Genomic DNA, 57,671 nt, shown 5'->3' with positions numbered 1-57,671 from the left:
GCAAGACCGCGATGCCTCAAGCAAGCCGCCACTGCCGTCAGCGTCCAAACCGGTGCCGAACCCGGCCGCCGCGACACGCCCGCACCAGCAGACAACACCGGTTTCCGCATTGACTCCGGCGCACGACACGCGCACACAGCAGGCGTCGGCATCCCCGGCAAGCGCCCGGCGCGACATGCCGACAGAACACGATGTCCACCATGTGGACACTGCCACCGGGCAATCAAGGCAATCCGCCGTCCAGAACGCATCCAATGCGGACGCGACCGCCACACGGAAGTTATCCGGAGATACCAACCCGGCTCAGACCGCTGCCGATCAGGCCCATGACGCAAAAACACAACGGCGTGCCCACGGCAAAGGCCGCAAAATGCCCAGCTGGGATGAAATCCTGTTCGGAGACTGATCCCGCAGACTTATTGCAGATTGCGCCGCTTGCCGCGGTATAAAAGCCGCTCCCTCACTTCGTGGGTTCAATCGACACTCACGCCACGTCCATCAACAGCGGGATATCCGACTCGGCCATACTGAGCGAACCATGGACGCTCGGCAGCCGGGTCGCCTTATCGGTCTGGGTTCTGGAATCCACGATGGTCACGCGCCCCGCCGCGTGAACGAGCACATCACCAATCATGGGCCTGACCCGATCATCAACAGGTCCGAATAAACCCAAGGCAATAGCCTGCGCCCGCGTACGCACCACGGCACGCTCCCCGAGGATGTTCTGCCAGCGTTCCGCAACCTCATCGGGGTCGGCGTCGTCCTCGGTGTACAGCATGACCGCGCGCGGCTCGCCGCCGACCAGACGCACCCCACGGGCAAGATCGGGCTGCTCGGCGATGTCGATACGCTGATCGGGATCGACCTCGATCATGCCGTGGTCGGCGGTGATAACAATCAGCGTGCCCCGCGGCGCACGCCGGCGCAGCAGATGCAACTGCGCGTCCACCCCCTCGAATGCCGCAATCCAATGGTCGGAATTCCACCCGTAATTGTGCCCGACCTTATCAGTGTCCCTGATGTACAAGTATGTCAGCCCCGGCTCACGGGCAGCCTCGCACGCCAATCGCACCCGGTCGGTCGGCCTGATGCTGCCGTGGTAGTCCGGCCCGCGCAACGCGGCACGGGTGAGCGGGGAATTCGAGAATTTCGGCAGCCCGACACTGGTCACCCGCACACCGCGACCGGAAAGCGTCTCGAACACGGTCGGCATCCGCTGCAGATCCTGTGGGTCAGGGGCGTCGCGGAACTGGATGAGCTGGCACAACTGCCCGGTTGCGGGGTTGCATTGCGTATACCCGGTCATTCCGGTCAGCCCCGGGCAAGAACCGGTTCCAAAGGTCGCCATGGCCGCCACCGTGGTGGACGGCGAGCATGTGCTGATAGGCCGGGTGTTCACACTATCGGCGAGCAGCGAGCGCAGATACGGGGCATGTCCGATCCGTGACGCGATATTCCAGTAGCCCAGCCCGTCCACGAGCACGACAATGACACTGGAGGCGCGTGGCATGCCCATCGCGTCGCGCAAGGCCGCCGGATCGGCGTGGACGCGGGTCGTCACAGGGCTGCCAATCGCATCGGATACCGCAGGCAGAACCGATGAGAGGTGAAGCGCCCCGCCGCGCACCACACCGCCGTCACCATAGACCGCAGGGGACGTCAATCGCAGCAATTCATCACTATCCGGCACTTCGACACTCATATGCACCATTGAAGCACCGCGACCTGAAAATGGCATGCTGGGTGGGCTTGAGGGTAGAATAGTCCGGTTATCTGTGAAGGAGAGCACATGGCATCACACCGCAAACCGGCACGCCCGTCGTATGATCCGCGTTCGGTCAAGGAGAACATCGTCGAAACGCCGTTGAAGGACGAGATGAGCAAGTCCTTCCTCGAATACGCGTACTCGGTGATTTACGCGCGTGCCCTCCCTGACGCCCGTGACGGTTTGAAGCCCGTGCAGCGGCGCATCATCTACCAGATGGGGCAGATGAACCTGAACCCGGATCGGCCATACATGAAATCGGCCCGTGTGGTCGGCGAGGTGATGGGCAAGCTTCACCCGCACGGCGATTCCGCGATTTACGAAGCTATGGTACGTCTCGCCCAGCCGTTCGCGATGCGTCTGCCGCTGGTGGACGGGCACGGTAATTTCGGCTCGCTTGACGACGGCCCCGCGGCCTCGCGATACACCGAGGCGAGGCTGGCGCCTGCAGCGCTCGGCATGAACGCGGACATCGACGAGGACACCGTTGATTTCACCCCGAATTACGACAACAAGCTCAAGGAACCGTCTGTTCTGCCGTCGGCCATCCCGAACCTGCTGGTCAACGGCGCGTCCGGCATCGCCGTCGGTATGGCGACCAATATGGCCACGCACAATCTGGGCGAGGTCGTCCAAGCAGCGAAACACCTGATGCGCCACCCCGATGCCACGCTTGAGGAGCTCATGCGCTATGTGCCGGGGCCTGACTGGCCGGGCGGCGGCATCATCATCGGCCGTGACGGCATCCGGCAGGCGTACGAGACCGGCCGTGGCGCGTTCGTCACCCGTGCGGCGACACATATCGAGAATGTGACGGCGCGCAAGAAGGCGATTGTGGTGACGGAGCTGCCGTTCATGGTCGGCCCGGAACGCGTGATGGAACGTATTTCCGAAGGCGTGAAGAACCGCCGTATCGAAGGCATTTCCAGCGCAATCGACCTGACGGATCGGCATAACGGCACGCGGCTGGTCATCGAAATCAAAACCGGGTTCGACCCCAATGCCGTGCTTGCGCAACTGTTCAAGCACACGCCGCTCGAGGACAGCTTCACCATGAACAACGTCGCGCTTGTCGACGGGCGCCCGCACACCATGGGTCTCAAGGAGATGCTCGAGGTGTGGATCGCGCACCGGCGCAATGTGATCCGGCGCCGCAGCGAATTCAGGCGCAAGAAGGCGTTGGAGCGTCTTCATCTGGTTGACGGGTTGCTGCTCGCGCTGGTGGATATCGACGAGGTGATCCAGGTCATCCGCACCTCCGACGACGCCGACAAGGCGAAAACCCGCTTGATGGCGGTGTTCGACCTTGACGAAGTGCAGGCGCAGTACATTCTCGACTTGCGGCTTCGCCGACTGACCAAGATGAGCCGGATCGAGCTGGAGGCCGAGCGCGACGAGCTCAAGCGCAAAATCGAGGAGTTGGAACGTATTCTCGGCTCCGACGAGGAGCTTGACCGTGTGGTGGTCGAGGAAATGGACCAGGCGGTCGTCCAATGGGGTACGCCGCGGCGCACGGTGCTGCTCGACCTCAACCCCGACGGGTCGCTCTCCCCTGTCCCGGTGCAAGGCCACAGCGAGGACGGGGTGCAGGACACGGCGTTGGAAGCCATCCATGCGGCATCCCGCGTGTCGGCAGCCGCGGAGGATGTCGCCGCCGCAGCGGCTGCCCGCAAAGCCGGCAATGAGGAGGATGCGACCGCGGCGCTACAACTGGACGACACGCCGTGCGCGGTGATGATGAGCGCTTCCGGGCTGATCGCCAGAACCGCGGCGAGCGCCGTCGATGTATGGAAATCCCATGCATCCGGTGGGATGGAAGATGACCGGCGTCGCGCCGCCGACGACCAGATCGTCACGGTGTTCCCCACCACGACCCGGTCGCGCTATGGTCTGGTCACCTCCGCCGGACGTCTGGTGCTCGCGGATGTAGCCGAACTGCCCGCCCTGCCCGCCCAGGACACGCTGTCGGTGGCCGGCGGAGTGCACGCCGAGGAGCTGCTGCGTTCGACGGAAAGCACCGACCCGGTCATCGGGGAACGTGTGGTGACGGCCGTGTCGATGTCGGATGGCCAGCCACCGCTCGCCATCGGTACGCTCAACGGCGTAGTCAAGCGCTGGAACCGCGAATCGCCGACCACGATGGATTCCTGGGGCATCATCGATTTGAAGGACGGGGACAGCGTAGTGTTCGCTGCCCCGGCGTCCGATGAGGACCGTCTGGTGTTCATATCATCCGACGCCTCGCTGCTCACGTACGAAGCGGGCAATGTCAGGCCGCAAGGGCGTACCGCGGGCGGTATGGCGGGCATCAGGCTGGCCGAAGGCTGCCATGTGGTCGCGTTCAACGCGATTGAGGCCGGCAAGATCGCCTGGACCTATGAGGAAGGCGACAATGGCCTGTTCTCCGCGTCCGGAGCGGTGGTGCTGACGGTTGCCGGCGATGCCGAAGCACTGCCCGGAACCGATAACGGGGCAGCGAAGGTCACACCGCTGGAAATGTACCCGACCAAGGGCCGCGGCACGGGCGGCGTGAGGTCGCAGCGCTTCCTCAAGGGACAGAACGCGCTGCTGTTCGCCTGGGTGGGCATGTACCCACTGCATGCAAGCACAGAGCATGGTACCCCGGTGGAGTTGCCGAAGCCGGATATGCGTCGAGACGGTTCGGGTGTCGAACTCGCCGCCCCGATCGCCTTCGCCGGCTGAGCTGAACTCCCTTTCGCTTCTGTCGACGCTGAGGAGCGTCCCAGCGTCGACAGAAGCGAAAGAAGTCAAGCTTCGCCGTTCATACCCACGCAGTTCAGGCGTCTGCACGCTGACGCCGAAGCACCTCATGCATAGCGGTCATCACAGCGAGCAGAACCAGCAGATACCACGGGTAGATGGCAATGGATGTGTGTTGCGCAATCAAGCCGAACAACGGCGGCATAACCATGGAACCCATGTATGCGCAGGCCATCTGCACGCCGACAATGGCCTGTGACAAATCAGCTCCAAAATACGCCGGCGTTGAATGGATAACACACGGATAGATCGGCGCGCAGCCGACGCCGGAGAGCACCAAGCCGCAGCACGCGGGAACCGTTCCCGGCAACGGAAGTATCATCAGCACCAGCCCGATCAACAGGATCGCCTGTCCCATGCGAATCATCGTGGGGTCGTCGAACCGCATGGTCAGGAATCCACTGATACCACGGCCGGCAGTAATCCCGAGATAGAACAGACTCGCCCAGCTCGCGGCGACGACCTTGTCGACCCCGTGATACATCACCAGATAGCTGCTCGCCCACAACCCGGCGGTCAGCTCGATGGCGCAATAGCAGAAGAACATGAGAAGAATCGCCTTCGCGCCATGGATTCGCAGGACCCCGCGGACGCCAAGCGGCTTTCGCGCTGCGACGGCGCCGGCATCATCCGTAGCGGAAGACGTATTGTCCCTTATGTTGTTTCGCCTGTTCTTCCACAACGGCAGGCTGAGCACGATAATTGCGGTCAGCACGATCTGGACAATGGCGATATACCGGTACCCCCAATGCCAGCCTTGACCGCGGGATAGCGCGAAGCCCATGATATACGGACCGACGGTAGCGCCGAGCCCCCACATGCAGTGCAGCCAGCTCATATGCCGACTCGCGTAGTACAGGGCGACATAGTTGTTCAATGCGGCGTCCACTCCCCCAGCCCCGAGACCATACGGTATGCCGATTGCAAGCAGAATCCAGTAGTTCGGCGCGAATGAGAATCCGAGCAGCGCCGCGGCGGTCAGTCCGACACTGGTCGCCGTCACCACGCCCGGGCCGAATCGAAGCGTCAAGCGATCCGACAGGAGCGCGGAGACGATGGTGCCTGCGGAGATCACCATCGATATGCCGCCCGCCCATGACATCGGTACCCCGAACTGTTGGTCCATGGACGGCCACGCAGCTCCAAGCAAGGAATCAGGCAAGCCGAGGCTGATGAAAGCGAGGTAGATTACAGGAAGCAACAGATTGAACACGCCGGTCTTCTCCTCTCATGGTCCATGCAGATTGATGTTCGTCTGCGCCGGGAGGCTCCCTCGGCGTCGGCAGAACGTTACCACCCTGTCTCCACCGACGCTCACACCCACTCAGCGTCGGCAGAAGCGGAAAAAGTCAGGCAGAAGCAGAGGGAGTCAGGCTTCGGCCGCGACATCATCCCCGTCATCATCGCGGACCCATTGCAGCACATCGCCCGGCTGACAGTCAAGCGTGCGGCAGATGCCTTCGAGCGTGGAGAAACGGATTGCCTTGGCCCGGCCGTTCTTGAGCACAGAGACATTCGCCGGAGTGATGCCCACCTCTTTGGCGAATTCCCCTACCGACATACCCCGCTGGGCGAGCAGGACATCGAGATTGACCTGGATCGCCATTCAAATCACCGCCTGAAGTTCGTCACGCTGCGCCGTGGCCGAGACCAGCAGGGCGCGCAGGACGATGATGAGCAGCAGCATTGCGAACAGTCCCAAGGCGACGAGCAGCGCGCCCAAGGGCACGGCGAGTGGTTTGAGATGCGCGATGAACGCGGTATGCACAAACAAGGCGAGCGCGATGATTGCGGCGATGCTGACGCAGGCGATGATGATATCGACCCAGATCAGAGAATCGTGTGTGAATACGATGCCGCGGCCCGACAGCGACGCCAGTTTCCATACGGCGACCAGACCGATTTCGAAACATGCGAGCGCTGCAATCACCGCCAGCAGGTAGCCGGTCGCATATGGCGCGTATTGCGGGGCGTCCTGGGCGCTGCGCCGTGCGACAAGCGGCAGGGCCCATACCTGCGCGGCAACGGACATGGCGATGAATACGACCAGCGCGACTTTGAGCACCACAATTACGACCGGGCTGATGCCGCTGTCTGAATCCGCGGGTTGTTCCACTGTGGACGAAATGTCGCCCAGATCGCCCGACGTAGCCGATTCGTTGTGTCTGCTGCGCACAGGCGGCTTCCCATTGTGCTGCCGTGGATGCTGCGGCTGTTCGATTGCCATGGATGTCTTCCTTCCTCACACGGCGGTTGCCGCGTCGGCATGTCCAGCATAGCAGTATCGATAAACGAGAGAAACATATCGTTTCTCGATGTGTAATATCTGTGATAAATCGATTATCGATGGATATGTATCGACATTCGATACTTACGATGAGGATATCCAAGGTCGAGAAGGAGCAACCATGACATCGCCGACACCATCGCAGCATCAGGGCAAACCAGTACATCAGACCCAACAAACACAGACCCAACAAACACTGGTGCAGCAGGCAAAGCAGACACAGGCAAAGCAGACACAGGCAAAGCAAATGCCTCGGCCCGTGCAACAGCAGCATCCCATGCCACTGACACGCCCCTATCCGCACGGAGCTGCCGGCACACCGTACACCACCCCACCCACAGCACCCTTCGCGCCCAGACGCGACCCGCTCGCCGCCCCCGACGGCTCGAAGCCGGCCGACCGCAGGCTCCTCGCCATCACCAGCGCCGCGATTATTCTGCCGATTCTGTGCGACCGTCTCGTGTTCGCATGGTCGGACGCCAACACGTATACGCCATGGTTCGACGGATTTTGGCTCGCCGTCATTGCCACCGTCACCGTCCTGTTCTTCCGCACCGCGCATCGCAGCCTCATGTGGTGCTTCACCACCATCGCCACGGCGATGCTGTGCGCCTATGCGATTGCGATGCATGCGGCCGGCAAAATCGACGACAGCTGGGCGACCACCACCTTCCTCGCCGTTCCCTGCCTGACAATGATGTCCCTGCAATTGTCGGATGGCAGGTTCGACTCCCACCACCCATGGCTGACCGTCAAACGCTGGATGCTCGGATGGATTTCTCCCTTCACCAAACTCAATGCGGTCGGCTCGACACTGAGTCACGCCCAACACGCTATACACGCATTCTCATCGAAGAATGACGACAATACAACCCCATCGGATAGCAATAGTACACGCAGCGAGTTGCATGCTGGACAAATGACCACAGCCCGCCGCATCCTGCTTATCATCGTGGTCGCCGTTCCCCTGCTCGTCGCGCTCACAGCGCTTCTGGCTTCCAGCGATCTGGTGTTCAATTACGCGCTGCGCCGCATGATCGGATCGATCGACATCTCCGAATTCGTGCGCCACGTGCTCATCATCGTGTTCCTGTTCCCCTTCTGCCTGTCCATCCTCGCGCAGACCGAAGTCACCAACCGGCTGCGCATGCACGCGTGCACGCCGGCGACCGCATCCGCCGCCCAGCCCAGCCAAGACAAACACGCCTTCGACACGACAGTGGCCGCCGTTGTCCTCGCACTGGTACTCGTCCTGTACGCAATGTTCTGCGCGATCCAGTTCGCTTTCCTGTTCAGCGGCCGGCAACTGCCCGACGGCTACACCTACTCCCGGTACGCCCGGGAAGGATTCTTCCAGCTGCTCGCCGTCGTATGCGTGAACCTCGTCGGCTACGCGTTGATCCTGTGCCGGGTACGCCGCACCACACCCCTGACCGGCATGCTCATCGTGCTGATTGGCGAAACCGGGGTCATGCTTGCCTCGGCTCTGTGGCGTCTGCACTTGTACATTGGCGCGTATGGGCTCACCTGGCTGCGTTTGGAATCCCTGACCTTCATGTGGATGCTCAACGCCGTGCTCATCCTGTGCCTCGTACGCCTGTTCGTGCCTCGTCTGCCGCTGGCAACCATCGGTTTCATTCTCGTGGTCATATGGTATGTGGCACTGGTGCTGTCGAATCCGAACAACATCATCGACGCCTTCAATCAGGCGCGTCAGATCACCGATGCGATATGAGCTCCAGCCGCTGAGCGCGGTCCAGCAGGAACGGCACTAGACTGGAGACCATGTCTTACCGCATCGCATTCGTATTCGACGACACGCTCGACGTGCTCGACGGCGTGCAGCAGCATATCGTGACCCTGGGCAAGGAACTCGCCCGCCGCGGCCATGACGTGCATTACCTGGTCGGGCAGACCGAACACTCCCCCGTGCCCAATACGCACGTCATGTCACGGAACGTGATGGTGAGCGCGAACGGGAACCGCATGCGCATCCCCCTGCCGGCAAGCCGCCGGCTCATCGCACGCACGCTTGCGGAAGGCGATTTCGACATCTTGCACGTCCAAGCGCCTTACAGCCCGTTCATGGCGGGTCGGGTGCTCAAGGCGGCGTCGCCGAATACCGGCGTCGTGGCAACCTACCATATCACGGTCAGCGACCCGCTATCAGCCATCGGCGGGCTGGCGCTTGGGGCGATCAACGCGCACACTCACCGGCGTATCGACGAAGTCATCGCAGTGTCCGATGTCGCGGCGCGCTATGCGGCGCTGACCGCGCATACGAACGCACGCGTCATCGCCAATCCGGTGGATGTGGCCATGATGCGCGATCGGGCTGCCGCTGTCAATGTCGGCACATTGGACGGTGACACCATCGCCCCGCATATTGTGTTCCTCGGCCGTTTCGTCAAACGCAAGGGCGCGGATATCCTGCTTGATGCAATCGAATACGGCGAACGACATCGGCTCTTCCCCGCCGGCACCCATGTGACGATGGCCGGCAAGGGCCCGTTGCTCGAGGAATGCCGGCGCCGGGCCGCCGGGTTCGACACGCCGGTCACCTTCACCGGATTCATCGAGGAATCCGCCAAACCCGCCCTGTTGCGCAGCGCCGATGTCGCTGTCTTCCCCGCGACGGGCGGCGAGTCCTTCGGCATTGTGTTGCTGGAGGCAATCGCCTCGGGCGCGAAAGTCACGCTGGCTGGAGACAATCCCGGATACCATTCCACACTGCTGGGCGACACCGATGCGCTGTTCCCCGTGCGCGGGCGCGAAACCGCGCGGATACTGGCACAACGCATCGCGCGCGCCATCGATGATGCCGCATGGGCGAAACAGGTGCATCGACGCGAGGAACTCCTGCTTGAGCGTTATGACGTGCGCACCATTGCCGACCAGGTCGAACAAGTGTACGCGCAGGCGATTGCCAAGCGCCGGGCAGGTCGGGCAGCCTGAGAACACAGCCTTCGCAGAACAGCCCGATACAACGATTGAGGCCACACAACAGGCGGGGATCGGGATGCCCGCAAACCCAGCCCGATGCGGCCTCAATCGTAATACCGGCATCCGCCGGCGGTATTCACGCACACGCCGGCGGACACCAAGCGCGCCAAATCAGGTGTCGATCTTGCTGCGATCGAAATCGTCCGCGTTCTCGACGATGAACTGCCGTCTCGGCGGCACCTCCCCACCCATGAGCAGGTCGAAAATACCCGCCGCCTTCTGCGCATCCTCCATGCGGATGCGCCGCAGCATGCGCGAGCGCGGGTCCATGGTCGTGTCCGCCAGTTGGTCGGCGTCCATTTCACCTAAGCCCTTATACCTCTGGATGTCGGGGTTGTAGTCGATATGCCGGCGTTCAAGGTCGGCGAGCTTGCCGGAGAGCTCATCGTCCGAATACGTGTAGATGAACTCGCCCTTGTGCTTGCCAGCGAGCGCGATGCGATGCAACGGTGGGACAGCCGCATATACGTGGCCGGCTTCAATCAGCGGCCGCATATACCGGTAGAACAGCGTGAGCAGCAGGATGCGGATATGCGCGCCGTCAACATCGGCATCGGTCATCATGATGATCTTGTTGTACCGTGCCTGGCTCAGGTCGAAGCTCGCGCCGGAACCCGCGCCCACCACTTGGATGATCGAGGCGCATTCCTTGTTGGACAGCATTTGCGACAGGCTCGCCTTCTGCACGTTGAGAATCTTGCCTCGAATCGGCAGTAGGGCCTGGAAGCTTGAGTTTCTGGCGGCTTTCGCCGTGCCGAGCGCGGAATCGCCCTCGACGATGAACAGTTCGGCGATATCGTCGTTGCCGGGCTGGCAGTCGGAGAGTTTCGCCGGCATGGATGCGGCTTCGAGCGCGTTCTTGCGGCGGGTGACCTCTTTGGTCTTGCGCGCCTGGATGCGCGCGTGCATCTCGCCGACAATCTTCTCGAGCACCCTGCCGGACTGCTCTTTGTAGCCTCGTTTCGAGCCGGTAATCATCTCGCCGAACTGCTGCTCGGTCATCTTCGAGACAATCGGGCGCACCGGGGCCGTGCCGAGCACGTCCTTGGTCTGTCCTTGGAACTGCGGTTCTGCGATACGCACGGTGACGACCGCGACCAGGCCGGCGAGGATGTCATCGCGTTCCACGCGGGTCTTGGAGTCCTTGAGGTTGACTTTCAGCTTGCGCGCATTATCTTCGACGCTTTTGCGAATCTGCTTGGTGATGCCTTGCAGGAAACCGTCGACGTGCATGCCGCCGCCCGGAGTCTCGACGACGTTGACGAAGCTGCGCAACGTGGTGTCATAGCCGTTGACCCAGCGCAGGGCGATATCGACTTTGCAGGTGCGCTCGATGTTCTGCGCGTGCAATTCACCTTTACTGTCAACGGCCTGTGTTTCCTCGGTATAGGTGTCTTCGCCGCTGATGCGCCAGATATCGCATACCGGTTCGCCTTTGGACAGGAAGTCGACAAAATCCTTGACGCCGCCGGTGTGGAGGAATTCCTCGACCCTGCGGTGGGGGCGCGCCGCGGATGCGAGGACTGCCTGACTTGCCGCCTGCGCTTCGCGATTGTCGGTGGTGTCGTCCGCCGCAGTATCTTCGACTTGCCCGGTGTCGGAGTTGTCGTCAGCATGGTCTGCGTTATCGGAACTGTCGACATCGCCGATACCTGCCTCGGTATCGTGTCCGAGCGTGTTCCCGGCAATGCCCGCGGTGTTCTCCGGCGTGTCGACTTCAAGCATCGCATCGACGGATGCATCGCCGGTTTCAGGGATGTTCTCGTCGATGACGGTGATTTTCAATCCAGGAACAAGGAAGGTTGTCTGACGAACCCGATCGATAAGCTGCTCATAGCTGAACCGCGCGGTATCGTTGAAAATCTCCGGGTCGGCCCAGTAACGGATACGCGTGCCCGTGGTCTTCGGCGAGACCTTGCCGATGACTTCAAGCTCAGTCGCACGGTTCTTGCGCGTGCGTTTGAACGGGGAGTCAGGCGATGGCTTGGACGGGTCGGCGTCCTGGTAGACACCGGGATGCCCTTGATGGAAGGCCATGTGGTAGGTCTTGCCGTTGCGGTCGACTTCGACGTCAAGACGGGAGCTCAACGCGTTGACCACGGACGAACCCACACCATGCAGACCGCCTGCCGCATTGTAAGAGGCGTTGCCGAATTTCGCGCCGGCGTGCAGCTTGGTCAGGACGACCTCGACGCCTGTAAGGCCAGTTTTCGGCTCGACATCGACTGGGATGCCGCGGCCGTTGTCATCAACCTCGATCGAGCCGTCGGTATGCAGGATCACCTTGATGTCGTTGCAAGCGCCCGCGAGCGCCTCATCGACGGAATTGTCGATGATCTCCCACAGGCAGTGCATCAGGCCCTGGCTGTCGGTCGTGCCGATATACATGCCAGGGCGTTTGCGCACAGCGTCGAGCCCCTCGAGCACGGTCAGGCTGTCGGCGCTGTAGTTTTCCTTTGCCATAATCCCCATTCGTTGTCTTGCGTTTCGTTTCCCGCCATCGCCTGTCCGTATGCGTGCCGCTCTGACAATCAAGAGCGGCACGCATACGGCGTCACGTCACTGGTCGAGGAAGTCGCGCAGGGTCTGCGAACGCGAGGGGTGACGCAGCTTCGACATGGTCTTCGATTCGATTTGGCGGATCCGCTCGCGGGTCACGCCGTACACACGCCCGATATCGTCCAGCGTCTTGGGCTGACCGTCTTCAAGGCCGTAACGCATCTTGATGACGCCTGCCTCACGCGGCGACAGGGTTTCCAGCACCTGCTTGAACTGCTCCTGCAACAGCGAGAAGGCCACGGCGTCGGACGGGGCGATGGCATCGGTGTCTTCAATCAGATCGCCGAATTCGGAATCGCCGTCCTCACCGAGCGGGGTGTGCAGGGAAATCGGCTCACGGCCGTACTTCTGCACTTCCTGCACCTTCTCGACCGGCATGTCAAGTTCGCGTGCCAACTCGTCGGGCGTAGGTTCACGGCCAAGATCCTGCAACATCTGCCGCTGGACACGGGCGAGCTTATTGATGACCTCGACCATGTGGACGGGCACGCGGATCGTGCGCGCTTGGTCGGCCATGGCTCGTGTGATGGCCTGGCGGATCCACCACGTGGCGTAGGTCGAGAACTTGAAGCCTTTCTTCCAGTCAAACTTCTCGACCGCACGGATCAAACCGAGGTTGCCTTCCTGAATAAGGTCGAGGAACAGCATGCCGCGGCCGGTGTAGCGCTTGGCCAGCGATACGACCAGACGCAGGTTCGCCTCGAGCAGGTGGTCCTTGGCCTTCTTGCCGTCGGCTGCGGCCCACTTGAGTTCGCGCTTGCGCTTGAAGCTCATGCCTTCGCTCTCGGTGTCCAGCAGATGCTGGGCGTACAGGCCTGCCTCGATTCGCTCAGACAGGTCGACTTCCTGTTCGGCGTTCAGCAGGCTGACTCGGCCGATCTGCTTGAGGTAGTCCTTGACCGGATCGGCGGTGGCCCCTGCCGCAATGACACGGCGCTTGGGGTTGCCTGACGGGGTGAGGTTGTCGTCGTCATCGTCATCGCGCATGACGAACGCGCCCTTGGCCTTCGGCAGGACTTCGGGCTCGCGGTGCTTGGGTTTGTTCTCCTCGTCATCCTCGGAGTCGTCCTCGCCCTCATCGTCATCCTCGTCGCTGGAATCGATGTCGTCGTCAAGGTTGTCGGGATCGTCGCCTTCGTCGAGATCGTCGAAGTTCTCGATGTCCTCGTCGTTGATGTCCTCGTCGTCGTCGAGCTGCGTCTCGTCATGTTCGGCGGCGGCTGGCTCTGCGCGCTTGGCGGTACGCTTGCGCGGCGTCTTGGTAGCGGTTACCGTGCGGGATGCCGTTTTCTTGGCCTTCGGCGCCGCGCTCTCACCGCCCGACGCCTTCGCCGCCTTCGATGTCTTCGCACTCTTCGCCGCCGCGGTCTTCTTGGCGGATGCCGACGTTGCGGACCTCTTGGTCGCCTTGGCCGGTGTCGCAGCCTTCTTCGCCGTGCTCTTGCGGGTGGATGTGGTCTTTTCGGTCTGATCAGCGTCCTTCTTGCTTGCCGTCGTTTCCTTGGCCAAACTTATCCTCCTGCGTGTTCCCGCCATACCGCGGCCAAACGAAGGGCGCAGTTATGGCAAGGGCAAATCGTCAACTATAGAAGTTAACCATCTTTCGTGGACGAATATTCCCGCGCGATTGCGACAGTGAGGCGAGATATCGCAGTCTGTACACGATGTCACAGGGAGCACCACTGCGGTTTCGTGCCGTTGTCCAGCGCGTCGATGACGATGCCGGCGAGCGTGCACGTGGGATCGAGACGCAGGGCGATTCGCGCGAAGATATCCGTTCGCTCATCGTCTCCCCACCACAACAGATAGGCCAGACACGCCGCGATATTCGACCGATAAGACACCGGTACGAGTTCAATCATGCGATCAAGCATCTTCGCGGAGGCGCGCAGACAACCAATACGCGGAACTGCCTTGGGCTCGTCGAACGCTTCGGTGAGCAGCCTGCCCATCGTCACTGCATTACTGGGACAGGACGGTTCCGCAGCGAACCGCAGCAGCGTCTCCTGATCAATCGGATCGATGCTGACCGACGAGACGATCAGAGCGTCACGAATGGCGATACTCTGCCGCATCCCCACCGCAAGCCTGATCAGAAGCTGGTCGTCGGCAGGCAGGTGCGACCCTCCCTCACGCTGGTTGCGATGCCACATCTGCAATGCCTCACCAACCCACAGCCGAGTGCCGATAACAACGCCTTCCTCATGACGCAATCCCCGGTATCGCGCATTCTGGAAGTCAACCCAGGCTTCAGGCAACAGACCGGGTGATTTCCACGCCCTCCACGTCCCTTCCGGCTCGGGCAGCTCCTCCCACCGGCGCAACGGCAAGCGGCCCCCTTGCGAATACCAGTATCGGGGGAAAAGCCGCGAGGCATCCGCCCCGGGCAGCGGCTCACCCTTTTCATATGTCCATTCCCAGTAGCGTGCCAACGCGTTGAATACCAGCCGACTCATTTGTGGCTGTGTGCCGTCCTTGTTGTCGTCTTCCATGATTCCCCCATCCCCCAGTCAATGCCGGGACTTCGTGCGGACACCTCGTGCATCCGCCCCTGTTCAGCTTGCAGTACGGCGATAGCGTCCGTCCAGCGTGGCAGGCGAATGTGGTCAAAGGATGCGAACCGCCCCAGGTATCGCTTCGCTGTCGCCACGCCGCACCAGCCGCGTCCGCCGGAATATCCCGCTCGTCGGCGCTCGCCGCGTTCATTGCCGACCGCAGGACCGTCCCCGTGCGACACGCCCTCTGTCACCAGCCGGGAATGTCGCAACGCTGTGGATACCCTCGTAGATATGAGCATGCCGTCAGATCTGGAACGTATTGAACAGCGCATCGATGACCTGGTCCGCGAACACCTCGCCGTGCCCGACGCCGAAATCGCCGCGTCGTGCCGAAATGTCCTCCACGAGGTCGCCACGCAAGCGGTCGTCTCAAGCCAAGGGGGCAAACGGCTCAGAGCCCGCTTGGCGCTCGCCGCGTTCGATGCCGCAGGCCTTCCGGTCACGTCGCAGGCACGGGATGCGATGACCGACCTCGCCTGTGCAATCGAGGTGTTCCAGACCGCCGCGCTTGTCCATGACGACATCATCGACGATTCGGACCTGCGCCGGGGCAAGCCGAGCGCCCATCGCGCGCTCGCACAGCAGACGCACAGCGAATCCATCGGCCGTGGCCTGGGGCTCATGCTCGGAGACATCCTCGCGACCGTAAGCATCTCGATCGCCAACGCCGCGGCATCGTCGCTGGGCAATCCCGACACGCTGCGTTCGGTGTTCCTCGGCATGCAACGCGATGTCAGCGTCGGCCAGGTGCTTGACCTCGCGGTCGAGCTCACCCCATTGAGTGACCCGGCACGCCTCGCGGATGCCTCACTCAACGTTTTCCGTTGGAAAACCGCCAGTTATACGACTATGGCACCGCTGCAACTGGGATTGACGGCGGCGGGGACCGACCCGCAGGTCGCAGGGCCGCTCAGCGAACGCATCGGCAAGCCGCTCGGCGTCGCATTCCAGCTTGCAGACGACTTGCTTGATGTCATCGGGTATACGAAAAACACCGGAAAACCCGTCGGCGGCGATATTAAAGAAGGCAAACGCTCCGTGCTGCTCGCCGACGCACTCGCTTTGTCGAACGCCGATGACCGCAGCGAACTGACCGCCATGTACGAGGCCCCCTCACGCGACGCACGGCAAATGCGCCGCGGCATCGAAATCTTCACCACAAGCGGGGCGGTCGAACTCTCACGCGAACGGATCCGCAAGCTGTGGGCGCAAGCCGGCCAGGCCATCGCCGAAGCAGAACTGCCGCAGACCTCACGCGACATGCTCCTCGAGGCGTGCCGCACCTTCATCCCCGATTCCTGCCTGTGATCCGGCGGCAACGTTCGTAGGCCCCGGCAGGCGGCGAGTAGCCCGAGGCATGTAGACTAGTGTCATCACCATTGAGTAAAGGGCCTGCGAACATGACTGAAACTGCGAACGAAGGGCAGATCATCGACGACCGGTACCGTATCGTGCGCAAAATCACCGACGGCGGCATGGCGACCGTGTATGAGGCGATTGATGTGCGTCTTGACCGGCATGTCGCCGTCAAAGTGATGCATGCACAGCTGGCGCAGGGGCCGCATCGCGAACAGTTCGTGGAACGATTCCACCGTGAGGCTCGGTCCGCGGCGGCCATTGCAAACCCACATATCGTCCAGGTCTACGACACCGGGGAGGTTGATGGCCGCAACTATCTGGTCATGGAATACGTTCATGGCGTCAATCTGCGCTATGAGATGAACCAGCAGGGGCCGTTCACCGTGCGCGAGACCCTGCGTATCGTCGCGGAGACGCTGGACGGGCTTGCAGCCGCGCATCGCGCAGGCGTCGTGCACCGGGATATCAAGCCGGAGAACATCTTGCTCAACGACCGCGGCCATGTCCAGATCACCGATTTCGGGCTGGCGAAGGCCGCGTCGCAGGCCACGCTGTCCACGACGGGTATGCTGTTGGGCACGGCAGCCTATCTGGCACCGGAGATGATCGAGAACAACCAGGCCACGCCTCAGGGCGACCTGTATTCAGTGGGCATCGTGGCCTGGGAGATGCTTGCCGGTGAGCCGCCATTCCAGTCGGATAACCCGGTGACGATGGTGTTCAAACATGTGCACGAGGACGTTCCCCCGGTGATTACCCGCTGCCCGGGCATCGAACCGTCCGTCTCCGAATTCATCGCGCAACTGACGGCACGTTCGGTTGAGGACAGGCCGGCGGACGCCATGGAAGCGCAACGACTCCTGCGCACAGTGATTTCCGGGATGCCGATGGAGGCTTGGCTGTACCGGCGGTCGGACGATCCTATGCGCGACGAATCCACCGGCGACGGCGAATCCCCGTTGGCGCCCAACGGCTTGGTCGCCTCGCGCCGCGAAGGCGGGCACGATGCCGCGGCATCAACAACGGCAGTGGCACAGTCGGATTACCCGCCGCAGCCGCCGGCACCGTCGTCATCCGCAGCGACGTCCGCGACGGCATCCGCCGACATGTCCTCCGACACATCTGCCACAACACCTTCGGACGGGCGATCCGGCGCCGCTAACACGCCGGATACGCGTACCCGCATCCTTGCAACCGACCCGAACGCCGCAAGGAAGCCGCGCAGCATCACCAGCCAGGACGCCTTCACCCAGGCAATCACCACAACCGACACATCGGATATCGAACCTTCCGGCGTTGCGGAGCATTCCCGTGGCGGGCGGCGGCGCAGCAAGGTTCCGATCATCGTCGCCGCCATCATGGCCGTCATGCTCGCCGCCGGCGCAGGATGCGGTGCATGGTGGTATTATCTGGGCCCCGGCAGCTACTGGACCATGCCGAAACCCACTGACCTGACATGCAAGACAGGCAAGACCTGTACCATCAAGAATGTCAGCTGGAGCTCATTCCGCAGCACTCTCAACGTCGCCGGAATCCCCTATTCCGTCGCCCAGGAATACAGCGATACCGTCGAAGAGGGCGACATCATCTCAACCACGCCGTCCACGGTCGGCGCGCATATCAGCAAACGCAGCGCGGGCAATGTGAAAGTCACCGTGTCCAAAGGCGTGCGGCAGGCGACCATCCCCTCAGATATCACCGACCCATCGACCGACAACGGCAAGGACCCCCTGACAGCCCTCGAAAAGGCTGGCTTCACAAACATTTCGCATAACATCAACGATGACGAGTATTCGCTGACCGTTCCAAAGAACGCCCTGCTGAGCATCTCCCCCAACCCAGGCACCACGATGGAGCATAACGACAGCGTGGTGGTGAAACTCTCCTTGGGACCGATGCCGGTCAATATGCCGGATGTCGTCGGCAGAACCAAAGACGAAGCGCAGGCTTTGTTCGACAGCTTGCAGCTCAAGGCCACCTACAGCGAGGAATACAGCGATACCGTGCCAAACGGCAACATCATCTCGGCATCACAGACGGTCGGCACCCAACTGCACTGGGGAGACACCGTCGACGTCGTGGTTTCCAAGGGCCCACAGATGGTGACGCTACCTGATGTAACCGGCAAAAGCACCAGCGATGCGACTGCGGCCTTGCAAGCGCTCGGTTTGGAGGTGAAGGTCAGCGCCCCGCTCGGCGACCTGACCCACACCGTGCGGTTGCAGTCGCCGTCCGCCGGCCAGCAGGTGCGTGTCCGGGACGCGAACGGCAACAAGACCGTGATCACTCTGACTGTGGTGTGACCGCCGCGGACTGCGCCTCCTGTTCGGCCTTCATCCTTGCCTTGACGGTCTGCGCATACTCGTCGACATACTCCTGCCCGCTCATCTGCGCGATGGCGCGAACCACGCGATCAGTCAGCTCACGCAGCTCCTCATGCGTCACATCCTGCGGGTCCTTGCGCACGACCGGAATCGGCGCACCGTATATCACTTTCGATTTGCCTTTGTTTGGAATCACCTGACCGGGCTTTTGCAGGTCGCGAGAGCCGATGATCGCCGTCGGAATAATCGGGCAACCGGTTTCGAACGCGAGACGAGCGGCACCAGTGTGCCCGCGATACAGCCTGCCATCGGGGCTGCGGGTGCCTTCGACATGGATGCCGAACAAATGCCCGTCCTCAAGAATCTCCTTCGCATGGTTCAACGCCCCCAAGGATTTCGATCCTCCAGAGCGGTCCACCGGGAACACACCAACCGACGTAAACCACCACTTCTTGAACCGGCCTTTGATGCCCTTGCCTTCAAAATATTCAGCTTTGCCCATGAAATGAATCATGCGAGGGCATGTCATCGGCAACAACGCGTCGTCAATGACGGCAAGATGATTCGCCGCGATAATCGCCCCGCCCTTGCGCGGAATGTTTTCAAGCCCTTCGACAGTTGGATTGAACCGACGCCTTGCAATCGGACCCAAGGTCCGGACGAAAAACCAGTAGAGCACGAGGGCTCTCCCTCCCAGCGACTTGACTTGACGCTCGTTTACAGTGGTACCTATGACTGAGCACAACAATACCAATGCGTCAGGAGAGCATCCAACACACGGGTCCGGTGACGGTTCGAAGGACGGTTCCTCCTCCGGCGAGCCGCTTGACGAAGCATGGGAGGCGTTCGCTCACGATCACGCACGCGATCTCGAGGACGTGGAGCGGTCTCGAAATGCGAAACGATTCGAACGACACGCCCGCCGTGCTGAGAAGAAAGCGCTGCTTTCGGTCGATGACCTCGATCAGGGCACTTTCACCGACGACGCCATCGGGGCCGGCCGCGGACCGCGAGACAACACGAGCTCAAGTTGGTTGGACACCGATGACGTGATGGACCGATACAGCGACCGCTTTGTGCCGCCCACCTCCTTCACGCCCACACCGCACAGCACCATCCTGTTCACCGCGTTGACAGTCATCGGCATGTTGGGAATCATCGCCTCGGTGCTTGTGCCCAAATTCACGGGAATTATTGGGACGGTCTGCGCGATTTGCCTGCTGCTTGGCATTGCCGGATTGGCGGCGAGCCGACGGGGGCATGCCCATCACGACAATCCGTTCGATGATGGCGCCCGCGTCTGACTGAACGGGTGAAAGCAAGAACGCACGCACCCGGCTAGGGGAAACGCCTAGACTTGTGCGGAAATCCAGAGGGGCTGTCCGGAGGTTTCCCGGACAGCCCCTCTGATATGTATCCGAAGGTGATGTATTTTCGAAGATGATGTGCATCCGGAGGTCGGATACATACACGGACTAGCACCGCGGCTGCGCCAACGACAGGGTTGCCAACGACAGGGTTGATGTCACTGCGTCACACCCATGCCGCCGTGGGGTGTGACGCTGGCTGTCGATTGTCTCGTTGGCCGGCGCGTCACACGCCACGTCATAGCCGCACCACGGCGTGAATCATGCTCGCTTGGACTGCGCGAGCTTGACCCAACGCTCCAGCAGGTCCTTCGCCTTGCCGGAATCAACGGCTTCCTGAGCAAGTCCGTACGCCTGACGGAAGCGATCAGTAAGCGACCCATCGGCGATGAGATGGCCGTCGGCGACGATGGCGGAAGCGGCGTTAAGCAACGCGGTCGTCCGCGAAGCAACCGGCTTGCCATCAAGGAAGTCCCTGAAAATGCTGGCATTGAGCTCAGGCTCGCCGCCGCGAAGCTGTTCAGGGGTCACCGGGTCAAGGCCAAGCTCGGTGATGGGATTGAATTCGGTGGCCGTGACCTTGCCATCTGCAATCAGCCACACGGAAACCGGGCCGGTCGGAGCCATCTCGTCAAGGCCTTCGCTCGAGGTGTACACCATGCCGCTTTGGCCGCGATTGGCGTACACTTGCGCCATCAGCGGGCTCAATGTGCGGTCTGCGCAACCGATGGCGACATGCTTCGGATTCGCCGGATTCGTCAGCGGCCCCAGCACGTTGAATACGCACGGGATTCCCAGCGCTGAGCGGACCGGGCCGACAAAGCGCATGGCTGGGTGGAAAGTCTTGGCGAAGGCGAAGGTGATGCCGATTTCATCGCCGATTTCCGTCACTGCTTCCGGAGCGAGATCAAGCGGAACACCCAAGGCTTCAATGACATCGCCTGAACCGCACTTCGACGATGCGGCACGATTGCCGTGCTTGACGATTTTGACGCCGGCCGCCGCGGCAACCACAGCTCCCATGGACGACAGGTTCACGGTTGCGGCTTTGTCGCCGCCCGTTCCGACGATATCGGTGGTTTCGCCTGAGACGTTGAGCGGCACGGCGTGAGAGACCATTGCCTTTGCTGCGCCTTCGATTTCGTTCGCGGTCAGGCCAAGCTGCTGCTGGGTTGCAAGGACGGCGCCGACGCATGCAGGATTGGCATTGCCGTTCATGAGATCGTTGACGAACCACCAGGACTCGTCCGCATTCAAATGATTGCCGTTGACGAGTTCTGCGAGAATCGATTTCCAAGTGATCTCGGTCATCATGCCCTCCTGTGCATCTGATGTTATTGTTTGTGGCTTATTGTATCGATTTCATGTGTTCTGCCTTGTAAACGTCCACATTCTGAGGCTTCTACCGGAAATTCGTGCGATGTCAGGGCAATTGCGGCAGTCAAGCCGGGTTGACCGGCACCGCTGGCGCGGCGGATGATGTTCAGGGACGTGCAGATGTGCATCATTCGCATACATATCGTCCGAGTAAATACATATCGTCCGCATATGCAAACGGACGGCGGCGCCACCATGGGTTTCCATGATGACGCCGCCGTCCGTGAATCAAATCACACCGAGCGCTATTCGAAGCAATCAGGCCTTCTCGTTATGGCCGTGGCACATCTTGTACTTGCGCCCCGAGCCGCACGGGCACGGCGCGTTCTTCGGCGTACCCGGGAAGGTGCGGCCGTCCGCCCACGGGCTCTTGAGCTCGTCGCTCTTGGGTCGCTTGCTGGCGGGCAGCTTGACATCCTCGTGGCTGATCGGTGCAGGGCCGACGACGCCGGGCTCGCGATGCTCGGCCGCATCATCCTCATCCGCCGTCTCGTCGGACTCGCTGGGATCTTCCGGAGCGGAGCTGACCGCCGTAGGCTCGTCCTCGGCGTCAGTCGAGGTGATGCCAACCGCCGCTTCGGCCTTGTCCACAGCAACATCCTCATCATGCTCGCTCGAGATGTCCTCGTTCTGTGCGACTTCCTGAATGTCGACGTGGAAGAGCAGCTGAATGGTCTCTTCCTTGATCGCCTCGATCATCTGGTTGTACATCTGGTAGCCTTCGCGCTGGTATTCGACCAGCGGGTCGCGCTGGCCCATACCGCGCAGGCCGATGCCGTCCTTGAGATAATCCATCTCGTAGAGGTGTTCGCGCCACTTACGGTCGAGCACGGCGAGAACCACACGGCGTTCCAGCTGGTGCAGCGCCTCGTCGCTGAGCTTCTCGCCCAGTTTCACATAGGATTCCTTGGCGGAATCAACGATGAGCTTGCGCAGAGCCTCGGAGGCCTTGTCGCCCTTGAGACCACTCACAGCCTTCTTGGCTTCGTCCTCATCAACCGTGATGGTCACGATCTGGGACAGCGCCTTGAACAGGCCGTCCCAATCCCAATCCTCAGGTTTGGCGGATCCACGGTTTGCGCCACGGATGTAGCTGGCGACGGTCTCGTCAATGAAGCGCAGGATGTCCTCGTGGATGTCTTCGCCCTTGAGCACGGCCTGGCGCTCGGCGTAGATGACCTTGCGCTGCTTGTTCATCACGTCGTCATACTTGAGGACGTTCTTACGGATTTCGAAGTTGCGTGATTCGACGGCCTTCTGCGCGTTGCGCACGCCCTTGGACACGCTCTTCGATTCGATCGGCTGGCCTTCCGGAAGACCGCGGGACATCACACGCGCAACCAGCTGGGTGTTGAACAGACGCATGAGGTCGTCCTCGAGGCTCAGGTAGAAGCGGGATTCGCCCGGATCGCCCTGACGGCCGGAACGGCCGCGCAGCTGGTTGTCGATACGGCGAGACTCATGGCGTTCGGTGCCGAGCACGTACAGGCCGCCCAGCTTGGCGACTTCGTCATGCTCGTCCTTGACCTGTGCCTTGACCTCGGCCAGCGTGCCGGGCCAACGCTTCTCGTACTCCTCCGGGGTGTCCTCGGGCGAGTAGCCTTCCTTCTTGAGCTTGGCATCGGCGAGGAACTCGACGTTGCCGCCGAGCATGATGTCGGTACCACGGCCGGCCATGTTGGTGGCAACCGTGACTGCGCCCTTGCGACCGGCGACCGCGACGACCGCGGCTTCCTTCGCATGATGCTTCGCATTGAGCACCTGGTGAGGAATCTTCGCCACATCAAGCAGCGAGGAGACGACTTCGGAGGATTCAACCGATGCGGTGCCCAGCAGAACCGGCTGGCCCTTGGCATGGCGCTTGGCGACGTCCTCGATAATCGCGTGCAGCTTTTCCTTCTTCGTGCGGAAGATCAGATCGTCCTGGTCCTTGCGGATCATCGGCTTATTGGTCGGGATCGGAATCACGCCGAGCTTGTAGGTGCCCATGAATTCTGCGGCTTCGGTCTCAGCGGTACCGGTCATGCCTGCGAGCTTGTCATACATGCGGAAGTAGTTCTGCAAGGTGATGGTCGCGAAGGTCTGGTTCTCGGCCTTGACCTCGACGCCTTCCTTCGCTTCGATGGCCTGATGCAGACCTTCGTTGTAGCGGCGACCCGGCAAGATACGGCCGGTGTGCTCGTCGACGATGAGCACCTCGCCGTGGGTGACCACGTAGTCGCGGTCGCGAAGGAAGAGCTCCTTAGCCTTGATCGCGTTGTTCAGGTAGCCGATCAGCGCGGTATTGCTGGGCTCATAGAGATTATCGATGCCGAGGTAATCCTCGACCTTGCTGATGCCCGGGTCAAGGATGCCGACGGTCTTCTTCTTCTCGTCGACTTCATAGTCCTCATCACGGGTGAGCTTGGGGACCAGACGGGCGAACTTGCGGTACCAGCTGGTGACGTCGCCCTCAGCCGGGCCGGAAATGATCAACGGGGTACGGGCCTCATCGATCAGGATGGAGTCGACCTCATCGACGATCGCATAATGGTGGCCGCGCTGTACAAGCTCGCTCTTATCCCACGCCATGTTGTCGCGCAAATAATCAAAACCGAACTCGTTGTTCGTGCCATACGTGATGTCGGCGTTGTACTGCTTGCGGCGCTCCGGCGGCTTCTGATCGGTGACGATGCAGCCGACACTCATACCGAGGAACCGGTAGACGCGGCCCATAAGCTCGCTCTGGTAGCTTGCGAGGTAGTCGTTGACGGTGACCACATGCACGCCCTTGCCTTCGAGCGCATTGAGGTAGCTCGGCAGGGTTGCGACCAAGGTCTTGCCTTCGCCGGTCTTCATTTCCGCGATATTGCCCCAATGCAATGCCGCACCGCCCATGAGCTGCACGTCAAAGTGACGCATGCCCAGTGTGCGCTTCGAAGCCTCACGTACGGTGGCGAACGCCTCCGGCATAATGTCGTCAAGGCTCTTGCCGTTGTCAAGCTCCTGCTTGAACTTGGCGGTCTGTCCTTTGAGTTCCTCGTCGGAGAGGGCCGATATCTCGTCCTCAAGCGCATTCACCGCCTTCGCGACGTTTTCCAGCTTCTTCAGCTGGTGGCCTTCACCCATGCGTAGGGCCTTGTCGACGATGTTTACCACGTTTCGCTCCCTAGTTCATTCAGCACGACGAGCGCGGCGGGCTACCCAGTCCGCACACAACTCATCCCATAGTACGCGACGGAGGAGATTTTACACTCCCCTGCTCCAATTGCGCCGACATGGGCGGGTCGTGCGCCCGGCCGGCATGACGGGAGCCCGCGTGCACTGCAACGCGGGCTCCCGTCGCTATATTTCTGCAGAACCGCTATCGAGCGGCCAGTGTTCAGGCTTCCTTCTTGGCCTTGGCCACGTTTTCGGCGGTGTCGATCTCGAAGACGCCGTAGCTCCAGCCGTGACGATGGTAGACCACCGACGGACGACCAGTCTCCTTGTTGACGAACAGGAAGAAGTCGTGGCCGATCAGCTCCATCTCATACAGGGCCTCGTCGATGCTCATCGGTTCAGCGATGTGCAGCTTGCGACGGATGACAATCGGCGTGTCGCCAACCTGGACCTCAACGGATTCACCCGGACCCAAATCGGATGCCACCGCAGCCTGCGGGCTGTTGTTCGGCTCCTCTTCCTTAGGCTCCTCCTCATCCGGGGTCTCAACCGGTCCAAGATCGACCGGAACCGGGTTGACATAACCACGACGGTGATCCTTGCGGCGATCACGGGCACGACGCAGACGGAGCGTCAGCTTGTCCAGAGCCATGTCGAGAGCGCTATACTCATCGGAGCTCGACGCTTCGGCGCGGACTACGGTGCGTCCGGCCACCACGGTGATCTCAACACGCTTGGCGGTATCTGCCTGACGCGGATTACCCTCGTGGGTCACGACAATCTGAGCGCGCTGGGCGTCCGGAGCGATTGCGGTCACACGATTCATCTTGCTTTCAACGACGTCACGGAATTTCTGACTGACCTGCGTGTGGCGTCCGGTGATGACGATTTCCATGTGGACCTCCTAGCCTCAAGCGGTGTTACCCGCTGTGTGTGGGTTGTCCCGAACTGCGTCTTCGCCGTCCGGGTATGTCTTATTGTAGCCGAATACTTCGCAAAGTGAAGACAATTCGCTCTCGGGTGTCGGAATTGTTCTCGTCATCGTGCTGTATCGGGCGTGTGCTTATAATGGTGATTCTGAGACCCCATGATGGCCGCGGTCAATATGACTGAGGAACTTCCGGGCTCCATAGAGCACGATGGCGGATAACATCCGCCCAGGGTGACCTGAGAGATAGCGCAACAGAGAACAGACCGCCCGGCTTCGGCCGAGTAAGGGTGAAACGGCGGTGCAAGAGACCACCGGGCCGCTGGTGACAGCGGCCGCATGGCAAGCCTCATCGGGAGCAAGGCCAAGCAGAAGACGTCAAGGGTTGCTCGCCCATGTCTTCGGGTAGGCTGCTAGAGCCTGGCGGCAACGTCAGGTCGAGATGGATGGCCATCCGTGTGGAGACACACGACAGAACCCGGGGTATGTGGGGTCTCGTCAACTTCCAGGACCCGCCACTTAGGCGGGTCTTGTTGTATCCGGCAGCAGTTGGCACGTCGGTGTATCAGGTATCGGTATATCGGATATCGGTATATCGGGTATCGGGGCGTATAGGCCAACACACGTTCCGACGCCGTCGCTCCTGCAGCTCGCAAACCGTGCATCACACCTTCTGCCGACGCTCACAAGCCATCCAGAGTCGACACAACCTTCTACCGACACCCACGACTCCCTCAGCGTCGGCAGAAGCAGAGGGATTTTCGGTGAGACGGCGCATGCTGACAATGCCGACCTGTATGGCCTCGATGCAGGTACAACCGGAGAATCGCGGCAGTCAGCGAAATCCGACGGCCCGCGCGAACCATCCTCGTGCTTGTGCGCGAACCATCCTCGTGCGCGACCCACTTCACATGCGACGGTCTTCGTGCGCGACCGTCCTCGTGCGCAACCGTCCTCACACCGACTCGTGGTCTTGCATACGATTTCACCGAGCACTGTTCTTCGTACGCGACCGTCCTCACACTCGACGGCCCCCACTCGCATGCATCCGTCATCAGTCGCAAATAGAAAGACGAGACGAGCACGCCGACAGCTACGATGCACCCCGCCACGCGCACCACCTCGACCACGTCAAGATACATGACGAGACGCGGTCGCCGAGAGCCGCAATGCCCGGACACGCCGTTAGCTGGCGCATCCGGGCATCGCGGTTGTGATTCCACAAGAATCAGGCATGCCTCTTCAGGCATCCTTGTCGAACAGGCTGTGCGATATGTCCCGCAGGATGTCAGGACTATGACCTTTGCGCCCGCCGGCAGCCCAGAACCGCCTCCGCCTGACTTGCAAATCAAGCCCCGCTGTACGAGCAGCGACGCTACGCCCGAGCTCCCAAGCCGCATCGACGAATACGCCGGCTTCACGGGCTTCGCCGACCACCTGTTGAGACAGTGCTCGGTCAACGCGTTTGCGCGACAACTCAAGCAGCGTACCGCGCTCCCCCAGCATGCGCCCGGCGCAATACCTGACCACTGACCTGGCGTATTCCTCGTCGTTGACAAGACCGACTTCACGCAATCTCGCTACGACAGCGTCGGCAACGGTTTCGTCGTACCCCTTGAGGACAAGACGCTCCAGCAGCGCCGCGCTCGAACGATCCGCACAGTCCAGCAGACGCAATGCCGCTTCCCGGCAAGCATCCTCATCACATGGGTCGCTCGGCCCTTCCTTAGATGCGGCAACGCCTTTGGCCCCGGCGCCCCGGACCCACGACCTTCCGGCCCGCTTGGCTTTTCCGCGCGCCCAACTCCGCGCATGTGGCCTAGCATCGTGTTGATTATGGTCTTCCGGATGCCCGTCGTTCGCATCTTCGAGGACATCCGGCCGAGGTACCCCCATCGCCACGTCTGATACGGCATCATGCGCGGCGATGGGAGTACCATGTCGCGCGATAAACGCTTCGGCGTCGATCATCGGACGTCAGGTTTTTTCGATGCCGCCGCAGAATCGGCAGCAGCCGCTTTGCCAGCCGCGCCACTTGTCGGCGCGGCGGCCGCTGCCGCCTCATCGCCTTCCGCGAATTGGTCAGTCGGCTCACTCAGGCCGAACGCCTCCTTGACCTTGGTCTCAATCTCGTCGGACAGCTCGGGATTGTCTTTGAGATATTTGCGCACGTTCTCACGGCCTTGACCCAACTGGTCGCCGTTGTAGGTGAACCAGGAGCCCGACTTCTTGATGACATTGCTCTGCAACGCCATATCGATGATCGAGCCTTCCTTGGAAATGCCTTCGCCGTAGAGCACGTCGAACTCGGCGGACTTGAATGGCGGCGCCATCTTGTTCTTGACAACCTTGACCCTGGTACGGCTGCCGACGGCTTCGTCCCCGTTCTTCAGGGTTTGAATACGACGAATGTCAAGACGCACCGACGAATAGAACTTCAACGCCTTGCCGCCGGTGGTAGTTTCCGGATTGCCGAAGAACACACCGATCTTCTCGCGCAACTGATTGATGAAAATCGCCGTGGTGTTGGCTTGCGCGAGGGCGCCGGTCATCTTGCGCAACGCCTGGCTCATCAAACGCGCCTGAAGACCGACATGGCTGTCGCCCATATCGCCTTCGATTTCAGCCTTAGGCACCAGCGCGGCCACAGAATCGATGACGATCACGTCAAGCGCACCAGACCTGATGAGCATATCCGCGATTTCCAATGCCTGCTCGCCGTTGTCTGGCTGGGATACGATCAGTGAATCGGTATCCACCCCCAAATGGCGTGCATACACCGGATCCAATGCGTGTTCGGCGTCGATGAACGCGGCGACACCGCCCGCCTTCTGTGCGTTGGCGACAACATGCAGTGCAAGCGTGGTCTTGCCGGAAGATTCCGGTCCGAAAATCTCCACGATACGGCCGCGCGGCAACCCGCCGATGCCGAGGGCCATGTCAAGCGCAAGTGAACCAGTGGGGATTACTTCAACATTCTGCTCCGGACGATCACCCAGACGCATTGCCGAGCCTTTTCCGAAGCTCTTCTCCACCTGCGCAAGCGCAGTGTCCAATGCGGCTTTACGCCGGGGATCGATCTCGTGAGCCCCGGATTCCTGGGCGGCCCCGCCAGCTTTGGCGCCCGCCGCCTTGGCCGATTTTGTCTGCTGTGCCATGTGTTCTCCTTATCTTCACGATTTCAGCGACGATTTCCACGCTACGTGAACCACGCCGATGGTTCCACCTTGCACCGGCAATGTGGTCAAAGGTTGCATTGCCTTCTGCGCCAAGGCCTCAGGGCATCCCGTCACGGAATCGTGTCGTGCAGTTATCACTATACCGCATCATGCGAACAAATGTTCGAATACCACCCGCCGGGCAGCGCAAGCTGAATGCACGTCACCTGCCTTGCCGCCGACCGGCGGGCAGTGGCGGCGCGTTGTGGTTCTTCCCCCAACGCCTGGAATCAGGGATATCCATCTGGTCGCACAGCACATTCCACACGACGCGGGGCTCCTCCCCCGCGGCAAGTGCTTCGACCACCGTCATATCGCCCAGTTTGGGCAGCCGTTGATCCTTGGACAGGCTCCGACCATACACACGGCCGAACACCTCCTCCAACAGTTGCCAGAATTCACGTTCACGCACGCAGCAAGTCTCGCACAACCGGGCTACAAGCCCATCAACGACCGCCCGCTTTTGTACTTGCCTCTTCCAATTGCACACCTGCCTCCACGCATCCGCCTGTGCCAGGGAACATCCGCGCCGCCGAAACCGCACGCACAAAACGGGCGCCTCCCGCCGTAATCGGCAGGAAGCGCCCGCGTTTTCTAACAAACCGTCAACCGGCGATTCTTCGCCGTCGCCCGGCTAATACCCATCGATCAGGCATGCACCGAATCGAGATAATCAGCCACCATACGCAACATCTGCGCGGTGCTCAAGCCGAGTGAAGCTGCAATCGAGCTGAGCAGCTCCGAACTCGCTTCCTTCTGGCCACGCTCCACCTCGGAAAGATAGCCGAGAGAGACGCCGGCCTTCTCGCTGACCTCGCGCAAGGTCTTATGGTCACGGGTGCGCAAATCGCGCAACACATGGCCAATGGCCTCACGCAGGGAGACATCCTTCAGCTGCGAGGTCTCCTCATGCTTGCGGATCGTGGCATGCGGCTTGGTGTGCTCGGCGTCTTCCTCCTGCCACATGCGAGACAGCGCCGACTGACGCTCGTCTTTCGCCTTCTTTGCGGCACGCGCACGCAGCACCTGCTGCTGCGCGAACATCACAGCACGACGCTGGGCCGGCGTCAAATCACGCATACGCGCCGCCTGCCCCGCACGAATCTGGGAATTCTGAACTGCCTTGGTTTCCGTCATCTGATTGATCTGGGTCATCGTTTCCATCTGCGCAACCCCTTTCGGCTTCGTGTCGTTTTTTCTACACCATGAACAACCGGGAGTGCGGCGAAATTATTCCTGTAGCCCAACTGTGAGCTGCCTCACATTGTTCAATACGTGCCATACCGTCTGTTCGCGCACCTGCCCGCGATCGCCGTGCAAATGCAGTTCCACCGCGGATTCGGTGCGCTTCCCATCCGTCAACACGGCCGGAAGGGAACAGCCGATATACACAAGGCCAGCGGGCTTGTCCCCGTCAGGCCCGGGACCGGCGACCCCGGTGGTGGACAGACCAATCACACGGCCCCCGTACTCCGGCTGATCATACAGGCGGGCGGTCGCAGCGGCCATCTGACGGGCGACCTCAGGATGCACCGCACCTTCACGAGCCAACAACGAGGCATCGACGCCGAGAATCTTCGCCTTCGCGCGGATGTCATAGGTGACTGCAGACCCGAGGAATACCTCGGACGCGCCCGGAATACGTACGAACGCGTCCGCAAGCAGACCGCCCGTCAGCGATTCGGAGGCAGCAATCTTCACGCCGTGGCGCTTGCAATACTCCAGCACCTGCACGGCGAGCCCGTCACGCTGCGCCAAACCATACCCCGTGACCGGCATTCAGTGCTCCGTGGCCTGCGCGGCACCCCGACGCGCCTTGACGACGCGGTACACGTACAGCGCCCCTGAATACAGACACAGGAACAGCGCCACGTAGATCAGGAAGTTCGTGATGAAAGTGTAGACATTCAGCGCGGTGGCATTCGTGATGAACGTGTACGCCGGAACCAGCAGCATGCCCAAGCCAATGCACTGGCACAGTGTCTTGTACTTGCCTGCCTTGTCCGCCGCGATCACCTTGCCGCCGGTGTCGATGACGAAGAAGCGCATCACGGTGATACCGATTTCACGGATGAGGAACAGGATGGTCACCCACCAGAAGACCTCGCCGAATGCGGAGGCAACAATCAGTGTTGAGCAGGTGAGCAGCTTGTCGGCGATCGGGTCCATGAGTTTACCCAGCTCGGTGACCTGGTTGTATTTTCTGGCCATCCACCCGTCGAGCTTGTCAGTCGAAGCGGCGATGATGAACAGAATCGCGGCCGTCCACCGCAGGCCGTGGCTATGTGAACCCCACGGGCCGGCGGCGATATCGATGCCGAGAAAGACCAGCACCAACACGATTCGCGTATAAGTGACTATGTTCGGAGGGCTGTTCCAGCCGTCCAGAAGCGATACCTTGTGTTCTTGTTCAGTCTGCATACCGTTCACCTTACCTCTACTGCACTACCGGACGATGACAACAAGCTGTTAATTCACTGACGGCTTGGCGCGTCCGGCCAGGGTATCCGTGCCCGTGCCTGAAGTGTCTGTGCGATGTCGAAGACACCTCTATGGTGCCACCGGCATCGCACAAATCCCGCCGCCGTGTCTTCAAATCCTCTCCGGCGATTACGCCTCGCCATCGGAGCCTACGCCCGAGACAATCGAATCGGTTTTGCCTTCAATGAACGCGAGTACCTGCGGCAAATCCTGCGGCTGGACCAACACTTCCCTGGCCTTGGACCCCTCGGACGGACCGACAACCCCACGCGATTCAAGCAAATCCATCAGACGCCCGGCCTTGGCGAAGCCGACACGCAGCTTGCGCTGGAGCATGGACGTCGAACCGAACTGGGTGGTGACCACCAGCTGGGCAGCTTGCAGAAGCACATCCATATCGTCACCGATGTCTTCGGTCGGGTCGACTGTATGCTTGTCCGCCTCCTTGGCCATCTGCTCGATGTCCTCGCGATAATGCGGTTTGCGTTGGGTGCGTACGAATTCGACCGCTTTGCGAATCTCGGATTCCCCGACCCACGAGCCTTGCACACGAATGGGACGCGCCTGTCCCATCGGCAGGAACAGCGCATCGCCTTGTCCGATTAGGGTCTCGGCGCCTGTCGTATCGAGGATCACGCGCGAATCCGTCGCCGACGAGGTCGCGAATGCCAAGCGAGACGGGATATTCGCCTTAATCAGACCGGTAACCACATCGACCGACGGACGCTGGGTGGCGAGCACCAGATGCACGCCGGCGGCGCGAGCCAGCTGGGTGATGCGCTGGATCGAGCTTTCGACATCGTTCTTCGCGACCATCATGAGGTCGGCCATCTCGTCGACAACCACCAGCAGGTACGGGTATGGGGCAACCTTGCGTTTCGAGCCGGCCGGGGCATGCACTTTGCCTTCCATCACGGCCTTGTTGAAGTCCTTCATGTTGCGGAAGCCGAAGAACTGGAGGTCGTCGTAGCGGGCGTCCATCTCCTTGACCACCCATTCCAGCGCCTGAGCGGCATGCTTCGGATCCGTGATGATCGGCGTGAGCAAATGCGGGATGCCGGCATACGCGGACAATTCGACGCGCTTGGGGTCGACGAGAATCAAGCGCACCTGCTCCGGTGTGGCGCGCATGATAATCGACATGAGCATCGAGTTGATAAAGCTGGACTTACCTGAACCGGTCGCGCCGGCGACCAGCAGATGCGGCATTTTCGTCAGGTCGGCGGTGACGAAATGGCCTTCGACATCCTTACCGACGCCGGCGAGCATCGGGTTCGGGTCGTTACGTGCCTTGTCCGAACGAAGCACGTCGCCCAAATGCACGATTTCGCGATCAATATTCGGAATCTCGATGCCGATCGCCGATTTGCCGGGGATCGGCGAAAGGATACGCACGTCGGAACTGGCCACCGCATAGGCGATATTGCGCTGGAGATTGGTGACCTTCTCGACCTTGACACCCGGTCCGAGCTCGACCTCGTACTGGGTGACGGACGGACCGCGCAGGAAGCCGACGACTTTCGCGTCGACCTTGAATTGCTGGAACGTGTCGGTCAGCGCGCGGATGACATTGTCGTTCGCCGGAGTGCGCATCGCATGAGGCTTGCCTTTGACGAGCATGCCGAGATCTGGCAGCTGATAGGGCCGGCTCTCGTCGGGCTCGGCGGGCGTCTGGCCGCCCGTCTGCCCGGCGCCCTCGTCAGTCTGTCCTTCGGACGTCCCGTATGCCCCGGTTCCTTCCGGATCGGTGGCACCAGCGGTTTGTGTGCCGTCGCCTCGCGCATCGCTCTGCGCGATAGCGGCCCACGGGTCATTCCCCACCGACACACGCGAGGTGGGCACGATGGCCGGAGCTACCGGCATCTGGGCATGGTCGTCGACCGCTTGTGAGATGCCGGTGCCGTCCGGAGCCATCGGGGAGACGCCCGAAGACACCGTGCGCGGGGCGCCCAAACGGGTTTCAGCCGCCTCACCATGCTGTTTGGCCGCATGGGAGAAGGCCTCGTCACCAGCGTATTCGTCAAGACGATCGTCGCTGTCCGGCTTGGGTTTGCGACGGAACAGCCTGGCGAAGAATCCCGGCTTGTGCTCCGGCTGCGCCTCAGCGTCATCATCGGAACCGTCATGGGCGGGCACGCCTTCGGCCATCTGCATGACGCCATCGCCGACCCGAACTTCGTTCGGATACTGCTCGTCATCGTCCTCATCCTGATCGTCGTCACGATCCGCGCCGCCGCCAAGACGATCAGCCAACGCGTGGAAGCAGTCAGGAAGATCCTGGACGTGGGTACGTGTAATCAACAGCAGCGAGAACAGGGCGACAATCACGAATACGATGACCGCGAACACCTTCGACAGCCCCCATGCGAGCGGCGATCCCAGCAGGAAGCCGAACACACCGCCTGCATTCTCGAGGACCGACAGATCGAAACCGTGGGTGTCGGACGCCACGACGGCATCGATGATCGAGCAAATCGACCACAGCAGCAACACCCAGCCCGTCACCACACGCGGATTGTCGGAATCCTTGCCGGCATTGCGCATCAGACGGAACGCCACAATCGCGAGGAACACAGGAAGTACAACGCTCATCACACCGAATGTGCCGGCGGCGAGCGTATGCAGGAAACGTCCCAAGGCCCCGTTGACCCGGAACCATTCGGAAGCGCAGAACAGCACCGAAAGAACCACCATCACAAAGCACAGGCCGTCACGCCGGTACATCGGGTCATACTCGCCGACGCCGGCGAGCGCCCTGACCGCAGCACCGAAACCGCGCGGAATGGCGAGCAGCAGCTTCTTCCACAGCGGCTCCTCACCGACGAGACGCTCGTCGTCAGATAATACGCGGGTGCGTGCCGTATCTTCCGTACCGGTACGTTTCGATGACCCGCTCGACCTGCGGCGGGTTGATGTCTTGTGCTCCTGTGAAGAGGATGAGGATGTGGTTCGTGCCATAGCGACTCTGATTCTAGCGTCCGGCGGTCACATCGTTGAAACGGGACAGCTTCGGCCTCTTACGCCTGGATGTCACCGAGATGGTGCTGGACGTATTCGTCGGCATGCGCGTCAATCGCGTCATACTCCCCCGCGTCCGCGTGATCGATAATCGCCATCGCGTTATCCAGCAGCTGAGGGTTCAGTGCCTCAAGCCAATGGATGCGCGGGTCGCGGCCGAACCATCCCATCTGTTTGCGGGCGAGCCTGCGCGTTTTCTGCGCGATATCGAAGAACGCGTCATCCTCGTCCCAGATGCCGTCCAGATAGTCGATAATCTGCTGGTAGCCCAGCGCCCGCCCGGCGGTGAAGCCCAGATGCGGGCGCAAGCGGCGTACTTCGTCCACGAATCCATGTTCACGCATCGACTGGGTGCGTTGCATGATCCGGTCGTCAAGCTCGCGCCGCGGCAAATCAAGCCCGATCTGCACGCTGGGAATCACGTAACGGTAGCGGGGCAAGCTCGCCGAATACGGGCGTCCGGTCACTTCGATGACTTCAAGCGCGCGGACGGTCCGCCGCGGGTTATGCGGGTCCATACGAGCCGCGGCCTCGGGATCCTTGGCCTTGAGCTCTTGGAACAGCGCGGCGGCGCCTTCCTCGCGCTCCCGCTGTTCCAAACGCTTGCGCACCTCGGGATCGGTGCCGGGGAAGGAGATGTCGTCAATCGCAGCGCGTGCGTACAGGCCTGAACCGCCGACCAGAATCGGCCTGATGCCTTGCGATTGCAGATCGTTGATACACTCGCGGGCAAGCGTCTGGAACCGGGCGACACTCATCGTGTCATCCGGGTCGACGATGTCAAGCAGATGATGCGGGACCTCGGCTTGTTCCTCAGGGGTAGGTTTCGCCGTGCCGATATCCATGCCCCGGTACATCTGGTAGGCGTCCGCGTTCACGATTTCCGCGCGCTCGCCGCGTTCCGCGAGGGCTTTCGCTATGGCGATGCCCAATCCGGTCTTGCCTGACGCCGTCGGGCCGACAATCGAAACGACACGCGGGGCCGAAGCCCCTGCGGATACAGTTGGCGACTGCTCGCAGCGGTCCGACAACCCGGAATCCTTCAGTTCTTCCATCGGTTCACTCTCGCCGTCCGCCTGCAGCATATATGCCTCCATGTCTGTCGTTTCTCTCCACCACTGTACTCAACCCATCCAGACGCCGTGGGACGCCCGGCACCGGTGTTCAGCCGCGACGGACCCGATAGGTTTGTCCCGCCTGCGGATCGGGGTCGGCAATCAGATTATGCTCACCGGCGTGGGTGACGGTCGCCGTCACAAAATCACCGACCTGCGGCTGCGGGCAGCCTTCAGGCACGCCGATATGCACTAACGCCCCGGTCCGCTCACGGCCGGTGACCCGATGCGTCTCATCGTCCTTCTTGCCATGGGTCCCGGTGATCATGACCTCCACATCTCGCCCTTCGAACTTGTCAAGCTCCTCTTGCGTGATCCGTTGCTGAAGAGCGAGCAGACGGTCGAAGCGCTCCTGGACAACCTGCTTGGGAATCTGTTCCATCGCGGCGGCCGGGGTGCCCGGGCGAGGCGAATATTCGAAGGTGAAGGCGGTCGAGAACCGCGCCTGTTCGACCACGTCGAGCGTGCGCTGAAAATCCTCCTCGGTCTCCCCGGGGAATCCGACGATGATGTCGGTGGAGATACGGGCGTCAGGCATCGCCTCCCTTACCTTGGACAGGATGGTCAAGAACCGTTCCGTACGGTACGAACGCCGCATGGCGCGCAGTACACGATCGGAGCCCGATTGCAACGGCATGTGCAGCTGGTGCATGACGTTCGGCGTCTGGGCCATCGCGTCGATGACATCGTCGGTGAATGCGGCGGGGTGCGGCGAGGTGAACCGGACGCGTTCCAGCCCCTCGACCTGTCCGCAGGCACGCAACAGCTTGGAAAACGCATACCGGTCCCCCATCCCGTAGCCGTACGAGTTGACGTTCTGCCCCAACAGTGTCACCTCTTTGGCGCCGTTGGCCACGCACTCGCGCACCTCGGCGAGCACATCGCCCGGGCGCCGGTCATGCTCGCGGCCGCGGGTGGTCGGCACGATGCAGAAGGTGCACGTGTTGTTGCACCCCACCGAAATCGACACCCACGAGGAGATACGCGAGGAACGGGCAGCCGGCAACTGGCTCGGGAAATAAGTCAGGTCGTTGGCGACATCGATCTGCGGCTCGCCGGTCGCGCGCGCTTGGTCAAGCAGACGCGGAAGTGAGGCAATGCTTTTCGTACCGAACACCGCATCGACCCACGGGGTCCGTTTGGCGATGCGCTCGCGGTCCAGCTGGGCCATGCATCCGCCGATTGCGATCTGCACGCGCGGATTCGCATGCTTGTAGCGCGCCCAGCGTCCGATGGTGCCGTACATGCGTTCGGCGGCGTTCTCCCGCACCGCGCAGGTGTTCATGACCACAAGATCGAAATCATGCCGCGCGATCTGGCGTTCACTCGCCGGCACATACCCGTCCTGCTCCAGCACGCCTGCGATACGCTCGGAATCGTGCACATTCATCTGACAGCCGAGCGTATGAATATAGAACACACCCTTGCCGCGGCCGTCCGGCCGAACATTCCCCGACTGCCCGGCAGCCGGTCTCGAGGCGCGCTCCGCCTCGGTCATCATCGCTTCATCCATAACCGCCGATTGTATCGTCCGGTCGGCACACCGCCGGCGTGCCCGAACACCCGGCATGTCGCCGTGGAATCCGACACATCCGGGGACCTCACGCTATCATGGTCAATCGTGATACTTGACCGACATAACCGCATCAATATTGGAGAGATGAAAGCGCGGCTGGGCGATTTGAAACTCGGCGAACAGTTTCCTGCGGAGGAGATTACCGAATTCATCGACCTCATGCAGGTATATGAAGGCGCGATGTACGAAATCAGCACCAAGCTGGAAATCCTTGACAGCGAATTCCAAGTGCGATTCGCCCACAATCCGATCCATCATATGGAACGGCGATTGAAATCGGTGGATTCCATCCTCGGCAAATTGCAACGCAAATCACTGCCAATCAACACCCGGTCAATCAAAGACAACCTATTCGATGTCGCCGGTATCCGCGTGATTTGCAACTACCGCGATGACGTGTACTCGGTTTCGAACTACCTGTCGGCGCAATCGGATATCCAGGTGCTGCGCGTCAAGGATTACATCAAGAACCCCAAGCAGAATGGCTATCGCAGTCTCCACGTGATTTACGCCGTGCCGGTATTCCTGTCCTCCGGGGCACATTACACGCCGGTCGAAGTGCAGTTCCGCACCATCGCGATGGATTACTGGGCGAGCCTTGAACACCAGTTGCGTTATAAATCCGACCTGCCCGACGCCAAACTCGCCGAACACTCGCAAACCCTGCTCGATTGCGCGCGTAGTCTGCAGAACATCGAAGCGCAAATGCAGGGCATTCACCGCGATATCACCGGGGCCCCGCGTGTTGAGGAGGCTCCGCAGGCCTGACCTCTCGCGTCTTGCGCAGAATCCCGAAACATCTGGTGCACCCCGCTTGCCGACAAGGCGCACCAGATGTTCTTTCCCGGCGCAGAATGTCAATACCATCGTGGGGGCGCCGGACCCCTGGGTCTCAAGGCCTTGAGACCCCAAATATCCTAGAATCCCAGCGCAGGTCTGGTCAGTCCTTGTTCAAAGAAGCGGAATTCATGCTCCGACGAAACGAGCGCCGCATGCATCATATGCTCATATTCGTCAATCGATGCTTCGGCGGCCAGCCGGTCGCAGATCTGCACCTCGCGCAGCGTGCTCTCGGTGAATTCCGGGTCGGAGTACATGCGGATCCACTCGCCGAAGGGATGCGTGTCGACATCAATATGCTTGTTGCGCACCTGCTCGCGCATTTCCTTGCCCATCGCGGCGTACAGCCAGAAACACGGCATGACTACGGCGGCGAGCCGCGCATACGAACCGCTGTCAGCGACCCGATGCTCGTGTCCGATATAGGCTGCCGTCACTTCGGAACGGGAAACCGGCGACGGGTCGAATCCGTGCTTGACGAACCAGTCGTGGTGGAACATCACTTCAGAATCCACGCCGCCGGACGCCGCCTGCGCGAAGAACACCCGCTCGTCCAGCCGGTCGGCGCGCGAGGAGGCAAGGGCGAGCAGCGATGTGTAATCCGTCAGATAGATATCGTCCTGATGCAGGTAGAACGCGAAGTCCTCCAATGACAGCGTGGCGTCCACCATGCTGGTGATGAAGCGCATGCCGTGAATCCGCTCGCGGATCGGCCGCACGCGGTTCCAATAGTCGGCGCTGAACCGCATACCGGTTGGCGCATGCCTCCACGTGAAATCGACAGGACCATGCCCTTTGCCGACATGCAGCCGGTCGGCGGCGGCAATCGCCCCGTTCATCCATGTCTTCGCGCGGCGAGCCGCCTGCTCCCACGTGTCGCATTGCGGGCGCAGCGCCGCGAGCGTGCTCGACAGGGTGTCCCCCGTACCGTGGACGTTGTGGGTGCGCACCGCACGGCCTTCGATACGCGTGGTGCGCACCTCGCCCTGCCCGTCGGACGGTTCGGCGAGGATGTCAGTGCTTGACGCGCCACCGGCGAGCGCGAGCGCACCGCCTTTGGCGTATACGGCGACGCCATAGCGCTTGCATACCTCGTGTGCCATGGATTCCAGCGTGTCGATATCCGCGGCCGGCTGGTCGGCGTCGGCGAGTGCGGCGAGTTCCGGCACATTCGGGGTGATGATGTCCGCCATGGTAATGATGCTGCGCAAGGCGTGTTCGGCTTGCGGGGTGAGCAGGGCATCGCCGGATTTGGCGTACATGACCGGATCGAGCACGACGACCGGTTTGGGCAGGCCTTCGGCGCGGTACCGTGCTTCAAGCGCAGACAACCACCCTTTGACCGCTTCGACGAGTTCCGGGGTGCCCAGCATGCCGATTTTCATTGAGTCGATGACCGCGTCGTCGCTGACGGCGTTCAGCTGGGTGACAAGGAAGTCCGGCTCCATGTTCACGATGCTGGTCACGCCCTGAGTGTTCTGTGCGAGGACGCTGGTCATGGCCGCATACCCGAACACTCCTTGTGCGGTGAACGCTTTCATGTCCGCCATAGTTCCGGCGCCGCCGATCGGGTCTGAGCCTTCGATGGACAGGACTCTCAGCCGGGATGGCGCGTCTGCTGCACGCTCCCCCGCGGCCTCCAATTGCGCGAGCACCGCCATGGCACCGCTGGCATGTGGGGTTTCATTTGATTGCTGGTATTGTGGCTCACTCATGCCGGACATCCCTTCGCTAGTGCTGACTAGATCAGGTTCAACGGGTGTGTTCTCAGCCTGTCGGCACCCCGTGTCACCGGCAATCCACCATAGCCGACCCCACGGTCAATGCCGCCCTGCACACGTCCGCTCGGTTCGGATATGCTGGAATCATGCAAGAGAATGAGAAACGGCACCGTATCGTCGGCAGCTCGTTGTTGCTGCTGACATCCCTGATCTGGGGATTCGCCTTCGTCAGCCAAGTGCAGGGCATGCAATCGGTTTCCCCGATGTTCTTCAATGCGATCCGATTCACTTTGGGCGCTGTGTCGCTGATGCCCGTGCTTGTCGTGATGTCAAGGATTCAGGCGGGGCGCGCGGCAACGCGGCAGTCCCCGAACGCCAGCCGCGGCACACTTGCGGTATGGTCTGCGGTGTGCGGGCTGATTTTGTGGGCCGGCGCCACCTCGCAGCAATACGGGGTCCAATTGAGCATGTCCGCCGGGCATTCCGGATTCGTGACCGCCTTGTATATCGTGCTGGTTCCTGTGCTAGGTTTCCTGTTCCTGCATCGGCGGATCCACATGCTCACCGTACTGGCGATTATTGTGTCGATAGTCGGGTTCTATCTGCTGTGCGTCACCGACTCCATCCGCACCATCAGTGTGGGCGATCTGGTGCTGCTGGCGAGCGCGGTGTTGTATGCCACGCATATTCTCGTCATTGATCGGGTGGGCGGCAGGCTCAATCCGATTGCATTGTCGCTTGGCCAGTATCTGGTGGTATCGCTGCTCAGCTGGGTGTCGACATTGGTGTTGCACCAGGTGGATTGGCAAGGTGCGTTGGCCTGTGCGGGCGCGCTCGCGTACGCGGGCATCATGTCGGTGGGCGTCGCGTATACGCTCCAGGTGGTTGGGCAACGGTATGTTCCGCCTTCGCAGGCGTCGATGATTATGTCGTTGGAATCGTTCTTCTCAGCTGTCGGCGGAGCGCTGATTTTGCATGAGACGATGTCGGGACGCGGATATGTGGGCTGTGCCATGATTTTCCTCGGCACGATTCTCGCCCAGATTGATCCGGAACATCTGATCAGACGATTTTCTCCAGATGATTCCCAGCAAAAGACCATAGAATAATCGCAAGAAAGGAGCAATCATGACCTACGATCAGCAGCCCCAGAATCCTTCACCTCAACACATCCAATACCAGGCCGACGGACAGGGACAGCCGCAGCATGGCCAGCCGACCGCGCAGCCACAGGCCGTCTACTATCAGTCCCCTGCCGGCGCCGGCGCGAGCGCAGGATATGTAGCCCCAGCTTCGGCCATTCCCGCCCAGGTCGCGTCAGTCACCGAACATGCGGAACGGACCTCAATGATCCGTGCCTACGCCGAAATGACTGCCGGTCTCGCGGTAACAGCCGTGGTGGCGGCGCTCACCCAGACCTTTGGACTGCTCAACAGCTTCCTGGCGGCCACCGGCAGTCTAGGATGGATTGGTCTGATGCTCGTGCAGATTGTCATGGCCATCGCCATTGGCAATCGTGCGATGAATCTCAAGGCGGGGGCCGCACGCGTGCTGTTCTACCTATATGCCGCGTTGATGGGCTTCACGTTGAGCTCAATTTTCATGATTTACGATATTGGCTCGATTGGAACGGTTCTTGCGCTGTGCACCGGGTTCTTCTTCGTGTTGACCATGCTGTCGCTGACCATGCGTTCCAGTCTGTTGAAAGCCGGTCCCATTCTTCTGGCAGCGCTCATCACTTTGATTGTCGGCGAATTCTTCATCATGCTCGTCGCTCCGGGTTCGACCGGAATCATGGTGATTTCCGCGATCGGCGTGCTCATCTTCGCCGGGCTGACCATGTACGATGCGCAGAAAACCCGTGTCCTGTTCGCGCAGTATGCCGGACAGCCTGAAGCAATCAAGAGCCTGTCAATCGTATGCGCGTTGAATCTGTATCTTGATTTCGTGAATATGTTCCTGTATCTGCTGCGTCTGTTCGGCAGCCGCGACTAAGGATTGCCGTGCTGTGCGGTGCATACGTCGCACAACACGTATGATGATCGCATTCGGGCCCGGTCCCCTCATCAGGGACCGGGCCCGAATCATAGTCACGTGTGCATGCGTCAGCGCGTCGAGACGAAGGTCGGGAACACCTCGTCGATCACCGCCGCCCCCTTCTCCTGAGCGGACTGCGCATAATCGAAACGCAACGTGAGAATCGATTGCTGGGTGACGATTTCCTTCACATATGTGATGGTGCCGTTCTCCGCATAACTGCACACCATGATGTCGCCGGACAACAGATGGTAGGACACGCTGTGGCCTGAAGCGCAGGCGGAGTATTCGCTCGAAACCGTAGCACCAGTCGTATTCGATGCGCCGGAGACCTTGATGGTCATGCCGATTGAATCGTCGGTGAAGGTTCGTGTCGCGCCGTTATCGGTTTCCTCATGCCAGATGTAGCCGTCGGGGATGGACACCCGGTACCCCATCGCATCATTCGTGTACACGCCCGCCGGAGACGGTGTGGCGGCTGCGGATGGCGATGACGACGAAGCCGATGACGATGCCGATGCCCCAGCCGACGAGGATGCAGGCGCTGAGGCGCTAGCCGTAGCGCTCGCCGTTGGTTGGGTCGCCGATGTGCCATGATGGCGTGTCAGCGCGAACACGATACCCGCGCACACCAACAGCGCAGCAACGACCACGATGATAATCGCGGCGCGCGCCGAGGTCGCGGTTTTGCCTGCTGCTGGCGATTCCGCCGAACGTGCGGCCTTGACACGGCTGCTTGCCGCATTCCGGTTTGTCTGCGGTGCTTCGCCGTTGGGCCGGTAGGCGGGCTGATTCGCGTCGGCGGGGACGGCGACGGTCGCTTCATTGTCGCCGGCGGGCTTCTCGGCGACAGGAAGCTGCCCGGTGGTGTCGGCTTCGTCAGACGGCAACGGCTCTTCCGCGCGCGCCTCTCCCCCGCCGGATTGCTCGAATGCAAACGGGAACTCATTCGTGGACTCGTAGATCGCCGCGGTGTGTTCCGTCATTTCAGCCGGTGGGATATTGTACGGCAACGGGCCGGTTTCCGTACCGATGGCATCGCGATCGATGACCTGGGTCGGTTCGTCGCTGCCAGACTCCTGTGCGTCGGGCGCCTGTGTGTCGTAGTATGAGACATCAGACGACGCGTCGAATGACGGTGCATCGGATGGGGTTTCAACCCGCTCATCCGATGTCAGGGCATCATCCGGTTGCGCGGGTTGCGCGGCTGACACCTGTTCGATTGACGGGTGTTGCGCCGAGACGGGCGAAGAGGATTCCTCATCGTCTGGCGTATGACCGCTGGACGGGGAGATCTTCTTCCAATCCTGCGCGGCTTGTGCGGTTTGCGCGGTTTCTATGGTTGCTGCGGCTTGCGGTTGGGGTTGTTCAGTCGTCCTGGAAGCCTTCGAGCTTTCCACCGCTTCCGGCTGCTCCAGTTGTTCCGTAATTTCCGGTTGTTCCGTGGCTTGCGATTGCTCCAAGACTTCCGCGGTGTCGGGGTTTCCCGCAAGGTCCGGGGTCTGTACGGTTTGTGGCTTTGTGCCCGCCTTACTCTGTGCAGTCGGCTCCTCCCCGCCTTCCGTATTGTCATCGTTCAAGTCCTGAACGGTATTCGGGGTATCACCCGTGCCGGGTATGTCGTTGCCGCCGGAAGCATCGTCTTCATCGGTGTGATTGGTGTGCTCGGCATCTGATACATCGTCGGCCGCGTTGTCAGCCTCGTCTGGGAATTGCGCAACCGGCTGACGGTCGGATTGCTGTTGCGACGACGTTGCGGATTGCCCTTCGGCATTGTCGGTGTTCAGACTCCAGATTCCTTCCGGCAGCGACGGGATTCCCCACGTGTCCGACGCCCAATCGAGCGCGAAATGGTAGTCCTTCTTCGCGGTTTCGGTCTGTGCAGGCTCCGCAGCCGACGTATCGGCTTCCCCTAAGACGGACAACCCCTGCCCCGCGCGGTCTGACGATTGGCCATTTTCGCGTGCATCCCCTTGAGCGTTCCCCGAAGCGACGTCCGAATGCACTCCATCAACCGTTCCGATTGCACTCTGTGCAGCACCCGGACGCGTTTTGGCGTGTGGAATGACCGAATGGGCGGACGCGGCGAGCGCGGCGAGATCAGCCGACCCGTTGATGGCTGCCATCTGCGCCTGCTGGATGTATTCGCGCCGCGAAATCGGGCGCGTAGGTTGTTCCTGGGCGTCATACGACGACGCAGGCTGTATGCGGCGCGGAATCGCCTGCGTCGGTATGTCGGATCCACGAGGGTCCGGACCTTCGAGCGTACCACCGCAATTCATGCAGATATCCCCGTCGTAAAAGACCTCAGAACCGCAATGCGGGCAATATCGTATGACGCTCATCTGCTCAATGTCCCTCCGCAACCATCATCATCAATCGCTTCCAACCCTAGCCCATGCCGTGCCTTTGGACGCCACGGAATCTGAAGTCGGCACAGATTCGCCGCACACCGCCGCGGGCGACCTGGCGAAAGCGGGATTCGGGGGCTCAGCCGCGCATACGGTATTGCTTCCAGATATCAGCCAAGCTGGTGCCGTCACTGCGTTTCCACACGTTGAGCCCTTGGCTGCCGCCGCCTACCGCGCGGGCGGCCGCGGTCGGTGTGGTGTACTCCGTGCCGTTTTCCAGACGCATTGTGCCTTGCGGTGTGATTTCCGCTTTCCACAGTTCGCCTTTGCGTGGCCGTTTCCATTCCAGCTGTTCGCCTGCGGTCAGCAGCCCGGCGCGCAATACCGCGGCGATGGTTACCCGGCGTGAAGTCCTCACTCGCGGTTCGTCAGGTTCATCGGCCACATGCTGATCGGGCTGTGTGGACGCCGGCAGGATTTCCTGATGGTCATACGGAATCCCCCAGTACTGGGCGATGAGCTCGACTGTCTCCTGCTGCCGACCGGCAAGCGTCTGCGGCGTGCAGGTGACGATGTCTTCCAGTTGGCGGGTCAGTGGGAAACGTTTGGACGCGCTCATGGTGAGCATCCGGTCGCGGCGTTCGCGGAAGGATGTCACATGTTCCAATTTCGTGTTGTTCGTTTGGCTCAGCGCCATATTGCCCAGCCGATCCGACCAGTACTCCAAGTCGGCTTGGGTCCAGCCGTCCTCCAACTGGTCTTTACCCGTCGGCTCGGGCATGATCCGCACGGCTTGCAAGCTGCGCGGGCGGACGATGGCGAAACCGTTGCTCTGCACGTTCGCACGGATAAGCAGCAGACGCGGCAACGATGGGTCGTTGGGCATTTCTCCGCGCAAGCGGATCAGCGCGCGGCGGGCAGAAGACTGGTCGATGGTCAGGCCGGGCACGGCGGTCGGCGCCATGCCTTTGTCCAGATCGCGGACGGTTGTCGCGGCACGGCGACGACGGTCGAGTGATGTGGCCCGATTGAGGCAGTCCACTCCCCAGGCGCGTTCGGTCGCCCGCAGGATCTGCAGCAGACGGTCCACGTCGTGCAGTTCGAGCGCGGTCTCGTTGTCGGCACCGCCACGAGGCTTCGCATGTGCTGACGATGGGCGGAACACGACGGCGTCGCTGTCGCCCAGATTGCGAATGGAATGAACCAATGCCCACATCGCGATTGGTTTCCAGTCATCATCCGGATAATCACGCAACGCGACAATCGCCGCAATGACATCCGCGGGCAGTAGCGTATCCGTCGGCCGTTCCAGCACACGCCATGCGCGCACGTACGGCGACAGGATGTCATCGATAAAACCGGGAACCGATGTGTTACCTTTGTCGCCGCCGCTGATGCATGGGTCAAGCACGTCTTGCAGGAACTGGTCGATCAGACGTGAGCATTCCACTTTCCGGGAGACGATTAGATGGAGATCCCTGAAGAAACTCTCGCAGGATACCGGGTCGTCTCCGAGCGGGTCCATAATGTCGTCCCAACGCGCGGCGTACAGGTCACGTCGTGGCTCGTCAATCGCGGCGACGGCCTTGGCTTTGAACACGTCGGACACCGTCAACGGCATGCCGCGCATGTTCATCACGTCGGATACGCGATGGGCGCCTTGCAAATCATCCGTGGAAACGATGACCAGCGTCACCATGTTGACCATGTAGGAGGCCAGCGTACGCCGCTCTTCAGGCTTCATACCGGCTAACGCGTCATAAGCAGCTTGCGCGTTGTCGTGGATGTTGCGCTGCGCGTTCGTTTCCATATCCATATCGCGCAGGTCGAACAGGGATTCGAGATTGCCTTCCTGAACGTAGGATGCGAAGAATGAGGCGTCCCGTTCGCGCAGTGTGAGTCTGGGGGCGGTGTCGATATGCCGTAGCCGGTCGCCCGGATCGATGATGAGATTCGTCAGATCGCGTGAAAGAGCCGGGTCGTCTTCGAGTTCGCGCATGGCGGCGATGATGATGGTCAGGGAGACCAGGCGCTGCTGGCCGTCGATTACCTCGTATGCGTTGCCCTCGTCGTGGACGAGGATGAGCGAACCGAGGAAGTACGGGGGTGTTCGGGGTCTGGGATGCTGAACGGATATCGTCGAGCAGCTGAAGGACGTTGCCCGGGCGCCAGAAATATGCCCGTTGGAATGATGGGATGGACAGACGATAATCCGATGTGAATACTCTGCCCAGCGGCTCTTCCGACGCGCTGATTGCCATGGTGCCTCCCCCTTGCCGCGGCTTGTGCGGCGTTGTCTCTTGTTGCGATTCTACGCCATCCCTCAGGTGGCGGAAAACCGGTGAAAGCGCGACGGGCCGCGACCAGCCGCCATGAGGTGGCAAGGTCGCGGCCCGTCTGGAATCCGTGCGACTCAGGCCCGCTTGCCGGCCATGAGGTTACGCAACACGTATTGCAGAATGCCGCCGTTGCGGTAGTAATCCGCTTCACCGGGGGTGTCGATGCGTACGGTCGCATCGAACTCAACCTTAGTGCCGTCGCCCTTGGTGGCGGTCACGTGGACGGTGTGCGGGATTTCACCGGTGTTGAGCTGGTCGATGCCTTCGATGTCGAAGGTTTCAGTGCCGTTCAATCCCAGTGATTCCGCGGATTCGCCTTCAGGGAACTGCAGTGGAAGCACACCCATGCCGATCAGGTTGGAGCGGTGGATGCGCTCGAAGCTGCGGGTGATGACCGCACGTACACCGAGCATGACCGTGCCTTTGGCAGCCCAGTCACGGGACGAACCGGTGCCGTATTCCTTGCCGGCGAGCACGACGAGCGGCACGCCCGCCTTGCGGTAGTCGAGCGAGGCGTCGAAGATTGTGGACGGCTTGCCGGTCAGGAAATCATACGTGTATCCGCCAGGGGTGACTTCTTCGCCAACGGAAGCGAGCAGCTGGTTGCGCAGGCGGATGTTGCCGAAGGTGCCACGCACCATGACCTCATGATTGCCTCGGCGGGAACCGTAGGAGTTGAAGTTCTTCGGTTCAACGCCGTGCTCGACCAGGTATTTGCCTGCCGGGCTGGACGCCTTGAACGCACCTGCCGGGGAGATGTGGTCGGTGGTCACCGAGTCGCCGAGCAACGCCAGCACGCGGGCGCCGTGGATATCCTCCACCGGGGCAGGCGTGGCGCCCATGCCGTCGAAGAAGGTCTGCCGACGCACATAGGTGGAATCAGGATCCCAGGAGAACAGTTCGCCCTTCGGCACGTCGAGGCCCTGCCAGCGGGAATCGCCATCGAAGACGCTCGCATAATCCTTGACGAACATCTCACGGGAGACGGTCTCGTCGACCACGCGCTGGACGTCCTCGTTGCTCGGCCAGATGTCACGAAGGAACACGTCGTTGCCGTCCGCGTCCTGGCCCAGCGGCTGGGTTTCGAAGTCGAAGTCCATGGTGCCGGCGAGCGCGTAGGCGATCACCAACGGCGGGGAGGCAAGGTAGTTCATCTTGACGTCCGGGCTGATGCGGCCTTCAAAGTTGCGGTTGCCGGACAGCACGGCGGTGACGGTCAGGTCGTTGTCGTTGATGGCCTTGGAGATTTCGGGCAGCAGAGGGCCGGAGTTGCCGATGCAGGTGGCGCAACCGAAGCCGACGAGCTGATAGCCCAGAGCGTCGAGGTCGTCCTGGAGACCGGCTTTCTTGAGGTAATCGGCCACGACTTGGGAGCCTGGGGCGAGGGAGGTCTTGACCCACGGCTTGGGCTTGAGGCCTTTGGCGTGGGCATTGCGCGCGATCAGGCCGGCGGCGATCATGACCGACGGGTTCGATGTGTTGGTGCAGCTGGTGATGGAGGCGATGGCGACATCGCCGTTCTTCACGTCGAAATCGCCACGGAAGTCGGTGCTCACCGGGATCGGCTGCTGCGCGGTCTTGTCGGTTTCGTACGCAGGCAGCGTGTCTTCGAAGGTCTGCTTCGCGGTGGCGAGGGTGATGCGGTCTTGCGGGCGCTTCGGGCCGGCGATGCTCGGTACGACAGTACCCAGGTCGAGTTCCATGTATTCCGAATACTGCGGCTCGACATACTGCGGATCCTTGGTGTCGCCCCACAGGCGGTTCGCCTTCGCGTAGGCTTTGACGAGTTCGACCTGTTCCTCGCTGCGGCCAGTCAAACGCAGATAGTCAAGCGTCACGTCATCGATCGGGAAGATACCGCAGGTGGAGCCGAATTCGGGGCTCATATTGCCGATGGTCGCACGGTTGGCGAGCGGAACGGAGGCGACGCCCTCACCGTAGAATTCAACGAACTTGCCGACCACGCCGTGCTCGCGGAGCATGTCGGTGATGGTGAGTACCACGTCGGTCGCGGTGACGCCTTCGGGGATGGAGCCGGTGAGCTTGAACCCGACCACGCGCGGCACGAGCATGGAGATGGGCTGGCCGAGCATCGCGGCTTCGGCTTCGATGCCGCCGACGCCCCAGCCGAGTACGCCGAGGCCGTTGACAGTGGTGGTGTGCGAATCCGTGCCTACGCAGGAGTCGAGATAGGCGAGCTTGCGGCCGTCGCCAAGACCGGAATCCTTGCTCATGACGACTTTGGCGAGGTATTCGATGTTCACCTGGTGGATGATGCCGGTCCCCGGCGGCACCACGCGGAAGTTCCTGAACGCCTGCTGGCCCCAGCGCAGGAACTGGTAGCGTTCCCCGTTGCGCTGGTATTCGATATCCATGTTCTGCTGCAGCGCGTCGGCAACGCCGTACTTGTCAATCTGCACGGAGTGGTCGATGATCATGTCGGCAGGCACCTGCGGGTTGATGACCTCGGGGTCGCCGCCCAGTTCCTTGACCGCGTCACGCATGGTGGCCAGATCGACGATGCAGGGCACACCGGTGAAATCCTGCATGACCACGCGCGACGGGGTGAACTGGATTTCATGGCTCGGCTCAGCCTGCGGATCCCAGTCGAGCAGCGCCTTGACATGCTCGTCGGTGATGTTTTTGCCGTCGATGTTGCGCACGAGGTTCTCGACAAGCACCTTGAGCGAGTATGGCAGATGCTCGATACCGGGCAGATCCGCGATGTTGACGTAGTCGAATGTGGTGTCGCCCACGGTCAGCGTGGACAGTTGACTGTCTTTGAATGACATGCTACCTCCGAGCCGGCGAATGCCAGATGGTTGAATTCGGTATGGATGCCGATTGATGTTATTCCTGTATTGTATCGTGATGTGGTTTCAGCTCTGGCGTGTCTGCCTGTTATGTGAGACAATGCGCGCGAGCAGGCGGCTCGCCAGTTGGCAGAGCATGAATATCGCAACGGATGCGAGCAGCGCGACGAGAAGCACAACCAGCGCGCTCCCCTGCGGCAGATGCAGCGCAAAGAAGTCGGCGACCGGCGGGATGCACAGGCCGATGACCCCTGCGGCCGCGAAGACCGCGACAAGAACCCCTCGCCAGGAAGCCAGTGGCCTTGCCACAAGGGCGAGCACCAGCACTCCGAGCGTGAAGACGATCATCGCGCAGCAGGAACGTTGCAATGCGAGGTCCGCCGGTACGGACAGGTTCCATCCAAGCACGCCGGGCATCGCAGCTTCGGCGATCAACACGGACAACCCCACCGCGATGCCGCCGGGCAGCGCGAAGCGCACGACACGCCCCAAAAATCCGGGGATGTAACGTCTCGTATTGGGGGCGAGCGCGAGAATGAACGCGGGCATGCCGATGGTCAGGGCGCCGATATACGAGATATGCCGCGGCAGGTACGGGAAAGGCATCGCCAGCAGGACGACGCCGAGGGAGATGAGCACGGAGTAGACGGTTTTGGTAAGGAACAGGCTCGCGACCCGCTCCATATTGGCCATGACCTGGCGGCCGCGTGCCACGACGTCAGGCAGGTGGGAGAATTTCGAGTCGACCAGTACGAGTTCGGCGACCGCCTTCGTGGCGGGCGCGGCATTGCCCATCGCGACCCCGAGATCGGCTTCTTTGAGCGCCAACGTGTCGTTGACGCCGTCGCCGGTCATCGCGACCACATGCCGTGAGGCGTGCAGCGCCTTGACGATGGCCTGCTTTTGTTCAGGCAGCACGCGACCGACCACGTCAATGCCTTCCAGCGCGCGAGACAGTTCGTCGATGTCCTGAGGCAGGTCGTGAGCGTCAACGGCTACCGGCTCACGCTCACCGGTCAGTTTCACCTTCGCGGCAATCGCACGCACGGTAGTCGGGTTGTCGCCGGAGATGACGCGGCAACGCACCCCTTGGTCGCGGAACCAGCGCAAGGTCGCCTCGGCGTCCGTCCTAATACGTTCACTACACAGCAGCAGGGCAGCCGGCCAAGCATCAGACGGCAGAACCGGGTTGTCCGCGAACATGGTGGGACTCTGGCCTTGTACAAGTTGCGCGCGAGCGATCAGGAGCACACGATGGCCTTGAGCGGCTTCGGTTTGGACGCGTTGGAGCACCGGGGCGAACAGCGCTTCTGTTGCCGACGCGTCTCTGCCCGCCTGCCGTGCGGCGTCAGCGAACCCGCGCGCGAGGACTTCCGGCGCACCCATAACCCATACGCTGCGGTCGTCGCGCACGATAGCGCTCCACTTGCGGGCGGACGAGAAGGGTACGCGCGCGGCGACCGTCCCCTGGTGCACGCCTTGTGCGGCGAACAGTTCCATGGCCGCCCGGCCGGTGGCGTTCGGATTCTCCTCGTTGCACAGGTCGTAGGTGGCTTGCACGGCGTCATCATGACCCAGACCCGCATGCCCCCAATCGTCGGCCGTTGCGGGAACCAGCGCGTCGGCCTCGATGCCCCCGTCGGTGATGGTCCCGGTCTTGTCCAGATTCAGGCAGTCCACGCGGGCGAGCGTTTCCACGGATTCGAGATCCTGCACGAGCGTGTTGTGCCGTGCCAGACGCATGGCTGCGATGGCGAAGTTGAGCGAAGTGAGCAATACCAAGCCTTCGGGAATCATGCCAACGACGCCAGCCACCGCCGAGACGACCGCCTGACGCCATGCCCCGGTTGCGATCGCATTGCCGAGCCCGCCGACCGTATGCAACTGCGACCAGATCAGCAGGATGCACAACGGCACCACCACGAAGGACATGACCCGCAGAATCGTATTGATACCACGACTCAGATCGGACAGGTTATGTTTGTAGACTTTCGCCTGCGCGGTGAGCCCCGCCGCGTAGCTGTGCTCGCCGACCGCCTCGACTTGCGCGAGCGCCATGCCGGAGACCGCGGTGGACCCGGAATAGATAGCATCGCCTTCCTTCTTGCGCACCGTACGGGATTCGCCGGTGAGCATGGACTCGTCAAGCTCAAGCCCCCACGTGTGCAGAATCTTGGCATCGGCCGGCACCTGCTCCCCCGCGCGGACCCACACCAAATCCCCCAGCACGATATCCGCCGGTGCGATCTCGAGATCCTTGCCGCCACGACGGACAAGCACCGGCGAGGCGACCAGGATCGACAGGCGGTCGAGCGTCACCTTCGCCCGTAATTCGGTGACGATGCCGATGCCGGTGTTGATGATGATGACCAGCCCGAACACCGCGTCCTTCCACGACCCGGTGAGCAGCACGACCACCATCGCGGTGAGGATAATCGCGTTGAACAGGGTGAACACGTTCGCGCGGATGATCGAGCCCACCGAGCGGGACGTACTCTCGTCCGTACGGTTGGTCTGGCCTTGTTCCACACGGGTCTGCACGGCCTCATCATCCAGACCATGCTCGTCCACGTGCGGCATGCCCGTGCCGGCTGTCTTCCCCTGGGTCACCGCCATACCGGCCTCCTTCATATCCGCCGAATCCGCGTCTGACGCATGTCCGGCGCTTCGATATCACCGCGTTCATCCCACGATAGCAGCGCGACACGCCGCATATCACCAGTTCAGCTTCCGGGATGGAGCCGCGTGGCAAACAGCGAAGTAATCAGCCCGCAGACCTGTCGCTGCACGCCGGTCAGCCCGGAACGCGGCGTCACGCCCGAGAACCGTCTGGAGAAGTCCATGCCGAGCTCCGCGGTCGGCACACCAGCCGGCACCACGCCTTGCGAAACAAGCGACGTGCCGAAACCCGCGGCAAGACACGAACAAATCGACGCATTGCCGGATATCTCGATGTGATGCGCCGGCTGGATTGCACGCTGGGAGAAGAACAGATCCGTGTAGTAGCGCACGCCGGACCCGTGTTCACGCAGCAGCCACACCGTCTGCGGGTTATCCGGGTCATGCGCGTGCTCCCCCGCCAGCACCAGCCGGTCATCGCACAGGGCGGTACGGATAATCCCTTCCGCCGCCACCGGTTTCTCCACGATTCCCATGTGCGCCCGGTGCAGTTCCACTGCTTCGACGATGTCGTCGGAATTCGCTGTCCTGACATGCATGTCGACGCGTTCGAGCGCGCCCGCGGAGCGCAGTCCGTCCAGGATCCTCGGCAGCAGCGCCACCGCCGCGGTGTTCGACATCATGAGCAGGAACGGATCGCGCGCCTGCCCCGCCCGGCTGACATCCTCCTGCGTCTGCCGCCATTGCGCAAGAAGCTCCACAGCGGAACGGTAGAGCGTCTCCCCCGCGCGTGTCGCGGTCGCATCGGCACGCGCATGCCGCTCGAACAGCGATGTCCCCAACCGTTGCTCCAGCTGCGCAATCCGCGCCGACACCGTCGACTGCGAGACACGCAGTTCATCAGCCGCAATCGAGAACTGCCCGGTCTCATACACCGCCACAAACGTCTCAAGCAAAGGGAACACACAGGTATTATCCCACTGAGCGCTACCCCATTGAATACTATCCCGTTGGATAAAGGAGCCGCATCCCGGAAAATCCGGAACACGGCTCCGTATCAATCAATGACGTCTAATTCACACCATGGCGGGCAAGCACATCCTGCCGATGGATCACAACGCCCCGCACGCCTTGAGCAGCTTCTCGACCTCGGTGCCCTGCACCTTCTTGAGCAGTTCACGCAGGGCGAGACGATCTTTGAGCGGCAGGTCCATTTCGGTGAGTTTCTTGCCGTCGGCGAGTTTGACCGTCGCGGTCAGCAGGTCACGCACGTCGAAGACGCTGCCCCATACTTCCGGCACGCCACGGTCGACATTGCACAGCGTGTACACCGCTTCCATGCCGGTGCGGATCGAATACTCCGTGGTGAACACGGTGTCGCGCGGCGTTTCGGCGTACTGGCCGACGAAGGCGAGATTCACGGAGCCGTCGGGCACGACCTTCGGCCGGTCCCCGTCGCGACGCGGTTCGAAGAAGCTCGTCACATACGGCATCATCGCGGCGGTCGTGTTGCATGCCTCGCTCGCCAACTGCTTGATTCTGTCCTGCGGGATGCCGATGTGGTACAGCCATTCCTCGCACAGTTCTTCGCCGGTGCATTGCGCCATCGGCTTCTTGACGAAATCGCCGTTGTCATGCCAGCAGTTGAGGCCGTACACCCAGATCAGGCAGTGGTCGGACGGCTGGTCGGGGAACTGGCCTTGCCGGTTGATGGTCCACGACAGCAGCCAGCTCGAATCCCTGGCGGTCACGATACCGCCGGTCACAATCTTGCCGGACAGCGGGTCGCGGTGGCAGATCGCTTCGATTGCGTCGAGCACCTCCTTGTTGGACGTGTCGACCGTCCACGACTCCCAGCTGGTTTCCTCGATGTCCTTGAAGAACTTCTCAGGGTGTCCGAAATCCGGGGACTGGGCGGCGATTCTCTTCCATAGTTCGACCGACGGCCCTTCGCCGTTCTTGATGGATACGACCGGCGCATGTGTCTGGTCGCCGTACGCGGTGCAATCGCCCTGCGAGCCGTTGGTGACGAACACGAGGTCGTTGTCGGTCAGGTCGATGCTCTTGGCCTCGCCGCCCTGCGTGTATTCGATGCGGCGGGCCGCTTTGCGGCTGCGCGTCACCTCGCACACCACGTTGGTCACATTCGTGTCATACAGCACCTTCGCCCCGGCGTCCGTGATGTACTTGACCATCGGGCGGATCATGGAATCATACTGGTTGTAGCGGGTGAAACGCAGTGCGGACAAATCGGGCAATCCGTCGATGTGATGGATGTAACGCTGCATATAGCGCTTCATCTCGATGGCGCTGTGCCATTTCTCGAACGCGAACATCGTCTGCCAGTACACCCAGAAGTTCGTCTTGTAGAAATCGTCGTCGAACACGTCATCGATGGTCTTGTCGGCGAGCTCTTCGTCCGTGGCCATGAACAGGTGCAGCAGCTCCTGCGTCGCCTTCGGGTTCATCCCGTACTTCTTGTCGGTGTGCGCGTCCTTACCTTGCTTCTCGGTGACGCGACACAGGGAGAAGTTCGGGTCGTGCTTGTTGAGCTTGTAGTATTCGGAGAAGATCGTCTCTCCGGGGTTCTGGATGGACGGGATGGAACGGAACAGGTCCCACATGACCTCGAAATGGTTGTCCATCTCACGGCCGCCGCGCATGATGTAGCCGCGTGTCGCATCGTAGATGCCGTCGCAGGAGCCGCCGGCCACCGGTAGGGATTCGAAGACCGTGATATGGTCGCCGGGCATCTGGGCGTCGCGGATCAGGTAGCATGCCGCCGACAGGCCGGCAAGACCGGACCCGACGATATACGCGTACTTGTCGTCGATGCCCTCAGGTTTCTCCGGGGTCGCGAAGGCTTCATAGTTTCCAGCCGAGTAGTACATGATGACTCCTTTGCCGTCATTTCGCTCACCGGTCTCACAGCAGGCTTGGAGCCTTTGCGAAACCGAGTCTCAACGTCGAGGCGAGCACCATTACATTATAGGATCGGTTCGAGGGAAAAACCATCGACAATCGGCGGGAACATGTCCAATTGTGTGAAAGCCGTTTCGCGACATCGCGTCGCTGGGAATCGCGCGGGAATGCGTGTACCGCACATCCCGCGCTTCTCAATCAGAACAGCAACTTCGCCGCGAGGAACGCGCCGCCCGCCAGCAGGATCGAGGCAAGGAAGCTGGCGAGCACCGCCATACGGCCACGGCTCGCAATCGCTTTGAAATCGACGTTCATGCCAAGGGCGGCCATCGCCATACCAAGCACCAGATAAGCGGCCTTGACCAGCATGTCCGTGAACTGCGCGACGAACGGCAGGTACGTGCCGGCGACCGATGCGATGAGGAAGCCAAGCATGAACCACGGAATCGGCACCTTGCGCGGGCCGTCGCCGGGCTGGGCATGCCTGCGGGCCCACCATGCGCCGATGATCAGGGCAGCCGGGGCGAGCATCAGCACCCGGGAGAGTTTCATGATGATCGCCGCATTCATACCGGTGTCACCCGCCGAACCGCCGACCGCGACCGCATGGGCGATTTCATGGAGCGAGGCGCCGCCCATCGTGCCGAATTGCGCGTCGGTCAACCCGAGGACCGGGCGCAACGCGATTTGTGCGAGCGCGAATACCGTACCCATGATTGCGACGGTCGCCACCGCCATGACCTCGTCATCCCGTCCGCGCTGCTCCTCGCCCTTCGGCATGGTAATGGATCCGGACAGGCCCATGACCGCAGCGGCACCACAAATGCCGGTCCCGCCTGCTGTGAGGATCGCGAGATGCTCGTCGACACCGAGTTTTCTGGCGATAACGTACGTGACGGTGATGGTGAGCGTGACAATAATCGCCGCGATGACAATGGTTTTGACGCCGGTTGCGAACAGCACGTCGAGATTGAGTTTGAAGCCGAGCAGGATGATGCCCAGCCGCAGCAGCTTGTTGGCGATGAGACCCGCTGCACCGCCGATGCCTTGCGCATGCCGGGAGCCGGCCCCAGCGAACCATGCGCGCATCGGGATTTGCAGAAGCATGCCGATGATCAGTGCGATGATGAGTGCACCGAACAGGCTGAACGCCGGCAGACCGGCCAGCAAGGACCCAACGACGGATGCCGCGCAGGTCACGAGCGCGACAAGCAGCATATCGGTGGTGCAGATGGCTTTGAGGAATGTCTTGATTCTTGTCATGAAGCCATCTTGTCTGACAGCGACGTATCAATCAAATGCGTGTCTTAAATGTCTGGTATCGGATTTTCCGATACTATCGGCGGGAAGCGGCGAGGATACGGACGAGGGCGAGGGGTTGTGGACGATGCTTGGATTCCATACATCACGTATCGATGGGTGAAACGCATGTATGGCAAGGCCACTGTGACGGCCAGGCTCACAGGCAACCGAGGCGCGGCGGCCAATCGTCGGATTCCGCCATTGCCCTGCTTGTTCTCACGGGCGTGAGACTCATGGGGCGTCTCCATTCCCCCATATCCGCGATTTCAGCGGTTGCAAGGAGACCTCCAGCGTCGCCTCAGCCAATCCGCATGGTCGCCGGGTGCGGGTTGTCGTTGATGATGGCGGACAGCGCCGCATCCAAGCCGACCGTGGACGAACTGACATCCGCATCACTGTCTGCCGGCTTCGTTCCCATGCGTAGCACCGCCGCATACAACGTAGTGTCCTGCGGCGGATTGGAGGGGTCGAGCAGTGCGACCGGAATGCCCGCGTTGCGTGCTTCGTTTAAGGCATCATGCCATGATGACGCTGTCGCATCCGTGACGTCGAGCGCGTTGATGAGGATCACCGACACGCGTTGGGATGCCCAGTCGCGTACAGCCTGCTGCGCCGCCTGCGTCGCATCGGCGTTGTCGGTCGTGGAAGCGAAACGGGCTTCGAGCTTTACTTTGGCGAGATCGTCGAGCAATGTGGCATCGGCGACCGGCGGATTGCCCAACGCTCCGACCACACCGACGACGATATCCTGCCGGTCCACACTGTCATGGGCGACGTTGCGGGACGAATCATGCGAATTGCCTACGGCCACGCCGTGCGGAGTGCAACCGGCGAGCGCCCCGACCATGCACAGGACGACCGCCAAGATGCATGCAGCCGTGTTCCGTCGCACAGATCGCTGGTGTCGCAGAAGGTGAGTCATGCATCTCATCCTAATCAACGGTGGTCACGAGGGGTCGCCCCACCGCCGACTGTGGGCGTTGGTCGGCGGCAACAAGGGCGGGCGGCGCCTACTGCCCGATGACGATGATGGTTTTGCCCTTGGATTTGCCTTGTTTCACTTTGGCGAGCGCCTCGTTGACCTGTTCGAGCGTGTAGACCGTGTCGATGGAGGTTTCCAGCGGATGGTCCTTGTCGAACAATCTGCCGATTGCTTCGAGTTGGCGCCCGTCCTCATGCACGAACAGGAAGTCGTAGGTCTGGCCTTTTGCCGCCGCCATGCGGTCGTATTTGCGGCCGGCGATGGAGAACAGCAAGCGCTTCCAAGCGGGCATGCCGCTGCGCTTGGCGAACCGGCCGTTGGGCATGCCACGCAGGGAGACCAGGCTGCCACCTTCCTTGAGCACCTTGAATTCGTTTGGCAGCTCACGGTCGCCCAGCGTGTCAAGCACATGATCGACGTCGGAAAGCACGTCGACGTAGTGCTCTTTCTTGTAGTCGATGAACCGTTCAGCACCGAGCTGGCGCACCCGTTCCTCGTTGTTGCCGCTGCCGTTGGTGAAGACGTGCAGGCCGAGGCTGTTGGCCACGGGGATTGCCATGGCGCCGAGGCTGCCGGTGCCGCCGGAGATGAACACGGATTCCCTTGCCTTGGCGTGCATGACGTCGAAGGCTTGCATGGCAGTGAGCGCTGTAAGCGGGACCGTGGCTGCCTGCTCGTATGAGAGGTATTCGGGGATCTTCGCGAGCGCAGATTCCTCCACTGCCGCGTATTGTGCGAAGGCGCCGATTTTCTTGAGGGGCATTCTGCCGTAGACCCGGTCGCCTGCTGTGAACCGGGTGACGTTCTTGCCGGTTTTCCCGACGATCCCGGCGAATTCATTGCCCATGACCAGCGGCATCTTGTAGGGGATGATGAGCTTGACTTCAC

General features: G+C 61.4%; 39 protein-coding genes, 1 other RNA gene, 1 pseudogene and 1 riboswitch (2 of these 42 cut by a window edge). Of the genes and pseudogenes, 11 read left to right on the top strand and 30 right to left on the bottom strand.

All coding sequences use genetic code 11. The features are described 5' to 3' along the window. Window positions 1-406 carry the end of a septation protein SepH gene (gene sepH / locus ACZ41G_RS02970; RefSeq protein ID WP_464145870.1) on the top strand. 779 nt of this gene lie to the left of the window's left edge, so the window shows 406 of its 1,185 coding nt (coding positions 780-1,185); its start codon lies beyond the left edge, outside the window; it ends in the stop codon at window positions 404-406. A gap of 78 nt (window positions 407-484) precedes the next feature. Here sepH and ACZ41G_RS02965 read toward each other — a convergent pair whose 3' ends face one another. After that, complete coding sequence (locus tag ACZ41G_RS02965; protein ID WP_033505733.1) at window positions 485-1,702, bottom strand: alkaline phosphatase family protein; 1,218 nt, start codon at window positions 1,700-1,702, stop codon at window positions 485-487. An 87-nt stretch (window positions 1,703-1,789) separates the two neighbouring features. Between ACZ41G_RS02965 and ACZ41G_RS02960 the strand changes: the two genes are divergently transcribed. Further along, window positions 1,790-4,468, top strand: coding sequence for a DNA gyrase/topoisomerase IV subunit A (locus ACZ41G_RS02960; protein WP_464145868.1), 2,679 nt, complete (start codon window positions 1,790-1,792; stop codon window positions 4,466-4,468). A 94-nt stretch (window positions 4,469-4,562) separates the two neighbouring features. Here ACZ41G_RS02960 and ACZ41G_RS02955 read toward each other — a convergent pair whose 3' ends face one another. The 3 genes from ACZ41G_RS02955 to ACZ41G_RS02945 form a co-directional block, all read right to left on the bottom strand. After that, a complete protein-coding gene (locus tag ACZ41G_RS02955) occupies window positions 4,563-5,759 on the bottom strand; it encodes an MFS transporter (RefSeq protein ID WP_464145866.1) in 1,197 nt (398 codons plus the stop codon). 156 nt (window positions 5,760-5,915) lie between these two features. Continuing rightward, entirely contained in the window at window positions 5,916-6,152 is a 237-nt protein-coding gene (locus tag ACZ41G_RS02950) for a helix-turn-helix domain-containing protein (protein WP_029576475.1), read from the bottom strand. After that, entirely contained in the window at window positions 6,153-6,773 is a 621-nt protein-coding gene (locus ACZ41G_RS02945; RefSeq protein WP_464145864.1) for a DUF2975 domain-containing protein, read from the bottom strand. Between the two features lie 337 nt (window positions 6,774-7,110). Between ACZ41G_RS02945 and ACZ41G_RS02940 the strand changes: the two genes are divergently transcribed. Both ACZ41G_RS02940 and ACZ41G_RS02935 read left to right on the top strand, forming a co-directional pair. After that, a complete protein-coding gene (locus ACZ41G_RS02940) occupies window positions 7,111-8,568 on the top strand; it encodes a DUF4153 domain-containing protein (RefSeq protein WP_464145862.1) in 1,458 nt (485 codons plus the stop codon). Window positions 8,569-8,618: 50 nt separating this feature from the next. Continuing rightward, on the top strand, window positions 8,619-9,788 hold the full coding sequence (locus ACZ41G_RS02935; protein WP_464145860.1) for a glycosyltransferase family 4 protein: 1,170 nt from the start codon (window positions 8,619-8,621) through the stop codon (window positions 9,786-9,788). A gap of 159 nt (window positions 9,789-9,947) precedes the next feature. Here the strand turns inward: ACZ41G_RS02935 and ACZ41G_RS02930 are convergent, their stop codons facing one another. From ACZ41G_RS02930 to ACZ41G_RS02920, 3 genes are all read right to left on the bottom strand, one after another. Beyond that, the gene (locus ACZ41G_RS02930) at window positions 9,948-12,299 is read right to left on the bottom strand and encodes a DNA gyrase/topoisomerase IV subunit B (RefSeq protein WP_464145858.1); all 2,352 of its coding nucleotides are present in this window, start codon (window positions 12,297-12,299) and stop codon (window positions 9,948-9,950) included. A 96-nt stretch (window positions 12,300-12,395) separates the two neighbouring features. Continuing rightward, window positions 12,396-13,931 (bottom strand): RNA polymerase sigma factor, encoded by a 1,536-nt coding sequence (locus ACZ41G_RS02925; protein ID WP_321046666.1) that lies wholly within the window; start codon window positions 13,929-13,931, stop codon window positions 12,396-12,398. A gap of 131 nt (window positions 13,932-14,062) precedes the next feature. Next, window positions 14,063-14,887 carry a hypothetical protein gene (locus ACZ41G_RS02920; RefSeq protein ID WP_464145856.1) on the bottom strand — a complete coding sequence of 275 codons (825 nt, stop codon included), beginning with the start codon at window positions 14,885-14,887 and terminating at the stop codon, window positions 14,063-14,065. 297 nt (window positions 14,888-15,184) lie between these two features. Here ACZ41G_RS02920 and ACZ41G_RS02915 point away from each other — a divergent pair, with 297 nt between their 5' ends. Both ACZ41G_RS02915 and ACZ41G_RS02910 read left to right on the top strand, forming a co-directional pair. Continuing rightward, window positions 15,185-16,261: a polyprenyl synthetase family protein gene (locus ACZ41G_RS02915; RefSeq protein WP_412171087.1), complete on the top strand. Its 1,077-nt coding sequence runs from the start codon at window positions 15,185-15,187 to the stop codon at window positions 16,259-16,261. 92 nt (window positions 16,262-16,353) lie between these two features. Continuing rightward, a complete protein-coding gene (locus ACZ41G_RS02910) occupies window positions 16,354-18,615 on the top strand; it encodes a protein kinase domain-containing protein (RefSeq protein WP_464145853.1) in 2,262 nt (753 codons plus the stop codon). Here ACZ41G_RS02910 and ACZ41G_RS02905 read toward each other — a convergent pair. After that, a complete protein-coding gene (locus tag ACZ41G_RS02905; protein ID WP_464145851.1) occupies window positions 18,596-19,315 on the bottom strand; it encodes a lysophospholipid acyltransferase family protein in 720 nt (239 codons plus the stop codon). The genes ACZ41G_RS02910 and ACZ41G_RS02905 overlap by 20 nt on opposite strands. Window positions 19,316-19,367: 52 nt before the next feature. Between ACZ41G_RS02905 and ACZ41G_RS02900 the strand changes: the two genes are divergently transcribed. Next, window positions 19,368-19,940, top strand: coding sequence for a hypothetical protein (locus tag ACZ41G_RS02900; RefSeq protein ID WP_412171090.1), 573 nt, complete (start codon window positions 19,368-19,370; stop codon window positions 19,938-19,940). A 324-nt stretch (window positions 19,941-20,264) separates the two neighbouring features. Here the strand turns inward: ACZ41G_RS02900 and trpD are convergent, their stop codons facing one another. The 3 genes from trpD to hpf all read right to left on the bottom strand — a co-directional run bounded on the left by trpD (window position 20,265) and on the right by hpf (window position 25,416). Then, window positions 20,265-21,314 carry an anthranilate phosphoribosyltransferase gene (gene trpD, locus ACZ41G_RS02895; RefSeq protein ID WP_101452192.1) on the bottom strand — a complete coding sequence of 350 codons (1,050 nt, stop codon included), beginning with the start codon at window positions 21,312-21,314 and terminating at the stop codon, window positions 20,265-20,267. Window positions 21,315-21,638: 324 nt separating this feature from the next. Beyond that, window positions 21,639-24,518, bottom strand: coding sequence for a preprotein translocase subunit SecA (gene secA, locus ACZ41G_RS02890; protein ID WP_464145849.1), 2,880 nt, complete (start codon window positions 24,516-24,518; stop codon window positions 21,639-21,641). Between the two features lie 223 nt (window positions 24,519-24,741). Then, on the bottom strand, window positions 24,742-25,416 hold the full coding sequence (hpf, locus tag ACZ41G_RS02885; RefSeq protein ID WP_026650462.1) for a ribosome hibernation-promoting factor, HPF/YfiA family: 675 nt from the start codon (window positions 25,414-25,416) through the stop codon (window positions 24,742-24,744). Between the two features lie 183 nt (window positions 25,417-25,599). On the opposite strand from hpf, the gene rnpB reads away from it, so the two are divergent. After that, window positions 25,600-25,951: RNase P RNA component class A (rnpB, locus tag ACZ41G_RS02880), an RNA gene on the top strand. Between the two features lie 740 nt (window positions 25,952-26,691). On the opposite strand, the gene ACZ41G_RS02875 is transcribed toward rnpB, so the two are convergent. From ACZ41G_RS02875 to miaB, 9 genes are all read right to left on the bottom strand, one after another. Continuing rightward, on the bottom strand, window positions 26,692-27,420 hold the full coding sequence (locus ACZ41G_RS02875) for a regulatory protein RecX (protein WP_464145846.1): 729 nt from the start codon (window positions 27,418-27,420) through the stop codon (window positions 26,692-26,694). Beyond that, on the bottom strand, window positions 27,417-28,607 hold the full coding sequence (gene recA / locus ACZ41G_RS02870) for a recombinase RecA (RefSeq protein WP_464145844.1): 1,191 nt from the start codon (window positions 28,605-28,607) through the stop codon (window positions 27,417-27,419). The genes ACZ41G_RS02875 and recA overlap by 4 nt, the downstream gene beginning before the upstream one ends. Before the next feature lie 223 nt (window positions 28,608-28,830). Next, on the bottom strand, window positions 28,831-29,079 hold the full coding sequence (locus ACZ41G_RS02865) for a DUF3046 domain-containing protein (protein WP_464145842.1): 249 nt from the start codon (window positions 29,077-29,079) through the stop codon (window positions 28,831-28,833). 236 nt (window positions 29,080-29,315) lie between these two features. After that, window positions 29,316-29,831 (bottom strand): helix-turn-helix domain-containing protein, encoded by a 516-nt coding sequence (locus ACZ41G_RS02860; RefSeq protein WP_033505278.1) that lies wholly within the window; start codon window positions 29,829-29,831, stop codon window positions 29,316-29,318. Between the two features lie 66 nt (window positions 29,832-29,897). After that, entirely contained in the window at window positions 29,898-30,446 is a 549-nt protein-coding gene (locus ACZ41G_RS02855) for a CinA family protein (protein WP_464145840.1), read from the bottom strand. Then, window positions 30,447-31,088: a CDP-diacylglycerol--glycerol-3-phosphate 3-phosphatidyltransferase gene (gene pgsA, locus ACZ41G_RS02850; protein ID WP_304325718.1), complete on the bottom strand. Its 642-nt coding sequence runs from the start codon at window positions 31,086-31,088 to the stop codon at window positions 30,447-30,449. 189 nt (window positions 31,089-31,277) lie between these two features. Next, window positions 31,278-34,106 carry an FtsK/SpoIIIE family DNA translocase gene (locus ACZ41G_RS02845; RefSeq protein WP_464145837.1) on the bottom strand — a complete coding sequence of 943 codons (2,829 nt, stop codon included), beginning with the start codon at window positions 34,104-34,106 and terminating at the stop codon, window positions 31,278-31,280. Between the two features lie 59 nt (window positions 34,107-34,165). Then, on the bottom strand, window positions 34,166-35,221 hold the full coding sequence (miaA, locus tag ACZ41G_RS02840; protein ID WP_464145835.1) for a tRNA (adenosine(37)-N6)-dimethylallyltransferase MiaA: 1,056 nt from the start codon (window positions 35,219-35,221) through the stop codon (window positions 34,166-34,168). A 109-nt stretch (window positions 35,222-35,330) separates the two neighbouring features. Then, complete coding sequence (miaB, locus tag ACZ41G_RS02835; protein ID WP_412171097.1) at window positions 35,331-36,794, bottom strand: tRNA (N6-isopentenyl adenosine(37)-C2)-methylthiotransferase MiaB; 1,464 nt, start codon at window positions 36,792-36,794, stop codon at window positions 35,331-35,333. Between the two features lie 147 nt (window positions 36,795-36,941). On the opposite strand from miaB, the gene ACZ41G_RS02830 reads away from it, so the two are divergent. Further along, window positions 36,942-37,625 (top strand): GTP pyrophosphokinase, encoded by a 684-nt coding sequence (locus tag ACZ41G_RS02830; protein WP_015450243.1) that lies wholly within the window; start codon window positions 36,942-36,944, stop codon window positions 37,623-37,625. 149 nt (window positions 37,626-37,774) lie between these two features. Here the strand turns inward: ACZ41G_RS02830 and ACZ41G_RS02825 are convergent, their stop codons facing one another. Further along, window positions 37,775-39,412, bottom strand: coding sequence for a bifunctional hydroxymethylpyrimidine kinase/phosphomethylpyrimidine kinase (locus ACZ41G_RS02825; RefSeq protein WP_464145832.1), 1,638 nt, complete (start codon window positions 39,410-39,412; stop codon window positions 37,775-37,777). Continuing rightward, window positions 39,404-39,493, bottom strand: a riboswitch (TPP riboswitch). It overlaps the preceding gene by 9 nt. A gap of 71 nt (window positions 39,494-39,564) precedes the next feature. Between ACZ41G_RS02825 and ACZ41G_RS02820 the strand changes: the two genes are divergently transcribed. Together ACZ41G_RS02820 and ACZ41G_RS02815 are read left to right on the top strand one after the other, a co-directional pair. Continuing rightward, window positions 39,565-40,527 (top strand): DMT family transporter, encoded by a 963-nt coding sequence (locus tag ACZ41G_RS02820; protein ID WP_464145830.1) that lies wholly within the window; start codon window positions 39,565-39,567, stop codon window positions 40,525-40,527. A gap of 19 nt (window positions 40,528-40,546) precedes the next feature. Then, window positions 40,547-41,413 (top strand): Bax inhibitor-1/YccA family protein, encoded by an 867-nt coding sequence (locus ACZ41G_RS02815; RefSeq protein WP_464145828.1) that lies wholly within the window; start codon window positions 40,547-40,549, stop codon window positions 41,411-41,413. A gap of 110 nt (window positions 41,414-41,523) precedes the next feature. Here the strand turns inward: ACZ41G_RS02815 and ACZ41G_RS02810 are convergent, their stop codons facing one another. The 9 genes and pseudogenes from ACZ41G_RS02810 to ACZ41G_RS02770 form a co-directional block, all read right to left on the bottom strand. After that, window positions 41,524-43,800: a hypothetical protein gene (locus tag ACZ41G_RS02810; RefSeq protein WP_464145826.1), complete on the bottom strand. Its 2,277-nt coding sequence runs from the start codon at window positions 43,798-43,800 to the stop codon at window positions 41,524-41,526. A gap of 145 nt (window positions 43,801-43,945) precedes the next feature. Beyond that, window positions 43,946-46,067 (bottom strand): annotated as a pseudogene (locus tag ACZ41G_RS02805) (GmrSD restriction endonuclease domain-containing protein). 152 nt (window positions 46,068-46,219) lie between these two features. Further along, window positions 46,220-48,937, bottom strand: coding sequence for an aconitate hydratase AcnA (gene acnA / locus ACZ41G_RS02800; RefSeq protein WP_464145824.1), 2,718 nt, complete (start codon window positions 48,935-48,937; stop codon window positions 46,220-46,222). Between the two features lie 87 nt (window positions 48,938-49,024). Continuing rightward, complete coding sequence (locus ACZ41G_RS02795; RefSeq protein WP_464145822.1) at window positions 49,025-51,574, bottom strand: HAD-IC family P-type ATPase; 2,550 nt, start codon at window positions 51,572-51,574, stop codon at window positions 49,025-49,027. Window positions 51,575-51,681: 107 nt separating this feature from the next. Next, entirely contained in the window at window positions 51,682-52,542 is an 861-nt protein-coding gene (locus ACZ41G_RS02790; protein ID WP_464145820.1) for a LysR family transcriptional regulator, read from the bottom strand. 147 nt (window positions 52,543-52,689) lie between these two features. Continuing rightward, a complete protein-coding gene (locus ACZ41G_RS02785) occupies window positions 52,690-54,468 on the bottom strand; it encodes an oleate hydratase (protein ID WP_464145818.1) in 1,779 nt (592 codons plus the stop codon). A 229-nt stretch (window positions 54,469-54,697) separates the two neighbouring features. Beyond that, window positions 54,698-55,762 (bottom strand): YeiH family protein, encoded by a 1,065-nt coding sequence (locus ACZ41G_RS02780; RefSeq protein ID WP_464145816.1) that lies wholly within the window; start codon window positions 55,760-55,762, stop codon window positions 54,698-54,700. A 337-nt stretch (window positions 55,763-56,099) separates the two neighbouring features. Then, window positions 56,100-56,723 carry a hypothetical protein gene (locus tag ACZ41G_RS02775; protein WP_464145814.1) on the bottom strand — a complete coding sequence of 208 codons (624 nt, stop codon included), beginning with the start codon at window positions 56,721-56,723 and terminating at the stop codon, window positions 56,100-56,102. Between the two features lie 88 nt (window positions 56,724-56,811). Beyond that, window positions 56,812-57,671: the 3' portion of an NADP-dependent oxidoreductase gene (locus ACZ41G_RS02770; protein WP_464145812.1), read on the bottom strand. 58 nt of this gene lie beyond the right edge of the window; only the last 860 of its 918 coding nucleotides appear in the window; the start codon falls outside the window, past its right edge; its stop codon occupies window positions 56,812-56,814.

The organism is Bifidobacterium porcinum, assembly GCF_055378475.1.
Note: the sequence above shows the minus strand (reverse complement) of the source record. Positions and strands in the feature narration are given on the sequence as shown.

Coding starts and splice junctions, on each gene's coding strand:
- ACZ41G_RS02965 (WP_033505733.1), bottom strand. CDS start 1,702: ATGAGTGTCGAAGTGCCGGATAGTGATGAATTGCTGCGATTGACGTCC.
- ACZ41G_RS02960 (WP_464145868.1), top strand. CDS start 1,790: ATGGCATCACACCGCAAACCGGCACGCCCGTCGTATGATCCGCGTTCG.
- ACZ41G_RS02950 (WP_029576475.1), bottom strand. CDS start 6,152: ATGGCGATCCAGGTCAATCTCGATGTCCTGCTCGCCCAGCGGGGTATG.
- ACZ41G_RS02945 (WP_464145864.1), bottom strand. CDS start 6,773: ATGGCAATCGAACAGCCGCAGCATCCACGGCAGCACAATGGGAAGCCG.
- ACZ41G_RS02940 (WP_464145862.1), top strand. CDS start 7,111: ATGCCACTGACACGCCCCTATCCGCACGGAGCTGCCGGCACACCGTAC.
- ACZ41G_RS02935 (WP_464145860.1), top strand. CDS start 8,619: ATGTCTTACCGCATCGCATTCGTATTCGACGACACGCTCGACGTGCTC.
- ACZ41G_RS02930 (WP_464145858.1), bottom strand. CDS start 12,299: ATGGCAAAGGAAAACTACAGCGCCGACAGCCTGACCGTGCTCGAGGGG.
- ACZ41G_RS02925 (WP_321046666.1), bottom strand. CDS start 13,931: ATGGCGGGAACACGCAGGAGGATAAGTTTGGCCAAGGAAACGACGGCA.
- ACZ41G_RS02920 (WP_464145856.1), bottom strand. CDS start 14,887: ATGGAAGACGACAACAAGGACGGCACACAGCCACAAATGAGTCGGCTG.
- ACZ41G_RS02915 (WP_412171087.1), top strand. CDS start 15,185: ATGAGCATGCCGTCAGATCTGGAACGTATTGAACAGCGCATCGATGAC.
- ACZ41G_RS02910 (WP_464145853.1), top strand. CDS start 16,354: ATGACTGAAACTGCGAACGAAGGGCAGATCATCGACGACCGGTACCGT.
- ACZ41G_RS02900 (WP_412171090.1), top strand. CDS start 19,368: ATGACTGAGCACAACAATACCAATGCGTCAGGAGAGCATCCAACACAC.
- trpD (WP_101452192.1), bottom strand. CDS start 21,314: ATGACCGAGATCACTTGGAAATCGATTCTCGCAGAACTCGTCAACGGC.
- hpf (WP_026650462.1), bottom strand. CDS start 25,416: ATGGAAATCGTCATCACCGGACGCCACACGCAGGTCAGTCAGAAATTC.
- ACZ41G_RS02875 (WP_464145846.1), bottom strand. CDS start 27,420: ATGATCGACGCCGAAGCGTTTATCGCGCGACATGGTACTCCCATCGCC.
- recA (WP_464145844.1), bottom strand. CDS start 28,607: ATGGCACAGCAGACAAAATCGGCCAAGGCGGCGGGCGCCAAAGCTGGC.
- ACZ41G_RS02860 (WP_033505278.1), bottom strand. CDS start 29,831: ATGGAAACGATGACCCAGATCAATCAGATGACGGAAACCAAGGCAGTT.
- ACZ41G_RS02855 (WP_464145840.1), bottom strand. CDS start 30,446: ATGCCGGTCACGGGGTATGGTTTGGCGCAGCGTGACGGGCTCGCCGTG.
- pgsA (WP_304325718.1), bottom strand. CDS start 31,088: ATGCAGACTGAACAAGAACACAAGGTATCGCTTCTGGACGGCTGGAAC.
- ACZ41G_RS02845 (WP_464145837.1), bottom strand. CDS start 34,106: ATGGCACGAACCACATCCTCATCCTCTTCACAGGAGCACAAGACATCA.
- miaA (WP_464145835.1), bottom strand. CDS start 35,221: ATGGAAGAACTGAAGGATTCCGGGTTGTCGGACCGCTGCGAGCAGTCG.
- miaB (WP_412171097.1), bottom strand. CDS start 36,794: ATGGATGAAGCGATGATGACCGAGGCGGAGCGCGCCTCGAGACCGGCT.
- ACZ41G_RS02830 (WP_015450243.1), top strand. CDS start 36,942: ATGAAAGCGCGGCTGGGCGATTTGAAACTCGGCGAACAGTTTCCTGCG.
- ACZ41G_RS02825 (WP_464145832.1), bottom strand. CDS start 39,412: ATGAGTGAGCCACAATACCAGCAATCAAATGAAACCCCACATGCCAGC.
- ACZ41G_RS02820 (WP_464145830.1), top strand. CDS start 39,565: ATGCAAGAGAATGAGAAACGGCACCGTATCGTCGGCAGCTCGTTGTTG.
- ACZ41G_RS02815 (WP_464145828.1), top strand. CDS start 40,547: ATGACCTACGATCAGCAGCCCCAGAATCCTTCACCTCAACACATCCAA.
- ACZ41G_RS02810 (WP_464145826.1), bottom strand. CDS start 43,800: ATGAGCGTCATACGATATTGCCCGCATTGCGGTTCTGAGGTCTTTTAC.
- acnA (WP_464145824.1), bottom strand. CDS start 48,937: ATGTCATTCAAAGACAGTCAACTGTCCACGCTGACCGTGGGCGACACC.
- ACZ41G_RS02795 (WP_464145822.1), bottom strand. CDS start 51,574: ATGGCGGTGACCCAGGGGAAGACAGCCGGCACGGGCATGCCGCACGTG.
- ACZ41G_RS02785 (WP_464145818.1), bottom strand. CDS start 54,468: ATGTACTACTCGGCTGGAAACTATGAAGCCTTCGCGACCCCGGAGAAA.
- ACZ41G_RS02780 (WP_464145816.1), bottom strand. CDS start 55,762: ATGACAAGAATCAAGACATTCCTCAAAGCCATCTGCACCACCGATATG.
- ACZ41G_RS02775 (WP_464145814.1), bottom strand. CDS start 56,723: ATGACTCACCTTCTGCGACACCAGCGATCTGTGCGACGGAACACGGCT.